This window comes from Ancylobacter radicis (assembly GCF_018449475.1).
In the GTDB taxonomy this organism is placed as follows: Bacteria; Pseudomonadota; Alphaproteobacteria; order Rhizobiales; family Xanthobacteraceae; genus Ancylobacter; species Ancylobacter radicis.
On record NZ_JAHCQH010000014.1, the window covers coordinates 441,974 to 498,127 of the forward strand.

52 protein-coding genes (1 of these 52 running past the window's edge) are annotated in these 56,154 nt (G+C 66.2%); 19 read left to right on the forward strand and 33 right to left on the reverse strand.

Features of this window, described 5'->3' with window-relative positions; genetic code table 11:
* Nucleotides 1–3 precede the first annotated feature (3 nt).
* From KIP89_RS05355 to KIP89_RS05370, 4 genes are all read right to left on the reverse strand, one after another.
* Nucleotides 4–714, reverse strand: a complete 711-nt coding sequence (locus tag KIP89_RS05355) for a siderophore-interacting protein (protein ID WP_213754357.1) — start codon at nucleotides 712–714, stop codon at nucleotides 4–6.
* Nucleotides 711–2,684: a Fe(3+)-hydroxamate ABC transporter permease FhuB gene (gene fhuB / locus KIP89_RS05360; RefSeq protein WP_213754358.1), complete on the reverse strand. Its 1,974-nt coding sequence runs from the start codon at nucleotides 2,682–2,684 to the stop codon at nucleotides 711–713. The genes KIP89_RS05355 and fhuB overlap by 4 nt, the downstream gene beginning before the upstream one ends.
* A complete protein-coding gene (locus KIP89_RS05365) occupies nucleotides 2,681–3,553 on the reverse strand; it encodes an iron-siderophore ABC transporter substrate-binding protein (RefSeq protein ID WP_369807052.1) in 873 nt (290 codons plus the stop codon). The genes fhuB and KIP89_RS05365 overlap by 4 nt, the downstream gene beginning before the upstream one ends.
* Nucleotides 3,554–3,615: 62 nt before the next feature.
* Entirely contained in the window at nucleotides 3,616–5,631 is a 2,016-nt protein-coding gene (locus KIP89_RS05370) for a TonB-dependent siderophore receptor (RefSeq protein ID WP_213754359.1), read from the reverse strand.
* 278 nt (nucleotides 5,632–5,909) lie between these two features.
* On the opposite strand from KIP89_RS05370, the gene KIP89_RS05375 reads away from it, so the two are divergent.
* Nucleotides 5,910–6,845, forward strand: coding sequence for a LysR family transcriptional regulator (locus tag KIP89_RS05375; RefSeq protein WP_213754360.1), 936 nt, complete (start codon nucleotides 5,910–5,912; stop codon nucleotides 6,843–6,845).
* 93 nt (nucleotides 6,846–6,938) lie between these two features.
* Here the strand turns inward: KIP89_RS05375 and KIP89_RS05380 are convergent, their stop codons facing one another.
* Nucleotides 6,939–9,839, reverse strand: coding sequence for an autotransporter outer membrane beta-barrel domain-containing protein (locus KIP89_RS05380; protein WP_369807053.1), 2,901 nt, complete (start codon nucleotides 9,837–9,839; stop codon nucleotides 6,939–6,941).
* Nucleotides 9,840–10,691: 852 nt separating this feature from the next.
* On the opposite strand from KIP89_RS05380, the gene KIP89_RS05385 reads away from it, so the two are divergent.
* On the forward strand, nucleotides 10,692–11,972 hold the full coding sequence (locus tag KIP89_RS05385; RefSeq protein ID WP_213754362.1) for an NAD(P)/FAD-dependent oxidoreductase: 1,281 nt from the start codon (nucleotides 10,692–10,694) through the stop codon (nucleotides 11,970–11,972).
* A gap of 12 nt (nucleotides 11,973–11,984) precedes the next feature.
* Here the strand turns inward: KIP89_RS05385 and KIP89_RS05390 are convergent, their stop codons facing one another.
* Nucleotides 11,985–12,650: a GntR family transcriptional regulator gene (locus tag KIP89_RS05390; RefSeq protein ID WP_213754363.1), complete on the reverse strand. Its 666-nt coding sequence runs from the start codon at nucleotides 12,648–12,650 to the stop codon at nucleotides 11,985–11,987.
* Between the two features lie 185 nt (nucleotides 12,651–12,835).
* On the opposite strand from KIP89_RS05390, the gene KIP89_RS05395 reads away from it, so the two are divergent.
* From KIP89_RS05395 to KIP89_RS05420, 6 genes are all read left to right on the forward strand, one after another.
* Entirely contained in the window at nucleotides 12,836–14,206 is a 1,371-nt protein-coding gene (locus KIP89_RS05395; protein ID WP_213754364.1) for a malonyl-CoA decarboxylase, read from the forward strand.
* 9 nt (nucleotides 14,207–14,215) lie between these two features.
* The gene (locus KIP89_RS05400; protein ID WP_213754365.1) at nucleotides 14,216–15,739 is read left to right on the forward strand and encodes a malonate--CoA ligase; all 1,524 of its coding nucleotides are present in this window, start codon (nucleotides 14,216–14,218) and stop codon (nucleotides 15,737–15,739) included.
* Between the two features lie 107 nt (nucleotides 15,740–15,846).
* Nucleotides 15,847–16,851: a TRAP transporter substrate-binding protein gene (locus tag KIP89_RS05405; protein ID WP_213754366.1), complete on the forward strand. Its 1,005-nt coding sequence runs from the start codon at nucleotides 15,847–15,849 to the stop codon at nucleotides 16,849–16,851.
* A gap of 128 nt (nucleotides 16,852–16,979) precedes the next feature.
* Nucleotides 16,980–17,486, forward strand: a complete 507-nt coding sequence (locus KIP89_RS05410) for a TRAP transporter small permease subunit (RefSeq protein WP_213754367.1) — start codon at nucleotides 16,980–16,982, stop codon at nucleotides 17,484–17,486.
* Nucleotides 17,486–18,805, forward strand: a complete 1,320-nt coding sequence (locus KIP89_RS05415; protein ID WP_213754368.1) for a TRAP transporter large permease — start codon at nucleotides 17,486–17,488, stop codon at nucleotides 18,803–18,805. Before KIP89_RS05410 ends, KIP89_RS05415 begins: the two co-directional genes overlap by 1 nt.
* Before the next feature lie 179 nt (nucleotides 18,806–18,984).
* Nucleotides 18,985–20,304: an NtaA/DmoA family FMN-dependent monooxygenase gene (locus tag KIP89_RS05420; RefSeq protein WP_213754369.1), complete on the forward strand. Its 1,320-nt coding sequence runs from the start codon at nucleotides 18,985–18,987 to the stop codon at nucleotides 20,302–20,304.
* A gap of 117 nt (nucleotides 20,305–20,421) precedes the next feature.
* Here KIP89_RS05420 and KIP89_RS05425 read toward each other — a convergent pair whose 3' ends face one another.
* Nucleotides 20,422–20,979 (reverse strand): flavin reductase, encoded by a 558-nt coding sequence (locus tag KIP89_RS05425; protein ID WP_213754370.1) that lies wholly within the window; start codon nucleotides 20,977–20,979, stop codon nucleotides 20,422–20,424.
* A gap of 31 nt (nucleotides 20,980–21,010) precedes the next feature.
* The gene (locus KIP89_RS05430; protein WP_213754371.1) at nucleotides 21,011–22,324 is read right to left on the reverse strand and encodes an NtaA/DmoA family FMN-dependent monooxygenase; all 1,314 of its coding nucleotides are present in this window, start codon (nucleotides 22,322–22,324) and stop codon (nucleotides 21,011–21,013) included.
* A 317-nt stretch (nucleotides 22,325–22,641) separates the two neighbouring features.
* On the opposite strand from KIP89_RS05430, the gene KIP89_RS05435 reads away from it, so the two are divergent.
* Entirely contained in the window at nucleotides 22,642–23,775 is a 1,134-nt protein-coding gene (locus KIP89_RS05435; RefSeq protein ID WP_250152204.1) for a LysR family transcriptional regulator, read from the forward strand.
* Nucleotides 23,776–23,814: 39 nt separating this feature from the next.
* Here KIP89_RS05435 and KIP89_RS05440 read toward each other — a convergent pair whose 3' ends face one another.
* A complete protein-coding gene (locus KIP89_RS05440; protein WP_213754372.1) occupies nucleotides 23,815–24,960 on the reverse strand; it encodes a class I SAM-dependent methyltransferase in 1,146 nt (381 codons plus the stop codon).
* 123 nt (nucleotides 24,961–25,083) lie between these two features.
* Nucleotides 25,084–25,464, reverse strand: coding sequence for an SMU1112c/YaeR family gloxylase I-like metalloprotein (gene gloA2 / locus KIP89_RS05445; RefSeq protein ID WP_213754373.1), 381 nt, complete (start codon nucleotides 25,462–25,464; stop codon nucleotides 25,084–25,086).
* A gap of 128 nt (nucleotides 25,465–25,592) precedes the next feature.
* Here gloA2 and KIP89_RS05450 point away from each other — a divergent pair, with 128 nt between their 5' ends.
* A complete protein-coding gene (locus KIP89_RS05450) occupies nucleotides 25,593–25,979 on the forward strand; it encodes a hypothetical protein (protein WP_213754374.1) in 387 nt (128 codons plus the stop codon).
* Between the two features lie 3 nt (nucleotides 25,980–25,982).
* On the opposite strand, the gene KIP89_RS05455 is transcribed toward KIP89_RS05450, so the two are convergent.
* A complete protein-coding gene (locus tag KIP89_RS05455; RefSeq protein ID WP_213754375.1) occupies nucleotides 25,983–26,300 on the reverse strand; it encodes a DMT family transporter in 318 nt (105 codons plus the stop codon).
* Between the two features lie 156 nt (nucleotides 26,301–26,456).
* Here KIP89_RS05455 and KIP89_RS05460 point away from each other — a divergent pair, with 156 nt between their 5' ends.
* A complete protein-coding gene (locus KIP89_RS05460; RefSeq protein WP_213754376.1) occupies nucleotides 26,457–27,347 on the forward strand; it encodes a LysR substrate-binding domain-containing protein in 891 nt (296 codons plus the stop codon).
* A gap of 3 nt (nucleotides 27,348–27,350) precedes the next feature.
* Here the strand turns inward: KIP89_RS05460 and eutC are convergent, their stop codons facing one another.
* Entirely contained in the window at nucleotides 27,351–28,181 is an 831-nt protein-coding gene (gene eutC / locus KIP89_RS05465) for an ethanolamine ammonia-lyase subunit EutC (protein ID WP_213754377.1), read from the reverse strand.
* The gene (locus tag KIP89_RS05470) at nucleotides 28,178–29,566 is read right to left on the reverse strand and encodes an ethanolamine ammonia-lyase subunit EutB (protein WP_213754378.1); all 1,389 of its coding nucleotides are present in this window, start codon (nucleotides 29,564–29,566) and stop codon (nucleotides 28,178–28,180) included. Before KIP89_RS05470 ends, eutC begins: the two co-directional genes overlap by 4 nt.
* A gap of 169 nt (nucleotides 29,567–29,735) precedes the next feature.
* Between KIP89_RS05470 and KIP89_RS05475 the strand changes: the two genes are divergently transcribed.
* The 3 genes from KIP89_RS05475 to KIP89_RS05485 all read left to right on the forward strand — a co-directional run bounded on the left by KIP89_RS05475 (nucleotide 29,736) and on the right by KIP89_RS05485 (nucleotide 32,462).
* A complete protein-coding gene (locus KIP89_RS05475; protein ID WP_213754379.1) occupies nucleotides 29,736–30,482 on the forward strand; it encodes an alpha/beta fold hydrolase in 747 nt (248 codons plus the stop codon).
* 118 nt (nucleotides 30,483–30,600) lie between these two features.
* Nucleotides 30,601–31,656, forward strand: a complete 1,056-nt coding sequence (speB, locus tag KIP89_RS05480) for an agmatinase (RefSeq protein ID WP_213754380.1) — start codon at nucleotides 30,601–30,603, stop codon at nucleotides 31,654–31,656.
* 11 nt (nucleotides 31,657–31,667) lie between these two features.
* Complete coding sequence (locus KIP89_RS05485; RefSeq protein WP_250152205.1) at nucleotides 31,668–32,462, forward strand: carbon-nitrogen hydrolase family protein; 795 nt, start codon at nucleotides 31,668–31,670, stop codon at nucleotides 32,460–32,462.
* A gap of 72 nt (nucleotides 32,463–32,534) precedes the next feature.
* Here the strand turns inward: KIP89_RS05485 and oxlT are convergent, their stop codons facing one another.
* Nucleotides 32,535–33,854 (reverse strand): oxalate/formate MFS antiporter, encoded by a 1,320-nt coding sequence (oxlT, locus tag KIP89_RS05490; RefSeq protein ID WP_213754382.1) that lies wholly within the window; start codon nucleotides 33,852–33,854, stop codon nucleotides 32,535–32,537.
* A 627-nt stretch (nucleotides 33,855–34,481) separates the two neighbouring features.
* Between oxlT and KIP89_RS05495 the strand changes: the two genes are divergently transcribed.
* Together KIP89_RS05495 and KIP89_RS05500 are read left to right on the forward strand one after the other, a co-directional pair.
* Complete coding sequence (locus KIP89_RS05495; RefSeq protein ID WP_213754383.1) at nucleotides 34,482–34,625, forward strand: hypothetical protein; 144 nt, start codon at nucleotides 34,482–34,484, stop codon at nucleotides 34,623–34,625.
* A 131-nt stretch (nucleotides 34,626–34,756) separates the two neighbouring features.
* Nucleotides 34,757–36,106: an MFS transporter gene (locus KIP89_RS05500; RefSeq protein ID WP_213754384.1), complete on the forward strand. Its 1,350-nt coding sequence runs from the start codon at nucleotides 34,757–34,759 to the stop codon at nucleotides 36,104–36,106.
* A gap of 15 nt (nucleotides 36,107–36,121) precedes the next feature.
* On the opposite strand, the gene KIP89_RS05505 is transcribed toward KIP89_RS05500, so the two are convergent.
* From KIP89_RS05505 to KIP89_RS05565, 13 genes are all read right to left on the reverse strand, one after another.
* Complete coding sequence (locus tag KIP89_RS05505; protein ID WP_213754385.1) at nucleotides 36,122–37,642, reverse strand: MFS transporter; 1,521 nt, start codon at nucleotides 37,640–37,642, stop codon at nucleotides 36,122–36,124.
* Nucleotides 37,643–37,778: 136 nt separating this feature from the next.
* A complete protein-coding gene (locus KIP89_RS05510) occupies nucleotides 37,779–39,110 on the reverse strand; it encodes an MFS transporter (RefSeq protein ID WP_213754386.1) in 1,332 nt (443 codons plus the stop codon).
* Nucleotides 39,110–39,598, reverse strand: coding sequence for a DUF3833 family protein (locus KIP89_RS05515; RefSeq protein ID WP_213754387.1), 489 nt, complete (start codon nucleotides 39,596–39,598; stop codon nucleotides 39,110–39,112). Before KIP89_RS05515 ends, KIP89_RS05510 begins: the two co-directional genes overlap by 1 nt.
* A gap of 201 nt (nucleotides 39,599–39,799) precedes the next feature.
* Complete coding sequence (locus KIP89_RS05520) at nucleotides 39,800–40,810, reverse strand: ABC transporter substrate-binding protein (protein WP_213754388.1); 1,011 nt, start codon at nucleotides 40,808–40,810, stop codon at nucleotides 39,800–39,802.
* 46 nt (nucleotides 40,811–40,856) lie between these two features.
* Nucleotides 40,857–41,651, reverse strand: coding sequence for an ABC transporter permease (locus KIP89_RS05525; protein ID WP_213754389.1), 795 nt, complete (start codon nucleotides 41,649–41,651; stop codon nucleotides 40,857–40,859).
* A complete protein-coding gene (locus tag KIP89_RS05530) occupies nucleotides 41,648–42,520 on the reverse strand; it encodes an ABC transporter ATP-binding protein (protein ID WP_213754390.1) in 873 nt (290 codons plus the stop codon). Before KIP89_RS05530 ends, KIP89_RS05525 begins: the two co-directional genes overlap by 4 nt.
* Before the next feature lie 219 nt (nucleotides 42,521–42,739).
* The gene (locus KIP89_RS05535) at nucleotides 42,740–43,678 is read right to left on the reverse strand and encodes a hydroxymethylglutaryl-CoA lyase (RefSeq protein WP_213754526.1); all 939 of its coding nucleotides are present in this window, start codon (nucleotides 43,676–43,678) and stop codon (nucleotides 42,740–42,742) included.
* Nucleotides 43,679–43,680: 2 nt separating this feature from the next.
* Entirely contained in the window at nucleotides 43,681–44,913 is a 1,233-nt protein-coding gene (locus KIP89_RS05540) for a CaiB/BaiF CoA transferase family protein (protein WP_213754391.1), read from the reverse strand.
* Between the two features lie 158 nt (nucleotides 44,914–45,071).
* Nucleotides 45,072–46,328 (reverse strand): RNA polymerase sigma factor, encoded by a 1,257-nt coding sequence (locus KIP89_RS05545; protein ID WP_213754392.1) that lies wholly within the window; start codon nucleotides 46,326–46,328, stop codon nucleotides 45,072–45,074.
* Nucleotides 46,328–46,699 carry a YciI family protein gene (locus tag KIP89_RS05550; RefSeq protein WP_213754393.1) on the reverse strand — a complete coding sequence of 124 codons (372 nt, stop codon included), beginning with the start codon at nucleotides 46,697–46,699 and terminating at the stop codon, nucleotides 46,328–46,330. Before KIP89_RS05550 ends, KIP89_RS05545 begins: the two co-directional genes overlap by 1 nt.
* 27 nt (nucleotides 46,700–46,726) lie before the next feature.
* Nucleotides 46,727–47,035 carry a ubiquitin family protein gene (locus KIP89_RS05555; RefSeq protein ID WP_213754394.1) on the reverse strand — a complete coding sequence of 103 codons (309 nt, stop codon included), beginning with the start codon at nucleotides 47,033–47,035 and terminating at the stop codon, nucleotides 46,727–46,729.
* A gap of 5 nt (nucleotides 47,036–47,040) precedes the next feature.
* The gene (locus tag KIP89_RS05560; protein ID WP_213754395.1) at nucleotides 47,041–48,123 is read right to left on the reverse strand and encodes a WD40/YVTN/BNR-like repeat-containing protein; all 1,083 of its coding nucleotides are present in this window, start codon (nucleotides 48,121–48,123) and stop codon (nucleotides 47,041–47,043) included.
* A gap of 12 nt (nucleotides 48,124–48,135) precedes the next feature.
* Nucleotides 48,136–48,549: a VOC family protein gene (locus KIP89_RS05565; protein WP_213754396.1), complete on the reverse strand. Its 414-nt coding sequence runs from the start codon at nucleotides 48,547–48,549 to the stop codon at nucleotides 48,136–48,138.
* A gap of 218 nt (nucleotides 48,550–48,767) precedes the next feature.
* Here KIP89_RS05565 and KIP89_RS05570 point away from each other — a divergent pair, with 218 nt between their 5' ends.
* From KIP89_RS05570 to KIP89_RS05580, 3 genes are all read left to right on the forward strand, one after another.
* Entirely contained in the window at nucleotides 48,768–49,211 is a 444-nt protein-coding gene (locus KIP89_RS05570; protein WP_213754397.1) for an SRPBCC family protein, read from the forward strand.
* Between the two features lie 199 nt (nucleotides 49,212–49,410).
* Nucleotides 49,411–50,358: an antibiotic biosynthesis monooxygenase gene (locus KIP89_RS05575; RefSeq protein WP_213754398.1), complete on the forward strand. Its 948-nt coding sequence runs from the start codon at nucleotides 49,411–49,413 to the stop codon at nucleotides 50,356–50,358.
* Between the two features lie 54 nt (nucleotides 50,359–50,412).
* Complete coding sequence (locus KIP89_RS05580) at nucleotides 50,413–50,895, forward strand: nucleoside deaminase (RefSeq protein WP_213754399.1); 483 nt, start codon at nucleotides 50,413–50,415, stop codon at nucleotides 50,893–50,895.
* Between the two features lie 239 nt (nucleotides 50,896–51,134).
* Here the strand turns inward: KIP89_RS05580 and KIP89_RS05585 are convergent, their stop codons facing one another.
* The 6 genes from KIP89_RS05585 to KIP89_RS05610 form a co-directional block, all read right to left on the reverse strand.
* Nucleotides 51,135–51,389, reverse strand: a complete 255-nt coding sequence (locus KIP89_RS05585; protein ID WP_213754400.1) for a hypothetical protein — start codon at nucleotides 51,387–51,389, stop codon at nucleotides 51,135–51,137.
* Between the two features lie 134 nt (nucleotides 51,390–51,523).
* Nucleotides 51,524–52,312 (reverse strand): creatininase, encoded by a 789-nt coding sequence (locus tag KIP89_RS05590; protein WP_213754401.1) that lies wholly within the window; start codon nucleotides 52,310–52,312, stop codon nucleotides 51,524–51,526.
* Nucleotides 52,313–52,372: 60 nt separating this feature from the next.
* On the reverse strand, nucleotides 52,373–53,455 hold the full coding sequence (locus KIP89_RS05595) for an ABC transporter ATP-binding protein (RefSeq protein WP_250152207.1): 1,083 nt from the start codon (nucleotides 53,453–53,455) through the stop codon (nucleotides 52,373–52,375).
* A 5-nt stretch (nucleotides 53,456–53,460) separates the two neighbouring features.
* Nucleotides 53,461–54,261: an ABC transporter permease gene (locus KIP89_RS05600; protein WP_250152208.1), complete on the reverse strand. Its 801-nt coding sequence runs from the start codon at nucleotides 54,259–54,261 to the stop codon at nucleotides 53,461–53,463.
* A 2-nt stretch (nucleotides 54,262–54,263) separates the two neighbouring features.
* Nucleotides 54,264–55,175: an ABC transporter permease gene (locus KIP89_RS05605; protein WP_250152209.1), complete on the reverse strand. Its 912-nt coding sequence runs from the start codon at nucleotides 55,173–55,175 to the stop codon at nucleotides 54,264–54,266.
* A gap of 71 nt (nucleotides 55,176–55,246) precedes the next feature.
* Nucleotides 55,247–56,154, reverse strand: partial view of an ABC transporter substrate-binding protein gene (locus KIP89_RS05610; RefSeq protein WP_213754403.1) — the 3' portion only. 256 nt of this gene lie beyond the right edge of the window; the window shows 908 of its 1,164 coding nt (coding positions 257–1,164); the start codon falls outside the window, past its right edge; the stop codon is at nucleotides 55,247–55,249.

Below are 56,154 nucleotides of genomic sequence, written 5' to 3' on the forward strand. Positions count from 1 at the left end.
CGGCTATCGCCAATAGGCGACGGTGAGGCGTTGCGCGTCGCCGATCCCGGACGCTTCCCAGTGCTTTTTCAGACGTCGGGCGCAATCGGCATGTGCGCCGGCCCAGGCAAATACGGTGGCGCCTGCTGGTGGCACGAGGGCCGAGACCGCAACGAAAAGCCGGTCACCGACGGTCTCTCCGCGGCCGGGATGAACCCAGCGGACGAGAATGCCGGGAGGGTGAGAAAACCCGATCCGTTCCTCCCGCGTCCCCACGCTCAGCACGGCGATGCCAACCGCCGAGACCGGCAGGGCCTCGACAATCCGTGAAATTGCCGGCAGGGCCGTCTCGTCGCCGGCGAAGATGTGCCAGTCGGCCGCGCCGACAGGACGCCCCACCGGTCCGGCGATCTCGCATGTGGCACCGGCCTGCGCCTGTGCCACCCAGCCGCAGGCCGGCCCCGGCGTGTCATGCAGAAAGAAGTCGATGTCCATCTCGCCAGCATCCGCATTGATCCGCCGGATCGTGTAGAGGCGCGTCGCCCGGCATTCGCCCTCTCCGATCGACAGCCTCACATGCAATTGCCGGGGCGCATCGAAGGGCGTGAGATCGGCGCCGCTCAGGGTGATGCGACGCATCCGTCGCGAGAGGTCCGCGACGCGCACGACTGTCATCGTCCGCCGCGCGAGACCGGCGTCGCAAACAGTGATCACATCGGGGGATGCCGCCGTCATCGCCGAGCCAGCATGTAAAGAAGATAGGGCGTGCCGATGAGCGAAGCGAACAGGCCGATCGGCATCTGGTAGGGGTAGAAGGCGAGCCGTGAAGCGAGGTCGGCTACGCCCATCAGCAAGGCTCCGAGCGCCGCCGAGATCGCCACCAGGCTCCTCGCATCGGCTGCGCCCGTATGGCGGGCGATGTGCGGCGCCATCAGGCCGACAAAGCTCACAGGCCCGAGGGTCAGCGCGGCAGCGCCTGTCAGCAACGCGGCAAGAGTGAGCAGGACCAGTCGCGTCCGTATCATGGCAAGGCCGAGCGCCGCCGGCATCTCACTCCCGAGGGACAGCAGGTCGAGCCATCGCGACAGCAGCAATGCCGGGAAGATGAGGACGACGGCGAGAACAGCTGTCACCACGGCAATCGCAGGATCGACATGCGCCGTCGCGCCGGTGAGCCAGGCGAGGATCATCCCCGCCTCCATGCCTCCGCGCGTCATCAGAATCGTCAATGCGGCGCCGCAGAAGGAACCCAGGGCGACGCCCGCGAGCAGCATGCGGTTGCCCTCGAAGGCGCCTCCGCGAGCCGCGACGATCAGGACGGCGAAGCCGAGGATCGCGCCCAGCGTCGCGCCGGCGATCTGTCCCGCCAGCCCCATCGCGGGGGCGGCAAAGACGCTGATCGCCATGGCCAGGATCGCCGCCGAACTCACCCCGAGCACTTCCGGGCTCGCCAGGGGATTCGACGTCATGCGCTGAAGGAGGCAACCCGCGGTCGCCAGCATGGCGCCGCCGGCCATCGCGGCAACGAGCCTCGGCGCGCGCCAGGGAAGCAGCGTTGCGACCGTCGAGAGAGAATCGAACCCGATGTCGATCTCGCTCCGCCCGACCAGCAGCGCCAATGCCGTGACAAGGGCGAGGCTGCCGAGAATGGCCGGAAACAGCTGGCGGCGCGACGATTCCGTCAATCCATCCGCCCGCAAATCCGGACGCGCCGCGCGCAGCCGGCTGGATAGCCAGAACAGCACCGGTCCGGCAAACAGCGCGGTAACCGCGCCGGTTGGCATGTCGAAGCGGCTGGCCCGATCGATCGCCTGCACGAGGCCGTCGGTGACGCTCAGCATCAGGGCGCCCAGAAGCGGCGACAGCGGCAGGACAAGGCGTACCGTCCGCGCTCCCATGAGCCGCGCGAGATTTGGCGCAGCGAGACCGACAAAGCCGATCACGCCGACCTGCGAGACGACAGCCGCCGAAAGAGCCACGGCGAGAACGAGTATGGCGAGCCGTACAGCTGATACCGATAGTCCCAGCGCACGCGCCCCCTGATCATCGAGTGTCAGCAGGGTCAGCGCGCGCACGAACAGCATCGAGATAACGAAGGCCGGTACGAAGCGCACGGCAAGATCGAGCGGCGGCATCCAGTTCTGTTGTGCGAGCGAGCCGCCGCCCCAGAGAAACAGGGAGGTCAGATACTGGCCGCTGTAGAGGATGATGGTGGCCGTGAGCGAGGCACAGAGCAGCCCCACCATCATGCCCGCCACCACCACGGTCGCCGGCTCGAAGGAGCGTCGCCAGGACAGGCCAAGAACGATGAAGACGGCGACCAGCCCACCCGCGAAGGCAACGCTCTCGCGCGGAAAGCCGCCGAGTTCGGGGGCGAAAGCTGTCGCGGCGACAATGGCGAGATGGGCGCCGGCGGCTACGCCGAGGCTCGACGGATCGGCAAGCGTGTTGCGCAACACGATCTGCAGCAGCACCCCTGCCAGCCCGAGGGCCGCCCCCGCCAGAAGTCCGACCAGATAGCGCGGAGCAAGGCTGTGAAGCGCGATCAGGCCGGCGAACCTGCCGGAAGGGTTCATTGCGGCGATGGAGCCATTCGCGGAAAAAACGTCCACCAGCGACCAGCCAAACAGAGCAAGCGACAGCATGGCGAGCAGCAGGCACAGCAACAGGATGTGGCGGCGTGAGGCGATGTCGTCAGGCATCATGCGAGTGCGTTGCCCAGCAGGCGGGCGAGGCGACGCGCGGTCGGCAGCCCGCCAAACGGATTGACTGGGTCGATGACATGCACCCGGCCTTGGGCGACCGCCGGCAAGGCGTTCCAGAGAGGGCTCTCGGGCAGCACGCGCAGCGCATCCGATGGAATCGGGCGGACGATGATGATGTCGGCATCGCCCACATTCGCCAACGACACGAGATCGACCGGAGCCTGAGCCGAATACCGTGTCTGGCCTGCCCAGGCATTGCGTAGGCCGAGGCTGTCGAGCACATGACCCTGCATGCTGTCGGCGCCGAACACTCGAAAATGCCGGGGATCGCCGATATTGATGATGCAGAAGGCGTCGCCCCGCCGCCTCGCAAGCCGCTCCCGCTGCGCGCTGATTTCCGCCGCCACCTCGATTATGAGGTTTTCCGCCCTCTCGCCGCTCCCCGTGAGCCGCCCTAGCTCCCGTGCCGCCTCCATGGCGGGCTCATAGGGCGAACGCCCGCGCTGGTCGATGCGGAAGCTATGGACGGGTGCGATGCGGCTCAGATTGGATTGATATTTCACGTACCACGGCGCGGAAAGGATCAGGTCCGGAGCGGCGCGCAGAAGTGCCTCATAGTTCAGGCTGCCGCGCAGGCCGAGATCAGAGACACCGGGCGGCATGGCGGGCTCGACCACCATCTGGCGATAGAGCCGCAACTCCGCCGCGGCGACCACCTCGACACCCATGGCGATGGCTGTCTCCAGCATCGCCCAGTCGATCGCAGCGACCCGGACCCTAAGACGCTCCGTGGCGCAGGCGGGCATCCCCACCCCCGCAATTGAGGCGGCAAGGCCCGTACAGAGCGTTCGCCGGGTGAGGCCGTTCACAACGGATATCCCAAAAGCTGGCCGAGGTCGCGAGGACATCTGTATTTGCGCACCGGCCGGCGTCACCAGCGGTAGTAGAGACCCGCGCTCACCGTCCGGCCGTAGCCATAGGCGCAGGTCGTCGACGTGTAGCAAGAGGCCAGATAGGTCTCATCCGTCAGGTTCTTGGCGTTGACCTGCAACCGCCAGCCATCGAGTTCCGCATATTTCTTGCCGAAATCGTAGGACAGCGCGGCGTCGAACAGCGTCACGTCTGGAAGCTCGATCGTGTTGTTGGTGTTGTAGCTCGACCCGATATAGCGGACGCCGACGGCACCCGCGAGCCCGTAAAAGGGCGAGCCCGGCTGGACGTCGTAATGCACCCAGAGCGAGGCCATATCGTCGGGCACGCCGACGGGGACGAGGCCCTCCAGGCCGCTATTGTCCTGCGTGTATTTCGTGTCCAGATGGGTATAGGCGGCGAGGACCGACCAGCCGTCCTGCAACTGGGCCTTGGCCTCGAACTCGAAGCCGCGCGAGCGCGCCTCGCCGATCTGGACCGAGTAGCCGATATGGGCGAGGTCCGACGTCAGAAGGTTCTGGCGCGTCAGATCGAAATAGGCCGCGGTGATCAGCAGGTCGGTGCCGGGCGGCTGGTACTTGATGCCCACCTCATATTGCGTTCCCTGTTCAGGCTCGAAGGCATCGCCGTTGAAATCGGTGCCGGCGATCGGCGTGAAGGATTCGGCGTAGCTCACATAGGGGGCGAGGCCGTTGTCGAAATGGTAGAGCAGGCCGAAGCGGGTGCTGGGCGCGGAATCGTCCTGCTTTTGCAGCGTGGTGCTGCGGGTCGTGCTTTCCGCCCAGTCCTGGCGGATGGCCAGGGTGGCGATCCAGTTGCCGATGCGGATCTGGTCCTGGGCATAGAGCCCATACTGGGTACCGTCCACATCGGTGCGGCGCAGGGCCGGCATCACGACCGTCTTGCCGTAGACCGGATTGAAGATGTCGATCGAGGGCGCGGTTCCACTGCCCGAATTATAGAAGCCATCATAGGCCTGCGCGTCGAAACCGACGAGCAGGGTGTGGCGCAGCGCGCCGGTCTCGAACGTCTTCTCGATCTGGTTGTCGAAGGCGAACGAGCTGAGTTCGTCATGGGAATAGGTCACCGAGCGTGACAGCGTTCGGTTGTCGGCTCCGAGCGAGCGACCATAGACGCCGGCATAGTCGAGTTCGGTGCCGAACCACTGCCCGTTTGCCCGCACCACCAGCGTGTCGTCGACGGCATGCTCGAACCGATAGCCGAGCGACGCCTGTGTGCGGTCAAACTGCTCGATATCGGGTTCGCCCGCATTGAAATCCCGAGGAATGACGCCATTCGGATTAAACACGGCCGAGCCCATCGAGGGCACACCGGCGTAGGAGTTCGCCTCCGGGTCGCGCTGGTAGAAGGCCGTCAGCGTCAGGCTGGTCTGGTCGCTCGGCCTCCAGGTCAGGGTCGGGGCGACCGCGAAACGCTCCGCCGACGTGTCCTCGATCTGGCCATTGCCGGCACTGCCGACCGCCGCCACGCGGTAGAGCAGCGAGCCGTCCTTGCTGATGGGGCCGGAGAGATCGGCCACGGCGCGGCGATAGGCGAAGTTGCCGACATCGGCTCCGACCTCGTGATAGGGCTGGGCCAGCGGCATCTTCATGATCTGGTTGACCATGCCGCCAGTCGGCGCCTGGCCGTAGAGCACCGAGGTCGGCCCCTTCAGCACGTCGATGCGCTCGAGAAGGTAGGGGTCGATCTGTGGCGAGACGAAGTTCATCTTCATCAGGCGCAGACCGTTCAGATAGGTCGCGGCGTCGAAACCCCGGATCTTGAACAGGTCGAAACGTGTCGAGATGGCGCCGCGGCTCTCCGGGATCACGCCCGCGGTGTAGCGCAGCGCCTCGTTCAGCGAGAGCGCGTTCTGCTGCCGAATCTGGTCCGCCGTGATCACCGAGATGCTCTGCGCGGTCTCGACGATCGGCGTGTTGGTCTTTGTACCCGTCGAGGAGCGTTCGGCGACGAGGCCGTTGACCGGCCCCGTGGGTGTCTGGCCACGGCCTTCCACGCTGATCGTATCAAGCTCTATGGATGCGTCTTCTTCCGCATATGCCGATGAAATTCCGGCAAATACCACTGAGGCGACCAGAATATTAGACGTATGGCGGTAAAATGGACTGCGCATAACCTGAATCGATCAGAATATTGGAAGGAGAGCCAAGATAGTCATAGCGACCGCCCGCGATCCAATAAGCCAACCTCGCTAATTTGATAATCCAAGTTTATGATGAAGCCCAAGCCCATCATTCTTGATTATAATAATTCCGATCTGGCATCGCTGACATCATGACGCGCGTTTCTGGCCCGAAGACACAGGAAGCCTTTGAAATCCGGCATTTGCGGTATTTCGTCGTGCTGGCGGAAGAGCAGAATTTTGCCCGAGCGGCGGAACGCCTCGGCATCGCTCAGCCGGGGCTGAGTCAGCAGATCATGAAGCTTGAGTCGATCGTAAAGACACCGCTGCTCGACCGGACACAGCGCCTGATGAAGCTGACGCTGGCCGGCGAAGTCTTTCTTGAAGAGGCGCGCAAGACGCTCAACGCGGCGGAGGCGGCGCTCGTCGCCGTGACCAAGGCAGGGCGCGGCGAGACCGGCCGCATTTCGATCGGCTACGTCGCCTCCGTTGCCTATGCCGGCGTGCTCACACATTCGATCGCAAGTTTCCGCAAGGCACATCCAGACGTTGAACTACAGCTCGTGGAAATGGAAATGGGCGAGCAACTTTCCCGCATCTCCGAGGGGCGGCTTGATTTCGGCTTCATCCGCCCGCCCACACCCCTGCCGCCCAATGTCGTGACGCGCGTCATACTGAAGGAGCGTCTGGTCGTCGCCCTTCCTGCCGATGACGCACTCGCCAGCGCGGGGGCGCTGGATCTGGTGGATCTCGCCGATCGCGAATTCATTACCCCGCGCCAGGCTCCCGATGTTGGCTTTCGTCGCAACACGACGACGGCCTGCGAGGAAGCGGGCATCAGCCCCGTCATCAGACCGATCGGAAGGGACTTCACGACGATCGCCAGCATGGTCGCCGTCGGACTGGGCATCGCTCTGGTTCCGAAATCGCTCGACTGTCTCAGGCTGCCCGGCGTGCGCTACTGCAATATTCGCGGCATCCATACGAGGTCCGAACTCGCGACCGCCCATCGCAAGAGCGAGCTGTCCCCGGCAGTGCGCGCCTTCATCACGCATAATCGGTCCGCGGCCTACACCGCCGAGGGATGAATCGGGGGTGAGCAGCCCCCCAAGACAACGCACGCGGTACGAGCAGAGCTACAGCGATCCAAGGCTCCGGCCGCGCAACACGCGCGGCGCCGTCTAGAAACGCCAGCGCAGCCCGGCCTGCACGGCGTTGACGGTCACGCTGTCGGCGTACTGGCCGAGATAGGACACGCCAAGGCTTGCCTGTTCGCTGAGGCGCAGATCGAGACCGACTTCCAGCAGAGCAGTATTCTCCGCCAGCGGCACGCCGGCCACGGTGAAGCTGGCCGCCGGCACGCTGAGAAACGCCATCTGCGCTTCCGGCGTGATATCGCCGAAAGCATATTGCCAGGCGAGCGAGGCGTGCGGCTTCAGTTCCATGCCATTGGCAAGTTCCATCGTGGTCGCGACCCGCAGGCCGAGCGAGGAATAGCCGACGCCGGTCGAGGCGGATTCGCTCGTGAGCCCGGCGGTGGCGCCGGTTTCGCTGAAGCTGTCGGTGTGGAGATGGACATAGGCCAGGCCGGCAAAGGGCTCCAGCGCCAGTTTTTCCACCGCGAAACCATAGCCGATCTCGGCGAAGATCTGCGCGGTGCTGCCGTCGTAATCGGCGTTCGCCTGTTCGGAATAGCCGGGATAGGCGATGGTCCGGGAGGCGTCGATCTGGTTGAAGGCGTAGCTGGCGCCGAGGCGCAGGTTCCACGGCCCATCGCTCGTTCCCGCGTAGAGCGCCAGCAGTACGCTGTCGACGTCCGAGGAACTGGCCAGCGTGTCGATGTCGGCGCTTGACTGGGTGTAGCCCAGCGCCGCGCCGATCAGCCAGCCGCCCACCTGCACATCCGCGCCGGACAGGATGCCGCCCAGCGTCGCGTCGACCTCGGCATTGGCCGACCCCGCATCATAGTCGCTGCGGCCGGCGAAGGCCTGCGCCCACAGCGTGCCGTTGAAGGCCGGTTCCGGAGAAGCCGCCTCGGCCTTGACCGGAAACGGCACGCCGGTGGCGGCCGGGGGCGCATAGGCGAGCACCGGGCCACCATAACCCAGCGCCGCGAGCGGACCGGGCTGCGCGCCATAGCCCCCCTGACGCAGGCGCCCGAGCACCGACTGGCGGCTGTACTGGCTGTCGCCGATCACCACCGTCTGGGTGCTGGCATAGGCCTCGCCGGACAGCGCGGCGAGCGCGCCGGGCAACTGGTCCGCACTGAGATCATAGAGCGGGCTCAGTGCCTCCGGCAGGGGCGAGAGCAGGCCGCCGGTCGGGGTGTTGATGAAGCTGTCGAGCGCGCTGCCGACCGCCTGCTGGTTCGGCGTGATGCCGAGGCCGCCGAGGTCGGCGGCGACGTTGAGGCTGACGAGGTTGGTCGTGGTGGCAAGGCTCGCCGCGTAGAGAGCCGGCAGCCCCTCGGTGGTCAGCGTCTCGAAGCCGCCGGTGATCTCCTGCGTCGCCGCCAGCACGGCGTAACTCGGCGCGATATCCGCGGTCTGGAACGAGACCGAGAGCGTGCCGGCGAGCCGTGCCGCGCCGGTGATCTCGAAAGCGTCGACGCCCAGCCCGGTCATGCGCATCGCATAGGTGCCGACCGAGGTCTGCGCGAAGGTGCCGCGGAACAGATGGGTGATCGGAATGCCGGTGCCGCTGACGCCGAACCAGCCGCTGTTCTCGAACCGCTTGGCATCGCCCGCCGTGGCGGCAACGCGCCCGTCGATGATGCCGGTATTGACGATCACGCTGCCATAGCTGTCCGCCCCGGTGCGCAGCGCGTCGGCGGCGGCTGTCGTCTGCAGCGTGCCGTAATTGAGCAACGTGCCATAGAGCCCGTGCATCTCCACCGCCGCGCCGGCGATGCCGGTTGCCGTGATCGTGCCGGTATTGGTGAGCACGCCATAAGTGTCGCCGCGAATGGCGACGCCCAGATTGCCGCTGACCGCGATGGTCCCGCTGTTGATGATGTCGTCGCCGATGATGCCGGAGAGCACGGCGTCATTGTCCGTGCTGGAGGACAGCGCGCCCGTGTTGCGGATCGGGTTGTAGATGCCGGGAATGGTGGCGAGATAACCATTGATACCGTTGGCGTCGACATAGATGCCGACGACATTGTCGCCATAGGCCGAGTTGGAGGACACCACCGCGCCGGGAATGTCGATCTCGTACCAGGTGACAATGCCCAAAGCGTCGACATGCATGACCGCCGGATGCACCACGCCATCGGCCGTGACCCAGTTCACAACGAGGTTGTACTCGCCGGAGCGCCCCGCACCGGTGATGCCCTCGAAATGGGTGGCGACCGCACCGGGATGGTCATAGGTGACATAGGTGCCGTTGGTCAGATCGTAGATATAGCCGTGCTCGGCGTGGATGACGCCGTCGACCATCACCTCGCCATAGCCGCCGGCGATCTTGTCGCCATAGATGCCGTAAGCCGTGGTGCTGATGGCGCCGGGAATGTTGTTGGTGGTGTAGGTGCCGGTGTCGATGTTGTAGATGAAGGCGTTGCCGGTCGCGAGGCGCGTGTCGTAATTGCCGACCGCCCGATTGCCGAAAGTGCTGTGCGCGATGGTGTAGAGCGTGTCGGCGCCCGGATAGATCAGCGTCGTGATCTGCTGGCCCGGCGCATTGGCGGCATCATAGAGATAGCTGAGGTCATAGGGCGCCGAGGCCGAGGTCTGGTAGCTGCCGACCACCCGCAAAATGCCGCCGGGATTGCCGAAATTCGGCCCGTAGGGCGAGGAGCCGATGGCGCCGGGGAAGTTCGCCCCATTGCTGGTCGCCTCCGGCATGGCCGACCAGGTCTGCGTCGTCATGTTGTAATAGAGGCCGCCGGTCTCCGTCGTGCCGGGGATCGTGTAGTTGCCGACGATGTTGTCGCCGCGAATGCCGGTGAGAAACGTGCCGTTGGTGCCGAAATTCAGCGTCTGATAGGTGGTGGGCGACGGCGCGGGAGCCGCCTGCGCCGCAAGAGGAACACCACCCACGCCGAGGCCGAAGGCAACAAGGCCGAGCGCGCGTGAGCGCGACACGTCGTAAGACGGCGATCGAATTGTCATAACTGGTCCCGCGCCCCGGATTCGGTGTTTCCGAACGTTATCGTTCCAGTCGATCAATAGCGATGTCGTTTCTTGGTCCTATTTCGGCACGGCGGGAAACTGTAGCTGGGTACGCCCACCCTCAACCGCGCTCGAATCGAGTTGTTTCAAGCTATTTCTCCCATCTGACGCTACGTCATGTAACCGCCAAAATGTTCGATGTGTTCATGAGCCATTGCATTCAACTCGCGCGGAAATGAGAAAATATAGACTCCATATCGCCAACAACATTCAACCCGCCGATGCGGGAACGGCATGACGGATACGACTGAACTCTCTTCAGCCTGCGCGACGCGCTGTCTCGCTATCCACAGTGCCGCCACGGGCCAGCCAGCCCTTTGCTCCGTGGGAGGCCAAAGACACCCTCCCCTTCTTGTGACGGCACGGATGTCCGGCCATTTTGGTTTTCAACCGGCCTGTCCATGGGAATGTGAAAGCCGGCGAGACCGATGCCTGATATCCGACAAAATCCGGTCTGGCGGCTGTCCTTCTTGCCGCCGCGAAGACCCCTGAGGCGATAGCTGTTTGATCGCGTGCTGAACCATTTCGCCAGCGCACATGCCAAGCAGCGGTGCCGAGGGCGCAGCACATGGCGGCAGGTCCGCTCGTACATCTCCGGCTCCGGTTCAGCGGGCGCGAGTCGGTCGCGGGGATCGGCCTCCCATGGTCGCACTGGAGACCGCCCGGCTGCGGGCCTAAGCTGCGCCCACCCTTCCGGTGCTGTCATGCGCGCCGGAATGGTGCTGCGTGCGTGGGTGGTGGGGCAAATACAAGGAGACGAGTACGATGGCGACCAATCCCACTGAAAAGCCCCGTCACCGGATCGTGGTCGTGGGAGCCGGCTTTGCCGGGGTACAGCTCATCCATAAGCTTCAGCATCCCGACGTCTCGATCACGCTGGTCGACCGTCGCAACCATCACCTGTTCCAGCCGCTGCTCTATCAGGTGGCCACCACCGTGCTGGCCACCTCCGAGATCGCCTGGCCGATCCGTCACCTGTTTCGCGACCGCCCGGAAGTGGAGACCCTTCTCGGCGAGGTCATCGGCGTCGACCGGGACAAGCGGACCGTGCAACTGGATGACGGCCCCAGCCTTCCCTACGACACGCTGGTTCTCGCCACCGGCTCCCGCCACGCCTATTTCGGCAAGGATCAGTGGGAGCCCTATGCGCCCGGTCTGAAGACGCTGGAGGATGCCACCACCATCCGCCGGCGCATGCTTCTCGCCTTCGAGCGGGCGGAGATGGAACCGGACCCCACGATCCGCGATGCCCTCTTGACTTTCGCCATTGTCGGCGCCGGGCCGACCGGCGTCGAACTCGCGGGCACCATCGCCGAGCTTGCCCGCCACACGCTTCCTCCCGAGTTCCGCCGCATCGACACGCGCAAAGCGCGCATCCTGCTCATCGAGGCCGGCCCCCGCGTTCTGCCCGCCTTCAGCGAGCCGCTCTCGGCCTATGCGCAAGCCGCCCTGGAGCGGGTCGGCGTCGAGGTGCGGCTCGGCCATCCGGTGACGGATTGTGGCCCGAACAGCATTCGGATCGGCGACACCGATATCGCCTGCCGCATGATTATCTGGGCGGCCGGCGTGCAGGCCTCGCCGGCTGCGGAGTGGCTGGGAGCCGAAGCCGATCGCGCCGGACGGGTGGCGGTGCGGCCCGACCTGACGCTGGAAGGCGATGAGAACATTTTCGTCATCGGCGACACCGCCAGGGTGCAGCAGCCAAATGGCGACCCGGTTCCGGGGCTGGCCCCGGCGGCCAAGCAGCAGGGCGCCTATGTCGCCCGAGTCATCCGGCACCGACTGGAAGGCCGCCCGCCGGTTGCTCCGTTCCACTACCGGCATCAGGGCAACCTCGCCACCATCGGACGGCGCGCCGCGATCATCGAATATGGCAATTTTCGCATGAAGGGCGGCCTGGCCTGGTGGATCTGGGGCCTTGCCCACATCTACTTCCTGATCGGCACACGCTCCCGCTTCGCCGTAGCCTGGAGCTGGCTATGGATCTACCTCAGCGGCCTCCAGAGCGCCCGGCTGATCACCCAGCGCGAGCAACATCGGAGATAGGGCGACGCACGCTCAGCCGACAGCGTCGGCTTCGTGTTGCAGGGCGGCGAGCAGCGACATGAAACGTTCGCCCTGCACCAGCACATGCGCATGAATCCGCTCGGCAGCGCGGTTGCCGTCCCCGTCCAGCAAGGCCTCAAGAATGGCTTCATGCTCGGCGAGCGAGGCCCCGATGCGGCGCGGAACCTTGAGCTGAAGGCGCCGATAGGGCTGGAGCGCGGTTTGCAGCCGGGTGGCCTCGGCGCGCAAGACGCGATTTCCGGTGGCCGCGTAGATCGCGGCATGAAACCGCGCATTGGCCGGGTAATAGGCGTCGTCATCGCCGGCCGCCACCGCCTCGCAACAGGCTATGTGCGCCTGGTTGATCGCGACGCGGTCCAACGGCCCGAGCCGCTGCGCCGCCAGCCGCGCGCAGGAGGCCTCGATCTCCGCCATGAGTTCAAAGGATTCGACCAGTTCGCGCGGGCCCAGCAGCGTCACGAACGCCCCGCGCCGGGGACGCATCTCGACCAGACCCGAGGCCGAGAGCTGGATCAGCGCCTCGCGGATCGGCGTTCGCGACACACTGAAGCGCTCGGCGAGGCTCGCTTCGTCGAGCCTCTGTCCCGGCCTCAAATGGCCCGCGACAATGTCGTCTTCGAGAGCTTCGCGAAGCCTCGGAGTCTGCTCACCACGCATGGCGTACCTCCACGCGAAGAAAGCCAGCTTCCATACCGCAATGCAAGAGGGATCATCTTGTATACTTGATGATTGACTCTCGATGCAATATCGCCTTCACTGAATAAGCGAGACAGGCCCCGTCGGCATATCCGGGAGGGCCGCGTCTCCAGCAGGATCAACGGCTCAGCAACGCTGGAACGGCCATGGGATCGAACACTTCCTTTGTGGCGGACCTCCTGATCTCCATCGCGGAGCGCGGCCGCACCCTGCTTGACCGCTCCCATCGCGTCAGCGGCGCGACCCGCGTCGAAACGCTGGCGGAGCGTTGCGAGACCCTACTATCCGGGCGCGGCGAGGCCTCCGGCGTGGCCCTGGCGGCCGACATCCTCACCCGCTACGCCCATATGAAGACCGGCGAGAGCATCGCCTTCTTCGAAGTCCTGGCCGAGAAGTTTGGGCCCGATAGCCAGCGGCTCGCGGCGGCGCTCGATAGCTATGCGCGCGATGGCGTTGCCAAGGCCGCTGCGGAGCTGCATCAGGCGAGCGAGCCGCGTCGGCAGGAATTGTTCCGCCGCTTCAATCTCGCGCCGGGCGGTACGTTGTCCCTCGTGCGGATGCGCGAAAATCTGATGGAGGCGATGGTTCGCCGGCGCGATCTCGCCGAGGTCGACCGCGACTTCGCCCATCTGTTCGCGTCGTGGTTCAACCGTGGCTTTCTGGTGCTGAAGCGGATCGACTGGTCGACGCCGGCCAATGTCCTGGAAAAGATCATCCGCTACGAGGCCGTCCATGCGATCCGCGATTGGGACGACCTGCGCGCCCGCGTCGATTCGCCGGACCGGCGCTGCTATGCCTTCTTTCATCCGGCACTGGTCGACGAGCCGCTGATCTTCGTCGAGGTGGCGCTGATGAAAGAAACGCCCGGCGCGATCTTCCCGGTCCTTGATCCGTCGCGCACCGTATTGCGACCGCAGCAGGCGACCACCGCGGTTTTCTATTCCATTTCGAACTGCCAGAAAGGGCTTGCCGGCGTCTCCTTCGGCAATTTCCTCATCAAGCAGGTGCTTGAGGAAATCGCCCGCGAACTGCCCTCGCTCTCGACCTTTGTCACGCTCTCGCCCGTGCCCGGCTTCCGCAAATGGCTGGATGCCGAACGCCGCGCGGAACAGAGCGTGGTGCTGACCACAGCCGACCGCAAGGTGCTGGAAAAACTCGACCTTCCAGACTGGGCGGCCAATCCCGAGCTGCGCGATGAACTCGCCGCCGTGCTCGGCCCCATCGCCGCCTATTATCTGCTGGCGGCCCGCACCCCGAAGGGGGCCCCGGTCGATCCCGTCGCCCGCTTCCATCTCGGCAATGGGGCAAGGCTGGAACGCATCAACCTCATGGGCGACCTGTCGGCCAAAGGCATCGCGCAGGCGGCCGGGCTGATGGTGAACTACCGCTACATTCCCGCCGATATCGAGAAAAATCACGAAGCCTTCGCCGGAAAGGGCGAGGTGGTGGCAAACGCCAATGTGCGCAAGCTGCTCAAGGTCGACACAGCCTCCCGCGCCCTCGTTCCCGTTACCTGAAAAGCCGTCATGTCCGACAATCATCTGTTTGCCGCCTTCCGCTCCGCCATCCCGTCGCTCGACAAGCCGCTCGCCATGCTGGCGGATGGGTCAAGCGTGTCCTATGGCGAGATTCTGACGCTCTCCGCGCGTCTGGCGGGCCTGCTCGTCGCCCGCGGCGTCAAACCGGGCGACCGCCTGGCGGTGCAGGCGGAAAAGTCGGTGGCGTTTCTCGCCCTCTACCTCGCCGCGCTGAGAGCCGGCGCGGTCTTCCTGCCCCTCAACACCGCCTACACGCTGAACGAGGTGCGCTATTTCCTCGGCGATGCCGAGCCGGCGCTGTTCGTCTGCGGTTCCGAGAGCGAGGCGCAGGCCCGCCGCCTCGCCGCCGAACTCGGCCTTCCCGCCGTGGAAACGCTGGACGCGGACGGCGCCGGCTCACTGACCGAGGCAGCGGCCGCCTTCCCGCCGAGCTTTGACGATGTGGCGCGCGGGCCGGACGACCTCGCCGCCATTCTCTACACCTCCGGCACCACCGGCCGGGCCAAGGGCGCGATGCTGAGCCATGGCAATCTGCTGTCCAATGCGCAGGTGCTGAAGGAGTGCTGGCGCTTCACCGGCGACGATGTGCTGATCCACGCGCTGCCGCTGTTTCATACGCACGGCCTGTTCGTGGCGGCCAATATCGTCCTGCTCAGCGGAGCGTCGATTTTCTTCCGCACGCGGTTCGACCCGCGCGAGGCGATCGAGCTGATGGGCCGCGCCACCTGCCTGATGGGCGTTCCCACCTTCTACACGCGGCTGCTCGACCAGCCGGGCCTCACCCGCGAGGCGACGGCGCATATGCGCCTGTTCGTCTCCGGTTCGGCCCCGCTGCTGGCGGAGACCCATCGTGCGTTCCGTGAGCGCACCGGCCATGCCATCCTCGAACGCTACGGCATGACCGAAACCTGCATGAACACGTCGAACCCCTATGAGGGCGAGCGTATTGCCGGCACGGTCGGCTTTCCCCTTCCGGGGGTCTCGATACGCATCACCGACCCGACCTCGGGCGCGGCGCTTGCCGACGGCGAGATCGGCATGGTGGAGGTGAAGGGCCCGAACGTCACCAAGGGCTACTGGCGCATGCCGGAGAAGACCGCCAGCGAGTTCCACGACGGCTACTTCATCACCGGCGACCTCGGCATGATCGACCCGCGGGGCTATCTCCACATCGTCGGGCGCGGCAAGGATCTCGTCATCACCGGTGGGTTCAACGTGTACCCCAAGGAGATCGAGGGCGAGATCGATGCCATTGAGGGCGTCGTGGAGAGTGCCGTGATCGGCGTACCCCATCCCGATTTCGGCGAGGGCGTCACCGCCATTGTCGTGCCCGGCAAGGGCGCGAGCCTGACCGAGCGGTCCATCCTTCAGGCGCTGGAAGGCCGGCTGGCGAAGTTCAAGCAGCCCAAACGGGTGTTCTTCGTCGAGGAATTGCCGCGCAACACCATGGGCAAAGTGCAGAAGAATACGCTGCGCGATGCCTACAAGGACATCTACCGCCAAAGTGCCTGATCCGAGCCCGGCGCCAACCGAGCCGACAAACGGGCGGATCAACCGCCCGATGCAGACCCTGAGGAAACGCCAACAGTCCGCCGGAAGGCGGCGACATGGAGGAAAGCATGAACGGTACGCGACTGATCGCGCGCGCCCTGACACTGGGTTGCGCCCTGGCCTTCGCCAGCTCGTCCTTCGCGCAGGACATCACGCTGCGCGCCTCGCATCAGTTTCCGGGCGGCAAGGGTGATCCCCGCGACGAGATGGTGCAGATGATCGCCCGCGACGTCGAGGCCGCCAATGTCGGGCTGAAGATCCAGGTCTTCCCGGGCGCGTCGCTGTACAAGGCGAACGAGCAGTGGGGCGCGGTGACCAAGGGTCAGCTCGACATCACCTCCTTCCCGCTCGACTACGCATCGGGCCGTGTGCCGCAATTCTCGGTGACGCTGATGCCGGGGCTGGTGCGCAATTTCGACCGAGCCGATCGCCTCAACGACTCGCCCTTCATGCAGGAAATAAAAGCTCTGATCGAAAAGAACGGCGCCATTGTCCTGGCCGATGCCTGGCTCTCGGGTGCCTTCGCCTCGAAGAAGGGATGCATTGCCGGCCCCGACAGCATCAAGGGACAGGTCACCCGCGCCGCCGGCCCCGCCTTCGAGCAGATGCTGGCCGCCGCCGGCGCGTCCATCGCCTCCATGCCGTCGTCGGAAATCTACTCGGGCATGCAGACGGGGGTGCTCGACGCGACCAATACCTCCTCGGAGAGTTTCGTGTCCTATCGCCTCTACGAGCAGGTGAAGTGCCTCACCGCGCCGGGCGCGAACGCCCTGTGGTTCATGTACGAGCCGGTGCTGGTGTCCAAGCAGGTGTTCGACAAGCTCAACCCGGCGCAGCAGAAGGCGCTGCGGGACGCGGGCAAGAAGGCGCAGGCTTGGTTCGCGACGGAAGTGCGCAAGGGCGACCAGAAGCTGATCGACACCTACAAGAAAGCCGGCGTCGAGGTGGTGGAAATGTCCGCCGCCGATTACGACGCCTGGCTCAAGGTGGCGCAGGAAAGCTCCTACAAGAACTTCGCCGAAAAGGTGAAGGGCGGCGACGAGCTGATCAAGAAGGCGCTGTCCGTCCAGTAGGCCCCGCATGAGGTCCCGCGCGCTCCCCTGCGGGAGTGCCGGGACCCGAGGCGCCGGGGCGCGCGGCACCGCAGGCCGGGCGCGCTGGCCCGCCGTGCCTTTCTCTCTCTGACAAGCGAAAGCCTCTCATGGTCAGCCTGTTCCTGCGAGCAGTCGATCTCGTCTCCAAAGCCGCCGCCATTCTTGCCGGGCTGCTGCTGATCGCCGCGATGCTGGTGATCTGCGAGATGATCTTCCTGCGCTACGTGTTCCGCGCGCCGACCATCTGGCAGACGGATTTCGTCATCTTCTCGGCGACCGCCGCCATGTTCCTCGGCGCGCCCTATGTGCTGAAGACGCGCGGCCATGTCGGGGTGGATGTGATCGAGATCGCCCTGCCCGCCGGCCCGCGCCGCTGGCTCGGCATCATCGGCGCCGGGCTCGGCCTGCTGTTCGCTGTCCTGATGACGATCGCCAGCGTCATTTTCTTCCATGAGGCCTATGTCAACGAATGGCGCACCTCGACGGTTGCCGCCATCACGCTGTGGATACCGCTGCTGCCGCTACCGGTCAGCTTCGCCCTTCTGTCGCTCCAATATGTCGCCGAACTGATCCGCCGCCTCCACGGCCCGGATGACGCCCGAGGAATCGCGTGATGAGCCTTTCCCCCACCCTGTCCGGCATGCTCATCATCGGCCTGCTGTTCCTCATGCTCGGCACCGGCATGCCGATCGCCTTCGCCCTCGGCCTCACCGCCATTGGCGGGCTGCTGATGGCCAACGGGATCGGTGTCTTCGACGTGCTCGCGGAGACGATGTTCGCGGGCATCGCCAACCTCGCCTATGTCTCGATCCCGATGTTCGTGCTGATGGGCGCGGCGGTGGCCGCCACCCCGGCCGGCAAGGACCTTTACGAGGCGCTCGACCGCTGGCTCAACCGCGTCCCCGGCGGGCTGGTGCTGTCGAATATCGGCGCCTGCGCCATTTTCGCCGGCATGACCGGCTCCAGCCCGGCCACCTGCGCGGCGATCGGCAAGATGGGCATTCCCGAAATGCTCAAGCGCGGCTACCCGGCCTCGGTCGCGACCGGCTCGATCTGCGCCGGCGGCACGCTCGGTATCCTCATTCCGCCCTCGGTGACGATGATCGTCTACGGCATCGCCACCGAGACCTCGATCGGCCGGCTTTTCCTGGCGGGCGTGATGCCCGGCCTGATGCTGGTGGCGATGTTCATGGCGTGGGCACTCTATGATTGCCGCCGCAAGAACTTCAACTTCGACGTGAGCGGCAGCCGCTTCACCTTTGGCCAGAAACTGGCTGCCCTGCCCAAGGTCACGCCCTTCCTGATCATCATCGTCGGCACGCTCTATGTGCTCTATGGCGGCGTCGCCACGCCCTCGGAGGCGGCCGGCGCGGGCGCCTTCCTGACGCTCGGCGTGGTCATCATCATGTACCGGCTGTTCCGGCCGGGGCCGATCCTGGAGATCTTCTCCTCCACCCTGCGCGAGAGCGTCATGATCATGATGATCATGGCCTCGGCCGAACTCTTCGCCTTCGCCCTCTCCTCGCTGTTCATCACCCAGACCGTGGCGGGAGCCATCGCCTCGCTGGATGTGAACCGCTGGGTGCTGATGGCACTGATCAACCTGTTCCTGTTGGTGGCCGGCATGTTCCTGCCGCCGGTGGCGATCATCGTGATGTCGGCGCCGCTGCTCTACCCGATCATCGTCTCCTCGGGCTTCGACCCCTACTGGTTCGCGGTGATCCTGACCATCAACATGGAGATCGGCCTCATCACGCCGCCGGTGGGGCTCAACCTGTTCGTGGTCAAGGCGATCGCCCCACAGGTGCCGGCGCAGCAGGTCCTGCTCGGGGCGCTGCCCTATGTGCTGCTCATGATGCTGGGCATCGTCATTCTCTGTATCTTCCCGGAAATCGCCACCTGGCTGCCGACCTATGTGATGGGCCCGCTCTGACGCCGCCGAATGCACGGTGAACATATTGCCGACGACCTGCCCTCCTCTTGGGCAGTGTCATGCTGCAGGCGGACAAGCAAGCTTCGCCTCTTGGCGATACTCGCCGCGCGATTCCCGGCCTTAACCTTGCCCGTGCGTCGGCGGTGGCCGATGCGCAGGTTCAGGAAGAGGTAGCGTGCATGACGGCCAATCCCTTTCATCTCGCCTGGTTTCTCCAGGGCTCCAGCATCCAGGCCTGGGGCGAGCCGTGGACCGGCAATATCGGCCAGGACTGGATGAGCGCCGACATGTTCGTCGACCTCGTGCGGTCGATGGAGCGGGCCTGCTTCGACTACCTGCTAATCGAGGATTCCATCTATGTCGGTCAGAACTGGCAGGATTCGCGCGACATCTTCCTGAAGGGCGGCATCTGCGTGCCCCGGCAGGAGCCCAGCGTGGTGGCAACGCTGCTGGCCGCCTCGACCCGCAAGCTCGGCATCGTGCCGACGCTCTCCACCTTCGCCTATCATCCCTATCTGACCGCCCGCATCATCTCCTCGCTCGACCAGATCTCCGGCGGGCGCGCCGGCTGGAACATGGTGACGGGCTCGTCGGATCTCTCCGCCCAGAATTTCGGCATGGAGAAGCTGCCCGAGCACGACCAGCGTTATGTGATGGCGGAAGAGTATATCGACATCGTCAAGGGGCTGTGGAACTCGTGGGAGCCGGGCGCGATCATCAATGATCACGAGAACGGCGTGCTGATCGACCCCGCCAAGGTCCACACCATCGACTATGCCGGCACCTATTACGCCTCGCGCGGGCCGCTGAATTCCGGCCCCTGCCCGCAGGGCCAGCCGGTGATCGCACAGGCCGGCGGCTCCCGAAGCGGGCGCAAGATCGCCGCGACCCATGCCAACACCATCGTCGCCGCGCCGAACGGCGTCGCCGCGATGAAGCAGTACCGCGACGATGTGCGCGCGCAGATGGCCGAGCTTGGCCGCAATCCCGACGACTGCAAGATCCTGTTCCTGCTCTCGCCGATCGTCGCCGAGACCGAGGACCAGGCGAAATGGGCGGCCGAACAGCGCCGCGTCTCCGCCGCGCAGAATCTCGACGCGCGCATGGCCCGCTTCGGCTGGAGCACCAATCTCGACCTGTCCAGCCTCGACCTCGACACGCCGGTCAGCCAGCTCACCCTCACCACCAATGGCCACCAGTCCAGCCTGTCGCAATTCCTCACCCGCGCCGGCGACAAGCCGCTGCGCGAGGCGATGATCGACCATGTGAGCTGCGGCTATTGCGTCGATGTGGTCGGCACGCCGGACAGTGTCGCCAGCCAGATGGACGAGATCATGCAGGAGATCGGCGGCGACGGCTTCCTCATCGCCCTGTCCGATGTCTCGCGCCGCTCCGTCTCCACCATCACCGACGGCCTCGTGCCGGTGCTGCAACGCCGGGGCCTCACGCGCCGCGCCTATTCCCACCAGTTCCTGCGCGACAACCTTCTCGAGTTCTGATCCACGCCGCCCTTCGCAGACAAGGCTCGGGGCCGTCGCGCGCGCGACGGCCCCGTTTTCAACAAGCGAGCCGTGGGAAAGATTGATCCGAGGACTTGGGCGTCGCTTGCGCGCCTGTCAGGTCGTCAGATGGTGGAAGCGGCGGCCGAAATAGACCAGCCCCTCGCTCGTGCCGCCCTGATGCAGGCCGAGCACCTCGCAGAAGGCGACATCATGCGTGCCGACCGTGGCGAGGTCGGTCACCCGGCAGTCGAAGGCCACGCTCGCCTCCATCAGCACCGGCGCGCCAGTCACCAGCGTCATCCAATGCGCGCCGGCGAAACGTTCGCTCATGGTCTTCACGCCGCCGGCGAAAGCCATGCCGAGCGCCTCGTGATGCGGGCCGGCGAGCGTGTTGACGCACAGCACGCGGCTGGTGGCGATCGCCCGGTGCGACTGGTTGGCGCGGTTGACGCAGACCAGCAGCGTCGGCGGGCTGTCGGTGACCGAGCAGACCGCCGAAGCGGTGAAACCGCATTGGCCGGCCTCGTCGAGGCTGGTGACGATGTTCACCGCCGCCGGCAGCTTCGCCATGCCCTCGCGATACAGCTCGCGGCTGACCGCCGCCGGGAGCGGCTCGCCGGCCAGTGCCGCCACGGTGCTGGCCGCAATGCTTCTCGGATCGGTCGCGCTCATGCTCACCTCCAGTCGCCATGGGCGAGACGTTTCAAAACTCGCGCAGCATCTGGCGAAGCGTCGCGCCGGGCGTGTAGCGCGTGCGGGCGAGGCCCCTTCGTTGCAGCGCCGGGACCAGCCCCTCGCAGATGTCGTTGATGTATTGCCGGCTGATATTGGCGGTGAAGGGGCGGGTGATGAGGAACCCGTCGCCGCCGACCTCGGCCATCACCTCGCCCATCCGCTCGGCGACCTGGTCGGGCGTGCCGATCAGACCATCCAGACCGCGCGCCAGCTGGTCGGCGCAGAGCTGGCGCAGCGTCTTGCCGCTGCCCGATTGCTGGAACGCATCGAGCGAGCCCTGCTCGCCATTGGTGGTTAGGTGCGGCAGCGGCGCGTCGAGATCGAAGGTGGAAAAGTCGATGTCGGTGATGGCCGCGACCAGCGCCAGCGCCTTCTCGCAATAATCCGGCGCGTCGACGATGCGCGCGGCCTTGGCTTTCGCCTCCTCCTCGCTCTCGCCGAGGATCGGGGCGACCACGAACAGCACCTTGATCTCGTCGGGATCGCGCCCGCCGGCCGCGGCGCGCGCCCGCACGTCGTCGCGATACGCCTTCAGCCCCGCCACGCCCATGGAGGGAGCGATGATGCTGTCGGCGGTCATCGCCGCGAATTGCCGCCCGCGGGGCGAGCCGCCGGCCTGCACGAAGGCCGGGCGCACCTGCGGCGAGGGCACGCAGTTCAGCGGTCCCCGGCTCTTGAAATACTTGCCCTCGAAATGGATCGGCCGGACCTTGGAGGCATCGGCATAGGTGCCGCTGTCCAGATCGCGCACCACCGCATCGGGATCCCAGCTGCCCCAGAGCTGCTTGCACAGCTCCACATACTCGTCCGCCATGTCGTAGCGTTCCTGGCGCGGCGGCAGCTTGTCCATGCCGAAATTCTCGGCCGCGAGGTCCTCGCCGGTGGTGACGATGTTCCAGCCGAAGCGGCCCTTGCAGATGCTGTCCAGCGTCGAACACAGCCGTGCCAGCATGAAGGGCGGATAGGCCATGGTGGAGAAGGTCGCGACCACGCCGAGATTGGTCGTGCTGGCGCCGATCAGCGCCGCCATCGGCGAGGGGTCGGCCTTCGGACCCATGATGTTGTGCTTGAGATAGATCTCGTTCGTGCCGCCATAGGCTTCGGAGATCATCAGCGTGTCTTCGAGCATGATGTAGTCGAAGCAGGCCCGCTCCATGGCCTTCGCCATATCGACATAGAAGGCGCCATCCCACGGATCGCCGCCGCCGCCGGTGAACGGCTTGGTCCACTCATCGACCGCGAAATTGGTGAACCAGCCGAGGTGGAATGGACGTGGACTCATGATGCTGCCCTGTCTGCCCGCTGCAAGTGAGCGGGAAGGCTAGAGCGGCGGTCATCATCGGCACCATCGGGAAAACCCCAAGCGATGTTCCGGCGTGGGGAGGTTCAACATTGGGCAGCGAGGCGATCCGTGGACAAACGCTGTGCAATCACCCTTTCCGATGGAAACATGAAGGGCATCGATTTTCGTTGAATATCAGGGAGATCGGCACGGCGCCTGTGCGGCGCACAAATTGCTACGCCAGGGCTCAGGTAAGCCAAATCTCAGGAATGGGGCCAAACCTCAGGAATGGGACATCGTCGACCGGAGGCCTAGCCATGTCGCACATCAGCCAGATCTACGACATCGACCTGAAGCTGCTGCGCTGCTTCTGCACCATCGTCGAGGAGCGCAGCTTCACCGCCGCGCAGGCGGCGCTCAACCTCTCGCAATCGACCCTCAGCGAGAACCTGAAATCGCTGGAGATCCGGCTCGGCACCCGGCTGTGCCGACGCGGACCGAAAGGCTTCAAGCTGTTTCGCGAGGGCGAGGTGGTCTACAAGGCCGCGCAGGAACTGTTCGCCTCCATCGAGGCCTTCAAGCAGAAGGCCTCGAACATCAACCAAAACACCGTCTACGAACTGTCGATCGGCATTCAGGACGGCATTGTCGAGAACCCGTCCGCGCGGCTGCACGATGCGATCCACCGCTTCTCCGAATATTACCCCAATGTCCGCTTCCGCATGGAGGTCATGCTCGGCTTCCAGCTTGCCGGCCGGGTCGCCGACGGCATCGTGCATGTCGGCATCGGGCTGGTGAACGAGCATTATCCGCAATTGACCTATGAGCACCTGTTCGACGAGCAGGGCTTCATGTGCTGTTCCAGCCGGCATCCCTTCTTCACCGTGCCCGACGAGAAACTGACCCTGGCCGATATCGAATCCGCCGCCTACTGCAACCGAGGGCATCTCGAATACTACCATCCCGAGCGCACGCGGCGCAGCGACACCTGCGGCGACATCGGGCTCGGCATCCAGTCCCAGCTCGCGCTCATCCTGTCGGGACGCAATATCGGCTATGTGCTCGACCACACGGCGGAACCGCTGATCGCCAGCGGTTCGCTGCGGGCGCTGCGGCCCGACCGGGTGCGCATCGTCAACCCGATCACCGCGATGATGGGGCCGGCGGCGGCCGACTTCAAACTCGCCCGGCATTTCGTCGACTGCCTGATCGACGTCCATATGGAACTTGGCCAGAGCCGGCTGCTGCCGCGCCCGGACTTCGTGACCAGCTGCGGGACGGTGGTGGATCGCGACGGGGTCTTCAGCGTGCGGCCGATGGCGAGGGACCCCGTCCTGGCACGCCGCAATGGCGTGGCTCATGAGGCGACGGCGACCGGCGAGAACGTGCAAGGGGTCGATCGCTACGATCTGCCGGAGGGCCCCGCCGGGCGGCAGTACAGCATCGCCTGACAGGGGATCGCGCGGTCCCGTCCCGCCGGCCGCCCTGCCCTATGCGATACGGCGCAGCCAGATGGCGCCGCCGGCATTCCTGATCATCCTTGGAAAATCCCGACGCACGCGCGTCGCTTCCATCTGGGTCAGGTAATTGCCGAAAAACTCGATGTCCCAGGCGGTGTTATGGGCGAGGAAGGCACGCAACGCATACAGCTCGTTCCACGACCGGTTCTGCTGCACGACCCAGTCGGACGGGTATTCGAACGGCCAGAATATATCGTGGATGTGGACCAGCACACCCGTCTTCAGCCGGGGCAGGATATCGAGCAGCTCATAGACGACATCGCTGCCGGTTTTCACGACATGCGTGGAATCGATGAACAGAATGTCGTTCGCCTCAAGCCGCTCGAATTCCTCCAGGGGAACGTCCTGAATGCCCGAATTGATGACCCGGTGGCCCGGCCAGGGCGTGCCGGCCAGGCGATAGAGCAGATCGGGATAGGGTTCGACGAAGGTGACCTCGCACGCCCCGGCCAGTTCCCGGTCGATCGCGTCCAGCAGGCAGGCCGACGACCAGCCGCACCCGATCTCGATGATCCGCTGCGGCCGATGGCGCCGGATCAGCGCGTAGAGCGTCGCGCCGTCGCCATACGAATAGGCCGGATTGTCGTAGCAATAACGGAATCCCGGTGTGGGCTGGTCCGGGAGGGGAACCGCCAGAAGATGCGGCAACAGATCCTGCCAGGCGCTGACCATGCGCGCCCTATCCAGACGCAGGCCCGGCAAGGTCTCCGGCAGGGGTTGCGCCGCCAGCCGGGCGAGATGGCGTTCGGCCTCGCTCACGTCCACGACCGGCGAGTAGAAATGTCCGGCCGGCGCGAACAGCGGGGCTGTGGTGGGGATGGGCTCCGGTTCGGGCGGTGGCGCGGCCCGTTCGGCGTCGATGCGCTGCCGCTCCTCGCTCGTCAGGAAGGTCGCCGCCATGTCGGCGACGTAGCCGACCACATCGGTCTGATCCAGCGTCAGCGGCGCCGCCCAGGCGGCAATCTCGTCGGCGGACGGCTCGCGGTTCAAGATCCCATGGTAGAGCGCCGCAACGAAACGCTCCGCATCGCGCCGCGCCGTGTCGTCCGGCGGCGCGTCACACGCGGGCTCGACGCCCGGAACGGACAACAGGGGCGCCAGATCGTCCACGCTCATGAGGGCACGGGTCATCCTCGATCAACCATACCTCCATACTTTCCGATTTGAGGCATTTCCGCAAGGTAAGGACATCTTGGGATACACAGCCCCTGGAGGCCTCAGCATCAGCCTCGCGCCGGCCTAGCCTTCCTCATAGAGCTCCAGCGGCAGGCCGTCCGGGTCGGCGAAGAAGGTGAAACGCTTGCCCGTATAGGGATCGACCCGCACCGGCTCGACCGCGACGCCATGGCCGCTCAGCCGCGCGATCTCCGCGTCGAGATCGTCGGTGGCGAAGGCGAGATGGCGCAGCCCTTGCGCTTCCGGCCGGCTCGGGCGCGGCGGGGCGTCGGGGAAGGAGAACAGCTCGATCCGCGCATTGCCGGCATCGAGATCGCACTTCCAGGAGCGGCGCTCGGCGCGGTAGGCCTCGTGGAGGATCGCAAAGCCGAGAATCTCGGCATAGAAGCGGCGCGAGCGTTCATAATCCGCGCCGATGATCGCAATGTGATGAATACCCCGCATCGCGCCATCCTAAGCGCCTCCCGCCGGCCGCGAAAGTCGCGCCGGTCTGACGCACCCGGCCTCCCGCCCTTGTCATCGCCGCCCATCCCCGGCAGATAAGCCTTTCGTAGCAGAGCCGGGGGGACGACATGGCGGAAAAGCTGACGATGCACGAGATGCTGGCCACGGCCAGCCACCTTCCCCGCCTGCCCTTCGACCCCCGCGAACTCGCGGCGATCCGCGGCGCATCGCCCATCATCGGCGCCAAGCTCTCGCCCAAATTCGAGCCGGAGGACGGCTATTGCTACCTCGCCTCCAGCCAGCTCCACATGGAGTTCGTGGTGGTGAAGTCGGTCCGCAAGAAGACCCTCTTCGGCTCGCTCAAGCCGCGCTACACGATTTTCATGGGCTTCGACAATGGCGAGGTCTGGGAGCAGGGACCACAGGTCACCACGACCCGCGCCGTCGCCTTCGTGTTCCAGCGCCTTCAGGCGGCCGATCGCTGGCTCGACAGCGAATATGGCCGCAAGCGTTGAGCCTCAGCCGGCCTGAAGGCGCAGGCCGATAATGCCGGCGACGATGGCGCCGACGCAGACGATCTTCATCGCGGTCAGCGGCTCGTTGAACAGCACCGCCCCCAGGATCACCGTGCCGACCGAGCCGACCGCCGTCCACGCCGGATAGGCGACGCTGACCGGCAGCGTCTTCATCGCGGCGGTGAGGAACAGCAGGCTGGCAATGCCCGCCGCCACCGTGAAGATGCTCCAGCCGACGCGGGAGAAGCCGTCGGCATATTTCATCGTCACCGCGAACAGCATCTCGAACAGCGAGGCGATGAGCAGATAGATCCAGGCCATGTGCCTCTCCCGATGGCCCCGCGACGGCATCGCATGAGGCGTAGTGACTCGTCGGTGGCGAAGACCGACCCGGCTGCTTATAGTCGCTGCCGAATTGCCGCGGCAAACGCGGAATACTCACCTTACGGCTGAATTTAGCTCACCTATCAGGCTGTCATGCGACGTCTTCCCCCGCTTGCCGCGCTCCGCGCTTTCGAGGCCGCCGGGCGGCTGGAGAGCTTCAAGCGCGCGGCGGCCGAGCTGGGCGTCACGCCGACCGCCATCAGCCACCAGATCCGCCAGTTGGAAGCCGAGCTGGGCGTCGCTCTGTTCCATCGCCAGACCCGCAAGGTCGCTCTCACCGAGGAGGGGCGCGCCCTGCACGGTCCGGTGCGGCTCGGCTTCGATACCATGGCTGAGGCGGTCGACCGGCTGCGCCACAGGCCGGCGCGTCAGGTGGCGACGCTGTCCGCCACCGTCGCCTTCACCGCCCGGCTGCTGGTGCCGCGCGCCGCCCGCTTTCGCGCCCGCTTTCCCGGCTGGGATCTGCGCCTGCATGCCGCCGACGAGCCGGTCGATCTCGCGGCCGGCGAGGCCGACGCGGCCATTCGCTATGGCGCCGGGCCCTATCCGGGATTGCAGGCGGAAGACCTGATGGCGGAACGCTTCGCCCCGGTCTGCGCTCCGCATCTCGGCATCGCCACGCCGGATGATCTCGCCCATGCGACGCTGATCCATACCGAGAGCCTGTCTTTCGCGCCGCAGGCCAGCGTGCCGAGCTGGCGCCGCTTCGCCGACATCGCCGGGCTGCGCGGGCTCGATGTGGCCGGCGGCATTTCGCTGAACGATGAATCGAGCGCCATCCAGGCGGCCATCGCCGGGCAGGGCATCGCGCTGGTGAGCCTCACCCTGGTGGCCGCCGAACTCGCCACGGGCATTCTCACACAGCCCTTCGGCCCGATCCTCGAAGGGCTGCGCTACCGGTTCCTTGCGCCGGCCCGCAGTAGCGAGCGCCCGGCCACACAGGTACTGCGCCAATGGGTCAGCGAGGAATTCGCCGCCGGCTGAGAGCTACCCCGCTGACAGCCGCAGAGCCGGGGGCTGACCGCCCACCAGCAGCAGGTCGCTTTCGTCCTTCAGCGTCACACCGGTAAGACGGCGGGCCATCGCTTCCTTGATCAGCCAGGCCAGCTTGAAGGCGGCGTGGTCATGCGACAGCCCCTCCCCGCGCACATTGGAGATGCAGTTGCGCTGCGCGTCGGACAGGCCGACATGCGGCGCAAAGGTCAGATAGAGGCCGAGACTGTCCGGGGAAGACAGGCCGGGCCGCTCGCCGATCAGCACCACCACGGCGCGGGCCTTGAGCAACTCGCCGACCTCGTCGCCCAGCGCGACCCGCGCCTGCGCGGCGATGGCGATCGGCGCATGGCTCCAGCCGGCCTCGACCATCCGCGCCTTGAAGGCGGTCAGAAACGGCACGGCCTGCGCATGGATGGCGGTGGAGGACAGGCCATCCGCCACCACGATGGCCAAATCCACTTCTCCACCCGCCCGCTCGCTCAGAAGCGCGCGGCTGGCATCGGAGAGGCGACGCCCAAGGTCCGGCCGGCGCAGATAGGCATCGCGCGCCGGCGCCGCCGAGGCGATTTCCACGATCTCGAAACCCAGCGCGCCGATCTCCTGCGCCATGCGGGCCGAATCGAAGGGGGTGTGCACCGCGTCCCGCGCCTGCGCATGGGCGAGCGCGAAGCGCAGCACCTCGCGCGTCGGCAGGCCGGTGCCGGCGCGGCCGAGCGCGATCCGCGCGGGTGTGGTGGTCGCGAGTTTGCGCCAGGCATCCTCAATCACATATCCGGCGGCGGCCGGCTCGTCGGGCGTTTCGCTCTTTGCACCCTGGCTCATGCCGCGAGCCCCGGCGCGGCGGCGAGCAGCGGGTGATTGCCACGTTGCAGCTTCAGGCGCCCGTCCGGCTCGGTAATGCCCATGCGCTGGAGCCACGCCTCGAATTCCGGCGCGCGCTTCAGGCCCAGCACCTCGCGTAGATAGAGCTGATCGTGGAACGAGGTGGACTGGTAGTTCAGCATGATGTCGTCGGAGCCGGGAATGCCCATGATGTAGGTGACGCCCGCCGCGCCGAGCAGCGTCATCAGCGTGTCCATGTCGTCCTGGTCCGCCTCGGCGTGGTTGGTGTAGCAGACGTCGCAACCGAGCGGCACGCCCATCAGCTTGCCGCAGAAATGGTCCTCCAGCCCGGCGCGGATGATCTGCTTGCCGTCATAGAGATATTCCGGGCCGATGAAGCCGACGACGGTGTTGACCAGCAAGGGCCGGAACGGCCGGCACACCGCATAGGCTCGCGCCTCCAGCGTCTGCTGGTCGACGCCGTGATGGGCGTTGGCCGAGAGTGCGGAGCCCTGCCCGGTCTCGAAATACATGACATTGTCGCCCAGCGTGCCGCGCTTCAGCGACAGCGCCGCCTCGTGGCCTTCCCTCAAGGTAGCGAGGCTGATGCCGAAGGAGGCGTTCGCCGTTTCCGTTCCCGCAACGGACTGGAAGACGAGGTCGACCGGCACGCCGCGATTGATGACCTCGGTCGAGGTGGTCACATGGGTGAGCACGCAGGATTGGGTGGGAATGTCGAAACGCTGGATGATGTCGTCGGTCAGCTTCAGCAGCTCGCTCAGAACGGGGAGGCTGTCAGAGGCCGGGTTGATGCCGATGGTGGCATCGCCACAGCCATAGAGCAGGCCGTCGAGGATCGAGGCGGTGATGCCGGCGGGATCGTCGGTCGGGTGGTTCGGCTGCAACCGCACCGCCATCGTGCCGGGCAGGCCGATGGTGTTTCGGAACCGCGTCACCACCCGGCACTTCTTGGCGACGATGATGAGATCCTGATTGCGCATCAGCTTGGACACGGCGGCGGCCATTTCCGGTGTCACGCCCGGCGCCAGAGCGGCCAGAGCCTCGCTGGTCGCGCTGGCGGAGAGCAGGAAGTCGCGGAAATCGCCGACATTCATATGCGCGATAGGCCGAAACGCCGCTGCGTCATGCGTGTCGATAATCAGCCGCGTGACCTCGTCGGTCTCGTAGGGCACCAGCACCTCGCTGAGGAACGCCGCCAGCGGCACCTCGGCAAGGCACATGCGGGCGGCGACATTCTCCTCCGCTGAGGCAGCGGCAACGCCCGCCAGCATGTCGCCGGAGCGGGGCGGCGTGGCCTTGGCCATCAGTTCCTTCAGGTCCGCGAAGACATAGGCCTGCGGTCCGACGACATGACGATACGCCATTTTCCTGTTCACCTCGCGGCGCTGCCCATGCCCATTTGCGCGCCATGGATAGAAACTATCCCGAGCCGGCGGCGCCGAAAAGCGCGACTTGCGTTGGTCGACGTCATGCCACGCTGGACGGACGCGCGGCCACGGGCTAGGAGGCGGGAAATCTCAGGGGAGACGCGCCATGGCCACCTTCATCCTCGTCCACGGTTCCTGGCACTGGGGCGGCTGCTTCCAGAAGGTGGCGAACATCCTCGGCGCCAACGGCCATGCGGTGATCGCCCCCGACCTCGCCAGCCATGGCTTCGACCCGACCCCGACCGCCGCTGTCACCGACATCGCCGTCTATGCCGCCCCCGTGCGCGCGGCGCTGGAAGCGATCGAGGGCAAGGCCATTCTTGTCGGGCATTCCGTCGGCGGGGCGACCTGCACCTGGCTCGGCGAGGAGATGGCGGAACAGATCGAGGCGCTGGTCTATCTCACCGGCTTTATGGCGCCGAACGGCAAGACCGCCCGCGATTTCGTGATGACGCCGACCTATCTGAAGGACCCGGCCATCGTCGAGACGCAGGGCATGCTGCGCCTCGGCAAGGAGGGGCTCGGCCTCGACCTGACGAAGCGCGATCTGATCGCCCGCTCGCTCTATTCGGACTGCACCGCGCACGACATCGACCGGGCGCTGTCCAATCTCGTACGCGTCACGCCTCACGCGCCATTCCTGTACACATCGTCCACCACACTGCACCGTTTCGGCCGCCTCCCGCGGCACTATATCGAGTGCCTCCAGGACCGCGGTTTGCCGCTCGCCGTGCAGCGCGAAATGCAGGCGGCGGTGCCGGGTGCCCATCTCCACCAGCTCGATACCGGGCACTCCCCCTTCCTGTCGGCGCCCGAATCGGTCGCGGACATTCTCATGGAGATCGCCGGCTGACGGTGCGCCCGGCGGGCCACACCCCGGCGGTTCCGTCACACCACCCCTCCCCTTTGTTGCACCGCACCGCTAGGCTGCGCGCCGGATTCCGGTGATGTCGCAACAACAAGAGGGGAACATGTCGGATCAGAAGAAGCTCGAGGAGCTGCGCGCGAAATACGGCTCCATCGCCGGCGGGGTCATTTTCGACCCGACCTTCAAGAAGGTGGCCGAGCTCCAGTTCAAGGGCGGCGACCGGCGCGTCTGGCCGTGGGCCAATGCCGCGACCCTGCTCGACGCGCCCTATCGGCCGGAGGTTCAGGACCTGCCGGATTTCGGCGGACTCGACGTCGCGCTGATCGGCGTGCCGATGGATCTTGGCGTCACCAACCGCCCCGGCGCCCGCCAAGGCCCCCGCGCCGTCCGCGCCATCGAGCGTATTGGTCCCTATGAGCATGTTCTCGGCATGGTTCCAGCCGCCGAGGTGAAGTTGGCCGACATTGGCGACATGCCGTTCACCAGCCGTTTTAGTCTTGAGAACTGCCACGCGGACATTGAAACCTTTTACAAGAAGGTCGTGGCGGCCGGCGTTATTCCGCTGTCCGTCGGCGGTGATCATTCGATCACGGGCTCGATCCTCAAAGCCATCGGCGAGAAGCAGCCGGTCGGCATGCTGCACATCGACGCCCATTGTGACACCAGCGGCGTCTATGAAGGCGCCAAGTTCCACCATGGTGGCCCGTTCCGAAAGGCCGTGCTCGATGGCACGTTGGATCCCCAGCGCACCATCCAGATCGGCATACGCGGCGGCGCCGAGTTCCTATGGGAGTTCTCCTATGAGAGCGGCATGACGGTCATCCATGCCGAGGAGGTCACCGGCATGGGCGTGCCCGCCATCATCGCGAAGGCCAAGGCCATCCTCGGCACCGGTCCGGTCTATGTGTCCTTCGATGTGGACAGCCTCGATCCCGCCTTCGCGCCGGGCACCGGCACGCCGGAAATCGGTGGCCTCACCTCGCGCGAGGTGCTGGAGATCCTGCGCGGCCTCAACGGGCTCGATGTCATCGGTGGTGACGTCGTCGAGGTGGCTCCGCAGTATGATAGTACCTCCAACACGGCGCATGCGGCGGCGCAAGTGCTGTTCGAAATTCTCTGCATGTCGGTGACGGCGCTCAAGGCGCGGCGGGGGGAGTGATGCGCCTTGCCATGCTGCAAACCGCCGGCGACCCGGAAAACCGGCCGTCGGTCAATCTCGACATACTGGAACGCGCCGCCGCCCGCGCGGCGCAGGGCGGCGCGGACCTGCTGTTGGCGCCAGAGATGTTCCTCACCGGCTATAATATTGGTCGCGAGGCGGCCGAGGCGGTGGCGGAGCCGGCGGACGGGGCGAGCGCCGTCCGTGCGGCACAGATCGCCAGCACCCATAACGTCGCGCTCTGCTACGGCTATCCCGAGCGCGACGCGGCGGGCCTCATCTACAATTCCGCCCTGCTGCTCGACCGCGACGGCCGGCAGTTGCTCAACTTCCGCAAGACGCATCTGTTCGGGGATCTCGACCGCGCCATGTTCGCGCCCGGCGCGGGTACGGCGGAGGTGGCGGAGGTCGCCGGCATGAAGGCGGGACTGCTCATCTGCTATGATGTGGAGTTCCCGGAAGCGGTGCGCGCGTTGGCTCTGAACGGCGCCGACCTCGTTCTCGTGCCGACGGCGAACATGAAGCCCTATGACGCGGTGTCGCTTTATATCGTCCCGGCCCGCGCCTTCGAAAGCGAGCTGTTCATCGCCTATGCCAATCGCTGCGGCAGCGAAGGCGAGCTCGACTATATGGGGCTGAGCTGCGTCGGTGACCCGAGCGGGGGCAACCTCGTGCTGGCGGGCGATGGCGAGGAACTCGTCTTCGCCGATCTCACGACCGAGGCGCTGGAGCGCGGGCGCTCGCTCAACACCCATATGCGAGACCGTCTGCCTGAGGTTTACGGCCGGCTCGTCGGCTCCCGCTGAGCCGACACACGGTAAAAAGAAGGGCGTGCGAGGGGCTGCCCCGCACGCCCTTTTTTACGACCGCTCGATGGATCAGTGCGCGGGCGACTGGCGCGCGCCCATGGCGGAAAGTCCTTCCGCCTCGACGGCGCTGCGGGCGATGAACCGGGCACGCAGCGGCTTCAGAACAACCAGCGCGAGAAGCGCCGCCATGGCGTTGAGGCCGACCGCGATGGCGAACACCGCGTACCAGCCATAGGCCGCCGCGATGAGGCTGGCGAAGGGCACCAGCAGCGCCGCCGTGCCCTTGGCGGTGTAGAGCATGCCGGCATTGGTGGCGGCGAATTTCGAGCCGAACGTGTCGCCGCAGGTCGCCGGGAACAGCGAGTAGATTTCACCGAACACGCCGAAGAAGCCAGCCGTCGCCAGCACGAAGACCAGCGGGTTCGAGCCGTGATAAACCAGCAGCAATAGCATCACGGCGGCGGTGCCGAAGGCGATGAACATGGTGTTCTCGCGCCCGATCCGGTCTGAGACATAGCCGAAGATCGGCCGGCCGAAACCGTCAAAGATGCGGTCGAGCGAGATGGCAAGGGTCAGCGCCGCCGCCTGCAGGCCGAGCAGGTTCACCGGAATATCAGCGACGCCGAGATCATGGGCGATCGGGCCGATCTGCGCCGCCGCCATAAGGCCGCCCGAGGCAACCATCACGAACAGCAGATAGAGCAGCCAGAACACAGGCTTGGTGACGGTCTGCGAGGGCTGGTAGTCGACCTTGCTCTGCGGCAGCCCAAGCGCCTTCTTCGGCGGCGCGATCTTGTGGACGGGCGGGCGCAGGAACTGGGCGAGCAGCAGGACGACCACACCCTGGCCGATGCCGAACCAGAAGAAGGCGGCCTGATAGCCATGCGAGGCGATGGTGTTGGCGATCGGCACCACGGTCAGTGCCGCGCCGGCGCCGAAGCCGGCCGCCGTGGCGCCGGCCGCAAGGCCACGACGGTAGGGAAACCATTTCAGCGCATTGCCGACGCAGGTGCCGTAGACGGCGCCGGCACCGATACCAGCGAACACCGCCCCGACATAGAGCAGGGTGAGCGAGTCGGCATAGGAGTTGATGATCCAGGCGAGGCCGATCATCACGCCGCCGAAGGTCACGACGATGCGCGGACCATAGCGATCGACGAACCACGCCTCGATCGGCACCAGCCAGGTCTCGGTCAGCACGAAGATGGTGAAGGCGGTCTGGATCGCCGCGCGGCTCCAGCCATGGGCCTGATTGATCGGATCGACGAACAGGGTCCAGCCATATTGAAGATTGGCGATCATCGCCATGCAGAGGACGCCGCAGGCCAGTTGAAGCCAGGGCTCCCAGGCCCGCGCGCTGGTCCTTGGGCTCGTAACGTTCGGTTCCATTGAGACTTTCCTCAACCTGTTGATGCCGCGCGGCTCTTGGTGGCCGCTTCCGGCGCGGGTGCTCGACACACCCCGGATGTTCATCTGGCTGGGCTCGCATGCCGGGCTCGAAACCGCCTCCCGGCCTCTCCGAACGTCAGATCGTGACGCTCGGTCAAGTATTCAATTTTTCAATCACGCGATACCGCTCACAAAAGACAAATAACATTTCCAATGATGTTTTCAACATGCTTCATACGAATGTATGTTTACATGATTTATTGCGGTCAGATCATTAAAATAACAATTTAATTTGAATATATTGCGGGATGATTTTCAGTATTCTCACGGCCGTGAGCGAAATATGATCGCGATGGAGCGGTCTCTTGAAGTGATGGGATACGGGTCCTGACGCAGAGGTGCCGTGCGCCGTCTCTGCGTCAGGACCCTGGCTTTCCCAGCGCCGCCCGCCGAAGGCGTCCAGCTCGCGATCCATGACAGTTGGGTAAGCGGCCAAGAGTCATCGCCACCGGCCGCCGGCTCTCCGACGCATCTTCCCCGCGACTCGCGCGGAACCCCTTGGCCTTCACCGCGTTCCAATACCGCGGCCGGTGCCTTGTTCCGGCTGCCAATGGAAAGGGATTGTCTATGAACCGCACTGTCCTCGGCGCTCTGGTCGTGGTGCTCGCCGTTGTGGCCGCCATTTTCGCCTATCAGGCCTATGAGCGGGATCAGAACTCGCTGCAGATCGAAGTCGGTCCGCAGGGCGTAAAGGTCGATCCGCCGGGCTGAGGGGTTGCGCAGGCCGACGAAAGTATCATTTCGGCCGGCTGCATCGCGGGGATGGGTGGTCTAAAAGGGCCGCCTGATCCTCGTCCGGCCTGCGTCCTCGCCCGCCGCGACGCTCCCGGAGCCCGCAGCCCATGTCATCCAGCCCTGCCGCCCTGTCCGGCGGCACCGTCGCCAATCCCCGCTCGCGCGTCATCCTCGCCAGCCTGATCGGCACCACCATCGAGTTCTACGACTTCTACGTCTATGCCACGGCGGCCGTGCTGGTATTTCCGCACCTTTTCTTCCCGCCCGGCAATGACGCGACCGCCCTGCTCGCTTCCTTCGCCGTGTTCGGCGCGGCGATGGTGGCGCGTCCGCTCGGGGCCATCTTCTTCGGCCATCTCGGCGATAAGCGCGGGCGCAAGGTGACGCTGGTCGGTGCCCTGCTCACCATGGGCATCGCCACCTTCCTCATCGGCGCCCTGCCCACCTATCATCAGGTCGGCTGGCTGGCCCCGGCGCTGCTGATGCTGATGCGCCTCGCGCAGGGCTTCGCGCTCGGCGGCGAATGGAGCGGCGCGGCGCTGGTCGCCACCGAGAATGCGCCCGCCGGCAAGCGCGCGGTCTACGGCACCTTCCCGCAACTCGGCGCCCCGCTTGGCTTTATCCTCGCCAATGGCCTGTTCCTCATCATCGCCGCCATCCTGCCGTCCGATGATCCCTCACGCCCGTCGCAGGCATTCCTCGATTGGGGCTGGCGCATCCCGTTCCTGTTTTCCATCGTCATGGTGGCGGTGGGCCTGTGGGTCCGGCTCAATCTGGTGGAGAGCACGGCGTTCGAGAAGACGGTGAAGGCCGGCAAGGTCCACAGCCTGCCGCTGGTTTCGGTGTTCCGCACCCATACGCGCCAGCTCGTGCTCGGCACCTTCTACATGCTGGCGACCTATGTGCTGTTCTATCTGATGACCACCTTCTCGCTGAGCTATGGCCGCGCGGCGGTGAACGGTGCCCTGCCAGGACTTGGGTATGATTACACCACCTTCGTGCTGATGATGATCATCGGCGTGGTGTTCTTCGGCATCTTCACCATGCTCTCCGGCCCGTGGGCGGACCGCTGGGGCCGCCGGGGCACGCTGATCGGGGTGACGCTCGCCATTATCGCCTTCGGCCTGCTCTGGGTGCCGATGCTGGCCGGCGGCACCATCGGGGTGATGGCGTGGCTCATCCTCGGCTTCAGCCTGATGGGGATGACCTTCGGTCCGATGGGCGCGCTGCTGCCGGAGCTGTTCCCGGCCAATGTGCGCTACACCGGCTCGGGCATTTCCTACAACGTCTCCTCCATCCTCGGCGCGGCGGTCGCTCCCTTCATCGCCATCGCGCTGTGGAGCTGGGGCGGCGGCAGCCCGTTCTGGGTAGGATTATACCTTTCCGCAATGGCCGGCCTGACGCTGATCGCGCTGCTGATGGGCACGGAGACCCGCGACGTCGACATCGAGGCGTGACGTGTCGCCCGGATCTCAGATCCGGGCGAGCCTCAGCCGGGCGATGAGGAAGGCGAGCAGCGCCGCCGCGACACAGGCCATCGCCGCCCGGTCGAGCGCCACCATGAAGGCGGCATGCGCCGCCTCCACCAGCGGCGCGGCCAGTTCCGCCGGCAGTCGCCCGGCGGCAATGACCGCGCCATCAAGCGTCGCGCGCGCCGCCGTGAGCGCGGCTCCCGGCAGGTCGGGCAGGCTGAACGCCACCATCTCCAGCCGATAGCTCGCCGCGACGAGACTACCGAGCACGGCGATGCCGAGCGCGCCGCCAAACTCGAAACTGGTCTCCGAGATCGCCGAGGCCGCCCCGGCACGCTCCGCCGGGGCGATGCGCATGACGAAATCGGTGGTGAGCGTGCCGACCGGCGCAAGCCCAAGGCAGATCAGCACAATTGCCGTCATGAGGACCCAGATCGACGAGCCGGGGTGAAGCTGCGTCAGCACGGCGAAGCCCAGTGCCGCGATCAGCGCGCCGGCGGAGAGCACATCGGCGGAGCGCCAGCGGCGCACCAGCCAGGGCGTCGCCATGGAGCCGAGCGCGAAGCACACGCCGGACGGTGCGGTCCAGAGCCCGGCCTCCAGCGGGCTCATGCCGCGCACGAGCTGGAGATATTGCGAGATGAAGACGAAGATGCCCATCGCACCGAGCATCGCCGTTACATTGATACCGAGCGCGGCCCCGAAACCGGGCGTGCGGAACAGCGCGAGGTCGATCATCGGGTCGGCGAGCCGCTTCTGCCGCGCGACGAACAGGGTGCCGACGCCGAGACCCAGCGCGACAGCCGCTACCGCCTCAACTCCAAAGCCGGATTCGGCCATCCGCTTCATGCCGTAAATAATTGACAGAGAAGCGATAATCGACTGCGCCGCGCTGAGCACATCAAGCCGGCCGGCCGTCTCGTCACGGAACTCCGGCAGCAGCAGCGGCCCGGCGATGAGCAGGCCGATCATCACCGGAACGGCGGCAAGAAACACCGCTCCCCACCAGAAATACGTCAGGATAATACCTCCGACCAGCGGGCCGAGCGCCGCGCCGGAGGAGAAGCAGGCGATCCATACGCCGATGGCGAAGGTGCGCTCGCGCTGGTCGAGGAAGATGTTGCGGATCAGCGAGAGGGTCGAGGGCGCCAGCGTCGCCCCGGCGATGCCGAGCACCGCGCGGGCGGCGATCAGTTCCTCGGCGGTGCGGGCGAAGGCGGCGAGAATCGAGGCTGCCGCGAAGGCCGCGGCACCGATCATCAACAGCCGGCGCCGGCCGATACGGTCGCCCAGCGTGCCCATCAGCATCAGCGTGCCGGCCACCATGAAGCCGTAAATATCAATGATCCAAAGGAGTTGTGCGGCGGAGGGGGCGAGGTCGAGCGACAGATGCGGCACCGCGAGGTTCAGCACGGTGAGGTCCATCGCATAGACGAGGCATGGCAGGGCGATCACCCCGAGCGCCACCCAGTCGCGCAGGCTCGCCATCCCGGCCCGACCTTGTTCACTCGTTACCTGCATCACGCACCCCGACAATGGGCGGTGGGCATAGCCCATTGCCCCCGCCCCAACCAGAGGGTGCTGACGTTCCGGCACGGTGCGAGGGCAACGTGACGCGATCCGGCAACAGTTCGGTGTTTTTATACCTCCGCCACGGTCAGGGCGGCGCCGCGCCCTCGATCCGCGCCCGCAGCTCGCGCTGCGCCGCCTCGTCCAGCGGGAAGCGCCACATCAGTGCAATGGCGGCGAGCTTCGGCAGAAGCGGCAGCCAGGCATAGAGTGCCGCGAGGGCTCCCGTCCCCGCGCCGCCGGGGCTACCGGGGCTGAAACCGGCAAGGTCGAGAAGCGGAAAAACCAAGCCGACACTGAGGGCTAGCGACAGTTTCGTCGCCAGCGTCCAGGCCGCGAAATACAGGCCTGACCGCTGCTCGCCGGAGGCGGCGGTGTCGACGTCGATGACATCCGCCTGAATGGCCGGGGGGATGACGAGGTCGAAGGCCAGCAGGAGGCCCGTCGCGACGCAGATCGCCGCGAAGGCGATGACGTCGCCCGGCCCAAGAAATCCAGCGGCGGCGAAAATGGCGCAGGCGATGAGCATGGAGCCGCACCAGGCGCGGTGTTTTTCTACCTTCTTCACCACATGAAGGGCCAGCGGCACACCGGCTATCGCACTGAGAAAATAGGCGAAAAGCAGCGGGCCGCGCAGTTCGGGGGCGCCCAGCCGGTCGGCCACGAAATACAGGAAAAGCGTTGCCGGAATGGCGTTGGCGAGGCCGTTCAGCACGAAGGCGGCGAGCAGGCGCCGGAACGGACGGTTCGCCGCGAGGTATCTGAGTGCCGCGCGCAGATCCAGACGGGTGCGGGAATGGTCCATCGGCTCGGGCACGAAACGCACCGCCAGGAGGCCGGCCAGCGGTGCAGTGAGGAGGACGATCAGGCCGATGAGAGCAAGTCCGTGCAATCCGTCCACCCGGTCGAAGCCCATCATGAAGGGCAGGCTGATCGCCACCAATGTGCCGACAAGCGTCGCCCCCTCCCGCGCCGCGGTGATCGCCGCCCGCTCGCGGTAGTCGCCCGACAGTTCCGCCCCCCAGGCGCCATAGGCCAGGGTCGCCCCCGTGTAGCCGAGCGAGACGCCGGTCGCCCAGAAGGCGAGATAGAGGAGCCCTGCCCCGGCCGGCGGGCCGAACAGCATGAAGGCGCTGACCGCCGCCACCGGGAGCGCGGCGAGGAAGAGGGTGCGCCGCCGCCCGAAGCGCACGCGCAGCCGGTCCGACAGCCAGCCCAGCGCCACGTCGCCCGCCGCATCGACAAGGCGCACCGCCAGCAGCACCCCGCCGACGGCGCCGAGCGGCAGGCCCAGCGTCTGCGTGTAGAAGGTCGGGACCAGCAGATAGAGCGGGAGGGCGAGCGCCGCGAGCGGCAGCGCCGGCAGCGCATAGGCGGCAAGCCGCCAGCGTCCCAGGCCGCCCGGTGAGGGCGCCGGCATCACGGCCGGCGGAATTCGACGCGCGAACGGGCGACCGGCAGACCGTATTTCGTCACCCATGCCGTGTTCAGCATCGTGCCGTCCGGCCGCAGGGTCATCGTGTCGTGGAAGCGGACGAGATTCTCGCCCGGCCCTTCATCGAGGTCGATCAGATAGTTGAAGGTCGCGGTATTGCCGCGGATGGTCACCGTCGTATCCCCGCGCACATCCTCGCGTGTGCCGCGATAGGTGCCATCGGCCTGCTTCTCGAACCGCCAGGTCTTGGTCTGGCGCTCGCCATCGGCAAAGGTGAAATTCTCCACCAACGTCAGCATCCGGCCGTTCCATTTGCCGTCGAGGGCGACGGAGAAACGCCGCGACGTGCCGTTGATGGCGTGGAAAGAGCCCTCGGCCTGGCTCGCGCCGGCGAAATAGCCCTCCAGCGTGAAGGGCTGCGCCGTGCTGGCGGCGGCGGGTGCCGTCAGCGCGAGGGCTGCGAGCAGACTCATGGGTAGAAGACGTTTCAGGCTCTGGCGCATCGCACCCTCCGTGGTCCTGCCCGCAACTACGTGCCGAACCGGGTTGTGGATGTGCGCGGGCAAGGTCGCGATCACGAAAGCGGATCGAGGACCGGCTCAGAACCGGCGTGCCGTCACGCGCCGCCGTCGTGAGGACGGCGCGTGACGGGGCCTGCTGTCAGGATCGGACGGTCACTGCGCCTTCGCCTTGGCGAGGAACGAGCCGTCGAAGGTCTTGGAGAGATCGATGGACGCGCCGTCGAACTTCGGGTCGGTGGTGGTGAGCAGGTTCAGCGCGCTTTTCATGCTGGCTTCGTCGATGTTGCCATCGGTCGAATAGGACTGGCGCGAGGCGTTGAACGCCTTGATGTACAGGTCCTTGTCGCCCAGCCAGTAATCCTGCGGCACGACGGCGGCCACCTCTTCCGGCGTCGCCTTCTCCAGCCATTTCAGCGTGCGGTAGAACACGTTGGTGAGCGCCTGCACCGTCTTGGGATTGGCCGCGATGAAGTCTTCCTTGAGGTAGAGCACCGCCGCCGGGTTCATGCCGCCGAACAGCTTCTCCGTGCCTTCCGTCGTGCGGGTGTCGATCATCACATTGATCAGGCCCATGTCTTCCAGCTTGGAGATCACCGGGTCGAGATGGGAGATGGCGTCGATCTCGCCCTTCTGCATCGCCGCGACCGCCGAGGCGCCGCCACCGACGCCGATGAAGGACGCGTCATCCGACTTCAGCCCGGCCTTGGCGAAGGCGTACTGGACCAGAATATGGGTCGAGGAGCCCGGCGCGGTGACGCCGATATTCTTGCCCTTGAGATCGGCCACCGATTTGATCTTGTCGGCTTCCGACTTGCGCACCGCGAGCACGATGCCGGGATAGCGGCCGAGGTCGATGACGGCGCGGATGTCCTGCTTCTTCTGCTGCATGCGGATCGTGTGCTCATAGGCACCCGTGACCGCATCCACCGAGCCGCCGACCAGCGCCTGCAGCGACTTGGCGCCGCCGCCGAAATCGTTGATCTCGACGGTGAGGCCGGCGTCCTTGAAGTAGCCGAGCCGCTCGGCCAGCGTCAGCGGGAGATAATAGAGCAGCGGCTTGCCACCGACGCCGATAGTGAGGTCCGGCTTCTCCACATCCGCCGCCTGCGCGCCAAGGGTGGGGAAAAGCAGGCTCGCTGCCAGCAAAAGAGAACGTATTTTCATTGGGTTCCTCCCGTTTCTTGATGAGATTTGTCAGCGGCTGAACCTGTCAGCCCTGTTCGCTGGCCGCCTGGGGCCGCCAGACCAGAAGGCGGTTTTCCACCCGCGTCACGATCCAGTCGATGACCAGCACGAAGGCCGCCAGAATGAACATGCCGGCGAACACGCCGGTGACGTCGAACACGCCTTCCGCCTGATGGATGAGATAGCCGAGCCCCGCCGCCGAGCCGAGATACTCGCCGACCACCGCGCCGACCAGCGCGAAGCCGACGGCGGTGTGCAGCGAAGAGAACATCCACGACATGGCCGAAGGCCAGTAGACGTTGCGGAACAGCTGGCGCTCGTTCATCCCCATCATGCGGGCATTGGCGAGCACCACCGGGCTAACCTCCTTCACGCCCTGATAGACGTTGAAGAACACGATGAAGAACACCAGCGTCACGCCCAGCGCCACTTTCGACCAGATGCCGAGACCGAGCCACAGCATGAAGATCGGCGCCAGCACCACGCGGGGCAGCGCGTTGACCATCTTCACATAGGGGTCGAACACCGCCGCCAGCAGCGGCTTGCGGGCAAACCAGAAGCCGATCAGCACGCCGCCGACCGAGCCGATGATGAAGGCCAGCACGGTCTCGGTCAGCGTGATCCAGAGATGCTTCCAGATCGTGCCCGAGACGAACAGCTCGACCACACGCTTGATCACGTCGAGCGGGGTGGAGAAGAAGAATTCCGGCAGCAGGTACTTGCCGCCGATCGGCACGGTGGCGCCGACATGCCAGAAGCCGAGCACGGCGATGGCGACCAGAACCTGCAGCAGCAGGAGCTTCAGGGGATGCGTCTTCACGGGGCGATCTCCTCGCCTTCGGTGATGTCGCCATAGGTCTTGGCGACCTCGGCCTTGAGCTGGTTCCAGATCTGCCGGTGCAGTTCATGGAAACGCGGATCGAGACGAATTTCGGAAGCGTCGCGCGGGCGGGCGAGGTCGATGGGGAAATCGCCGATGATGCGCGCCTCGGGCCCCGCCGACATGATGACCACGCGGTCGGAGAGCGCGATGGCCTCTTCGAGGTCATGGGTGACGAACAGCACCGCCTTGCGGTCCTGCGCCCAGAGCCGCAGCAAGAGCGTGCCCATGATCTGCCGGGTCTGTGCGTCAAGCGGGCCGAAGGGCTCGTCCATCAAGAGAATCTTGGGATCGCGCACCAGCACCTGGGCGAGGCCAACGCGCTTGCGCTGGCCGCCGGAGAGCTGGTGCGGGTAGCGCTCGCCGAAGCGGCCGAGGCCGACCTTGGTCAGCCACTCCTGCGCCTGCTCCAGCGCCCGCGCGCGCGGCGTACCGCCGATCTCCAGCGCGATGGCGACATTGTCCAGCGCCGTCTTCCACGGCATCAGCGCATCCTGCTGGAAGAGATAGCCGGCCTGGGCGTTGAGCCCTACCAGCGGCTCGCCGAAGATTGCGACCTTCCCGCCGGCCGGCTTCAACAGGCCCGCCGTGGCGTTGAGCAAGGTGGACTTGCCGCAGCCGGTGGGGCCGACAATGGCGACGAACTCGCCCTCGCGCACATGCAGCGAGGTCGGCGCCACCGCCTTGAACACCGGCTGGCCCTTCATGGCGAAGCTGATGCTCACATCATCGAGCGCCACGGCGAGCGGCGCGCCGCTGGCGGCCGGCGCGGCATGTGGTGCGGGGGAAGGCCGCAACGCGGTTTCCATGTCGCTTCCTCTCATCTCAGTTCAAAGTCCGCCACGCATGTGTCGGCATGCATGCGAACGAGGTCCTTTCCCTCTCCCCGTCGGGGAGAGGTGGCCCGCGCAGCGGGTCGGTGAGGGGCGACAACATCCCGATGCGTCGAAGCCCCCTCACCCCAGCCCTCTCCCCGACGGGGAGAGGGGAAAAGGCGGCCCTCAGGGCCGGCGGCTGCGCTGCCGGGCTCACGATGCCGCCTCGATGCCTGCCGGGACGGGGTGAAGATCCCCGCTCCGGCCCGCCTTGGCCACCTGGCCGTTAATGTCGTGGCCGAGCAGGGCCGGCAGCCCGCGCGCCAGTTCAAGCAGGCGCGGCAGGTCGACGCCGGTCGCCACGCCCATCTCCTCCAGCATATGGACGAGATCCTCGGTCGAGATGTTGCCGGTCGCGCCCGGCGCGAAGGGGCAGCCGCCAATGCCGCCGAGCGAGGCGTCGAAGCGGTCCGCCCCCTCCTCCAGCGCGGCCAAAACATTGGCGAGACCCATGCCGCGCGTGTTGTGGAAATGCAGGGTCAGCGGCACGGCCCCAAAGCTCTGCCGCACCGCCCGCACCAGCCCCGCCACCTGCCGGGGATTGGCCATGCCGGTGGTGTCGGCGAGCGTGATCGAATCGAGACCGATCTCCAGATAGCGCCCGGCCAGCGCCAGCACCTTGTCCGGCGCCTGCGTCCCCTCGAACGGGCAGCCAAAGGCGGTGGCGATGGAGCCGTTGAGAAGCGCCCGCCCCTTCGTTTCCGCGACGATGGCGCGGAAACCCTCCAGCGACTGTTCCGGGGTCATGCGCATATTGGCGAGGTTGTGCGTCGCGCTCACCGACAGGACGAGGTTCAGCTCGTCCATGCCGGCCTCCAGCGCCGCCTGCGCGCCGCGCAGATTGGGCACCAACGCGACATAGGTCACGCCCGCGCGGCGGGTGATGGCGCGCGCCACCTCGCCCGCATCGGCCAGATTCGGCACCGCCTTGGGCGAGACGAAGGAGGTCACCTCGATCTTCGACACGCCGGTCTGCGACAGCGCGTCGATCAGCGCGATCTTGTCGGGCGTCGGCAGGAAGCGCGGCTCGATCTGAAGCCCGTCGCGCGTCACCACTTCCTGGATATGCACGCGGGCGGGAAGGCTCGCCAGACTCACGAGGCGGTCTCCTCGGGCGCGGGCTGGGCGACAGCGCCGCTGGCGAGCAGCGCCTCGATTTCCGCCGCGCCATAGCCGAGCCCGGCCAGCACATCGGCGGTGTTCTCGCCGAGGCGCGGGCCGAGCCAGTTCACGCTGCCGGGGGTCTCCGAGAGCTTGGGCACGATGCCCGGCATCTTCACCTGCGTTCCGTCCGGCAGGATCGAGGGCAGGATCATCTCGCGCGCCAGATATTGCGGGTCGCGCACGATGTCCTCGACCGAATAGATGCGCGAATTGGGCACGTCCGCCTTGTCGAGCACGGCCACCACCTCCTCGATCGGGAAGCGGCGGGTCCAGTCGGCAATGGCGCCGTCCAGTTCCGAGGCATGGGCGGCGCGCCCCTCATTGGAGGCAAGGCGCGGGTCGTTGCCGAGATCGTCGCGGCCGATGGCGGTCATCAGCCGCTTGAAAATGGCATCGCCATTGCCGGCGACCACCACATAGGCGCCGTCGCGGGTCGGATAGGTGTTGGAGGGCGCGATGCCCGGCAGCGCGCCGCCGGAACGCTGGCGCACATGGCCGAGCAGATCATATTCCGGGACCAGACTCTCCATCATGTTGAACACGCTCTCATAGAGCGAGACGTCGACCACCTGCCCGCCGCCATGGCCGGTCTTCACGCGGATCAGCGCCATCAGCGCGCCGATCACCGCATGCAGGGCGGACAGCGAATCGCCGATGCTGATGCCGGTGCGCGCCGGCGGGCGGTCGGGATCGCCCGAGGTGAAGCGCATGCCGCCCATCGCCTCGCCCACCGCGCCGAAGCCGGGACGCTCGCGATAGGGCCCGTCCTGGCCGAAGCCGGAAATGCGGACCATGACGAGATTGGGGTTGATCGCCTTCAGCGCCTCCCAACCGAGGCCCCAGCGTTCCAGCGTGCCGGGCCGGAAATTCTCGATCAGCACATCGGCCTCGCGCACCATGCGGCGCACGATCTCCTGGCCTTCCGCCGTGCGCATATTGATGGCGATCGACTTCTTGTTGCGCGACTGAAGATACCACCAGAGCGAGGTGCCCTTGTGCAGCTTGCGCCATTTGCGCAGCGGATCGCCCTCGCCCGGCGACTCGACCTTGATCACCTCGGCACCGAATTCGGCCATCAGCCGGGCGGCGAAGGGGGCGGCAATCAGATTGCCGAGTTCGACCACGCGGATTCCCGCCAGCGGTCCGTGGGTGGCTTCGTCCATGCGACGCATCTCCCGGAGGTTTTTCCGTTCTATCGGTCGAAAGCGGCGCGAGGTCCAATCATCTTTCGGCATAATTCGATGCCCGGCACGCGCGGGATGCTGAAAACAGGACGGGGAAACTCGGTCAGGGCACGCGCCCGCGCCTGAGACCGCGGCCTTCAGGGGCCCTCGCGGCCGGTAGCGGCCAGCCGGTCCAGATGGGCGCGGATATGGGCGGCCTCGGCAGCCGTGGTGGCGAGGCCGATCGCGGTCATGAAGCCATCGCGCGCCTCGCTCGTTCGGCCGAGCTGCATCAGCAGCGCGCCGCGCAGGCCATGATAGTAGAAATAGCCGGACAGCTTGTCGCCGAGCGGCTCGACCATGGCCAGCGCCGCCTCCGGCCCGCGCAGCTTCGCGACCGCCACCGCCCGGTTCAGCGTCACCACCGGGGAGGGCTGGATGATCTCGAGGGTGCTGTAGAGCAGCTCGATCTCCGCCCAATCCGTCTCCTCGGGCCGCGCCGCACGCGCATGCAGCGCCGCGATCGCCGCCTGCACCTGATAGGGACCCGGCCGGCGGTGACGCAGCGCCTTGTCGAGCAGGGCAAGCCCCTCGGCGATCACCGGCCGGCTCCAGAGCCGGCGGTCCTGATGGTCGAGCAGGATCACCATGCCCTCCGCGTCGAACCTCGCCTTGGCACGGGCATGCTGGAGCAGCATGAGCGCGGCCAGACCCATGATTTCCGGCTCGGCGGGAAACAGCCGCAGCAGCAGCCGGGCGAGGCGGATCGCCTCCTCGCACAAGGGCTCGCGGGCGGCGGACAGGTCGCCCGCGGCCGAATAGCCCTCGTTGAAGACGAGGTAGATCATGGCCGCGACGACGCCGAGCCGTTCGGCGCGCTCCACCGCGCCGGGCGTCTCGAAGGGCACTTCAGCCTTTGCCACCCGCGCCTTCGCCCGTGTGATGCGCTGCTCCATCGCCGCTTCCGTGACCAGAAAGGCGCGGGCGATCTGCCTGACCGAGAGGCCGGAGACGACGCGCAGCGCCAGCGCGATCTGCTGCGTCGCCGGCAGATCCGGGTGGCAGCAGATGAACAGAAGGCGCAGCACGTCATCGCGATAATGCGCGCCGTCCATGCGCTCGGCGATCACCGCCTCGGCGTCCTCGATGTCGGAGAGCATCTCCTCGGCCGGCAGCTCGGTCTGCCGGGCCCGGCGCCTCACCGTGTCGAGCGCGACATTGCGGCCGACGAAAATCAGCCAGGCGGCGGCATCGCGCGGCGGGCCGTTCTGCGGCCAGCTGCGCAGGGCGCGCAGGCACGCTTCCTGGAACGCCTCCTCGGCCAGATCGAGATCGCGGAAATAGCGCAGCAGAGCGGCCACCGCCTGCGGACGCGCGGCGGCCAGCGTGGTGCCGATCCGGCGCGCCTCGTCCATCAGGGCGCGAAGCTGCCGGGCACGAACAGGCTGACGGGCCGCACCTCATAGGCGCCGCCGGGATTGGCGCGGGCGAGTTCGCGGGCGACCTCCAGTGCCTCCTCAAGATCGGCGCAGTCGATGGTGTAGAAGCCGAGCAACTGCTCCTTGGTCTCGGCGAACGGGCCGTCCAGCACCAGCGGCGGGTCCTGGTCCTTGCGCAGCGTGGTGGCGGCGGTGGTCGGCAGAAGGCGCGCCGCCGGGCCCAGCTTGCCGGCCCTGGCGAGCTTTTCGTGGACGACGGCAAGGCGGGCCATCACGGCGTCGTCCTCCTCCTTGGTCCAGCCACAGACGACGTCTTCCTGATGGTAGCAGAGCAGTGCGTAGATCATGTTCGCCCTTTCGCAGTAGGGGGCGGCCTAGCCGCCGCTGATCGCCGTAAGCACGAAGACGTCCGCCCCCGGCGCGAGCGGCGTCGCAAGCCTTGCGCGGCGTCCGTCGACGAAGACGTTGATATGCCGCCGGATCGACGGCGTCTCGTCGCAGATGCGCTCGCGCATGCCCGGCCAGAGCGCGTCGAGCGCATCCACCATCTCGTCGACTGTGCCGGCGTCAAGCGGGACGAGCCGGTCGGCGCCGGGAAAGAGCACGACAAGATGCGGCGGAAGGCGCACCAGCACCCGCGCCCGCGGCTCATCCGCCTTTTCGCGTGCCGTCTTCCCGTCCATCGCTCTCAACGCTCCTGCACCAGTGTCTCGACCGAGGTGATGGTCGGCAGATGCGGCGCGACGCAGTCCCATGTCTCGCCCTCGTCGATGCTCGCATAAAGGCCGCCGGCATTGGTGCCGAAATAGACCCCCGCCGGCTCCAGCGTATCGGTCGCCATCGCCTGGCGCAGCACGTTGAAATAGGCACCGCCCTGCGGCAGGCCCACCCGCTTGGCCTGCCAGCTCGCACCGGCATCGCGCGTGCGCCACACCGCCGTGTTGCCCTCGGGCATGAACCGCCCCTTGATGTCGCCGTTCAGCGGGATGAGGTAGAGGCCGTCAGGGTCGCGCGGATGCACCGCCGCCGGAAAGCCGAAGGACGAGGGCAGCCCCTTCTCGATGCTCTCCCAGCTTCGTCCGCCGTCATCGGAACGGTACATGCCGCAATGGTTCTGCTGGTAGAGGCGCCCGCCCCCGGGCGCCATGACGAGGCAATGCACGCACTGGCCGAACTCGGGATAGTTCTGCCCCTCCGGCATGAAATCGGCGCGGGTGCCGCGATTGCGGGTCTCCCACGTGGCGCCGCCATCCTCGGTGGCGAACACGCCCGCCGCCGAGATGCCAACCCAGATCTTCCGCTCATCGGCAGGATCGAGCACCAGCGAATGCAGGATCAGCCCGGCGCCGCCCGGATTCCACTCCGGCCGCGTCGGGTGCTTCTGCAAGCCGTTGAGATGGGTCCAGTTCGCGCCGCCATCCACGCTGCGGAACAGCCCGGCCGGCTCGACGCCCGCATAGAGGCTGCCGTCCGGCGCCGTGGCGAGGCTCCACACCGCTTTCACCGGGGCCTGCCCGGCCTCAGAGGCGAGGCCCTGGCTCGAATGGGTCCAGCTCGCGCCGAAATCCGTGGATTTCCACACCGCCGGCCCGAACCATTCATTGCCGCCGCCGGCATAGATCGTTCCGCTCCGCGGGTCCGCCACGACATGGTTGGTCGGCCATGTCTCGCAGAACGGGCCGCGCACCTGCCATGAGCGACGCGCGGCGTCGCTTTCGACGATGAAGGCGCCCTTGCGGGTGCCGACCAGGATGAAGACCTGCTGCGCCATCATACCCTCCTGTCACTCGCTGGTGACGATCATCCAGGAAACGCCGAAGCGGTCGGTCAGGGTGCCGAAGCGCGGCGAGAAGAAGGTCTTTGCCAGCGGCATGGTCACCTGCCCGCCCTGCGCGAGAGCCGCGAATGTCGCGTCCGCCTCCTCCGGGGACGCGACCGAGAGCGCCAGCGAGATGCCGTTGAACCCGGCGGCATCGGACTGGCAGCCATCGGAGGCCAGCAGCTCGGCGTCGCCGATCCTGAAGCTGGCATGCATGATCCTGTCGTCCCAGCCCTCCGGTATCATGCCCGGCGGCACCGGGTCCGGCGCGTCGCGAAAGCGCATGAGCATGGTGACCTCGGCGCCGAGTGCCGTTTTATAGAACGCGATGGCTTCCTCGGTACGGCCATTGAACATGAGGTAGGCCTGAACATTCATCGCTTTTCTCTCCTTTGGCCGCGCCTCTGCGGGCGCCCATGAGGCGAGGACGAACGGCCGATAGCCGTGCCGACAGCGCCGCGGAAATTTTCTCGGGCGTGCGGCCGGACCTCAACGACGGTCGGGGCGTTTCAAAAAAACGAAGATCGTGATGTCGGCCTGGGCGAGGATGGGCCGTCCTTGGCGCAGAGCCCCTCACCCACTCAGGACCAATGACCATGCCCAGCACCGTCCGCCTGCACCGCGTTCTGGCGACCAGCCCCGACAAGGTCTATCGCGCCTTCATCGAGGCGGACGCCCTCGCGAAATGGCTGCCGCCCAACGGGTTTGCCTGCACCGTGCATCATCTGGAGGCCAAGGTCGGCGGCACCTTCCGCATGTCGTTCCGCAATTTCACGACCGGCCACAGCCACGCCTTCGGCGGCGCCTATGTCGAACTCGTTCCGGGCGAACGCCTGCGCTACACCGACACATTCGACGATCCCAATCTTCCCGGCGAGATCACCGTGACCGTGACATTGACGAAGGTCTCGGTCGGTACCGATCTGTCCATCGTGCAGGACGGCATCCCGGACGTCATTCCCGTGGAAGCCTGCTACCTCGGCTGGCAGGATTCGCTGCGGAACCTGGCGATGCTGGTCGAGCCCGACATCAACCAATAGCCTCTCGCGGGAAAATCGGCAGGCGGCAGCGCGAAAGCGCCGAGAGGGCCGGTCCTCTTTGGGCGCGTGTCGATAGGTATGGGTCCAGAGGTATGGGTCGACCACGACGCGCGCCTATCGCCCCGTCGCGCCGTTTTCGCGGTTGTCTTCCGTTACGTACGGACCCAGTATCGCGCGGCGGCGGTGTTCGGGAGACGGCATGACGACCGAAATAAGAAGTGCCGCCGTCAGTGCCGTGACGACGCGTATCGTGGTCAGCCCGGACGCCTTCGACGCCTTCGCCGACTGGCAGGCCGCCTTCACCCGCGGGGCCTCCTCGCATCCCGGCTTTCTCGGCCTCGACATCCTTCCCGCCTATGCCGGCTCCACCGAGTGGCAGATCATCCAGCGTTTCGTCGCCCATGAGGCGCTGGAATCCTGGCTGGCCCATCCCGCCCGCGCGGCCCTGCTGGACAGCCTCGCCGGGCTGCGAGCGGCGGGCGCGCCCGACATGCCGGAAGAGGTCGCGCCCGACTACCACGCCTTCGGCACGGTGACGGAAGTCATCACCACCGTGGTGGAACCCGGCCGCGAGAACGAGTTCCTCGACTGGACCCAGGCGATCCAGTCCGCGCAGGCGCGCTTTCCCGGCTATATGGGCACCTTCGTGCAGGCGCCCGTCGCCGGCGATCCGCCCTACTGGACCGCGCTGGTGCGCTTTTCGACCCCCGGCCAGCTCGATACGTGGCTGGCCTCCGCCGAGCGCCGGGAGCGGCTCGCCAGCGCCGATCCCACCATGTCGCACTGGTCCAGCCGGCGGCTGGCCGCCGGCTTCGGGGCGTGGTTCGCCCCCGATCGGGCCGGCGCGGTGCCGCCGGCCTGGAAACAGACGGCGCTGGTGCTGCTCGTCCTGTTCCCGGTCGTCGGGCTCGAAATCCGCTTCCTCAGCCCGCATCTGGCCGGCCTGCCGACGGCGGTCGCCACCTTCATCGGCAACGCCATCAGCGTGAGCCTGGTCTCCTGGCCGCTGGTCGGCCTCGCCCGCGCCGGCATGGGCTGGTGGCTGGCGCCGGCCCCCGCGCATCGGCGCCGCGCCGAGATCGGTGGCGCGCTCCTGCTGATCGCCCTCTATGCGGCAGAGATGGGCCTGCTATCCCTGCTGTTGTGACGTGTCGTGCCGTGCCCACGCCTCACCCTCTCCGATGCAGATAAGGGACTTGCGATGACCAGCGACGACGAGAAGTTCATGAAGCGTGCCATCGAACTGTCCGCCAAGACCGCGCTGGTCGACAGCGCCGGCGGCGTGTTCGGCTGCGTCATCGTCAGCGATGGCGAGATCATCGGCGAGGGCGCCAATCGCGTCGTGGCCGAGAATGATCCCACCTGGCACGGCGAGATCGAAGCCATCCGCAAGGCCTGCAAGAAGGTGGGCAGCTTCAAGCTGCCGCGCGCCACGCTCTACACCAGCGCCGAGCCCTGCCCCATGTGCATGGCCGCCGCCTACTGGGCCGGCATCGAGAAGGTGTTCTATGCCTCGACCAATGCCGACGCGCTCGAATATGGCGATTTCGACGACAGCATGATCTATGCCGAGCTGAAGAAGCCGGTCAGCGAACGCTCGATCGAATGCGTGCAGATTCTGCGCGAGGACGCGGTCGAGGTGTGGAAGCAGTACAAGAACAAGGCCGACCGCGTCCCCTACTGAGCGGCACACGGCGCAGCGCCCCACCTAGGAGCCGTCGGTGCCGGAGAGCCTCACCGTCGGCGCCGAGGCTCCCGCGCCGCTTTCAACGACAAGGGCGCCTGCGGGTGAAAAGGCGCCTGCGGACGCCGGCTTGTGGCCGTGGCTCACCCCGTCGGGGACCGCCACACGGAACGGGGCGTGCGCGGGATCACCGCGCGCCTCCACTCACCCTGCCGCTGCAGGCTCAGAGTGCTTGAGGCTCAAGTCGCTTGAGATTCAGGGCGATTGATCCACCGCGACGGACGTCCCCTCAGATAGCCCCAGGACGCCTCCCGACGCGCCTCTTCGAGCTGCTGCTGGAGCACGGCCTGTCCCAGCAGAAGGGCGCGAATGGCCGCGCGGGAATCCCCCGAACACTCCTGGAGAATGGCGCTCACATCGGCCTCGGTGATGACGATGGGTTCCGGCTCGCATGGCTCGGTGTGGGGTGTCGGGTGCGGGGCGCTTGTCTGCATGGCGGTGTCTCCTCGTTCTCCCGATGGAAGCACGAGAACAAAAAGAGAACAAGTCGCCAACACCTCGATCAACCAGCGTTGACCGGCTCGCAGCCCCCGCAGGCGATGCGCGCGCGGCATTCAACCATCACGGGTCACAAGATGCGGATGGATGGAAACTCCCTCGATAGCGCCGCCGCGATGTCCGGCACCACCTGAGCCAACACGGCCCTGCCCTTGTCGGCCGAGGCGGACTTGGCCGACGACAGAACGCCGGTCGGCGGGATGGGGCGGGTGTCGAACGGATAGACGTCATAGGGCGGGAAGTCCGCCGCCGGATCATCGGGAATGCGGTCCTGCCGCACCAGATCGGGGCGGATGTGGAGCATGAGCGAGGTCTCCATTACCGCCGCATGCTCAAGTTCCCAGCTCGGGAAGCCGTTGGGAAAGAGTATGGCCTCGGTCGCCTTGGTGATGAAGTCCCAGTAGCCGAGCTTGATGATCTTCACATCCGTGCGCCCCAGCATGGCCTGATCGCGCAGGGCGAGATCGGCGGCCTCGACGAGGAACCAGGCATTCTCCATATGCCCGTCGAACAGCACGATGTTGCGCGCGCCGTGGCGGACCAGTTCATTGATGATGTTGCGGACCAGAGCGATGAACACGTTGGCGTCCAGGCTCAGCGTGCCGGGAAAATGGTTCCCGCCGCCGGATTTCGGCTGCGACTTGTAGCCATAGGCCACCGGCGGGGCGACCATGCCGCCGACCTCGGCCGCCACAGCTTCCGCCAGCGCGGACGGAAGGATCACGTCGGTCAGGAGCGGCAGATGGGGCCCGTGCTGCTCCACCGAGCCCGTCGGCAGGAAAACAATGGGGTTGTCTTTGACCCGATCGGCGAATTCATACCAGGTCATGTCCGCGATACGGGTCGAGAGGCCGGTCATGTAGGGCTCCGCTCAGGGGTAGGCCAGCGACATCGCGCTGGTACCGAAAAGACATCGTCGTCACGACGACAGGAAGAAGCCCACATCCTGCGACCATCGGGCGGTGATGGTCTGGCCGGGGCTGAGGGGGGTATTCTCGATCTGGCTGAGCGACTGCTGGATACGCAGTTCCGCGCCACCGGCGGTCTCCAGGAATACCGTGACACTGGAGCCGACGAAGTCGAGCGTCACCACCCGTCCTTCAACTTCGTTGTCCGCTCCCATCGGCGCCGGCGCGAGTTCGATACGGTCGGCCGCGACGACCAGCGTCACCGCGTCGCCGTCCTGAAAGGTGAACTCGGCCGGGCGCGGGGCGAGCGCGGTGCCGAACGGACCGTCGACGCGCAGCCTCGTGCCGGCGGAAGACGCCGTGCCGGCGAACAGATTGTTGCCGCCGACGAACTCGGCGACGAAACGGTTGGCGGCGCGGCGGTAGATATCTCGCGGCGCACCGACCTGCTGCACCCGCCCCTCATTCATGATGACCACCCGGTCGGCCATGGCGAAGGCCTCGGAATGGCTGTGCGTCACGCAGATGAAGGTGATGCCGAGCTCGCGGTGCAGGCGCACCAGCTCGGACTGCATCCGCACCCGCAAATGCGGGTCGAGCGCACTCAAGGGCTCGTCGAGCAGCAGCATTTCAGGTTCCAACGCGAGCGCGCGGGCCAGCGCGACACGCTGGCGCTGGCCGCCCGAGAGCTGATCGACGCCGCGCTCGGCAAAGCCGGCGATGCCGAGCCGCTCCATCCACTCATCGGCCTTCCTGCGGCGCTCCGCTGCGGGCAGGCCGCGCTGCTTGAGGCCGAACTCGACATTCTTGCGCACCGACAGGAACGGGAACAGCGCATAGCTCTGCCACACCAGCGGCGCATCGCGCTCCCACGGCGCATCCTCGTTGAGACGGCGGCCCCACAGCCGGATTTCGCCGGAGGTAGGCTGGTCGAGCCCGGCGATCATGCGCAGCGTGGTGGTCTTGCCGCAGCCGGACGGGCCCATCAGCGCGATGAACTCGCCCTTCTCGATGTCGAAGGACACATCGGCCACGGCGGCCTGGTCGCCATAATGCTTGGCGACACGGTCGAGTTCGATCATGGGAATGGCCATGCGCGTCATCCTTTCCTTCGGGCGGCACGGCCCGCGATGCTCCCGAGCAGCACTTGGGCGAACACGATGAGCGTGATGCTGACGGCGAAGACGATGGCGCCGATGGCGTTGATGCGCGGGCTGACCTGTCCCTGAAGCATCGCCAGCACGCGCACCGGCAGCGTCTCGTTCACGCCGGAGACGAACCAGGCGATCATGAACTCATCGAACGACACGGCGGCGGTGAGAAAGATCGCGGCGAAGATCGCCGGCAGGCAGAACGGCACGATCACCCCGAACATGGTGGCCCAGGGCGTCGCGCCGAGATTCCAGGCGGCGCGTTCGATATCCGGGTCGAGATCGGCGAGGCGCATCCGCACCAGCGCCATGGCGAAGGGCGTGCTCAGCACGACATGGCCGACAATGATGCCGGTCAGGGTGCCGGACAGCCCTATCCGCCCCTCGAAGGTCAGCAGCGCGACGCCGAGGATCACCACCGGCACGGTCGGCGGCAGCGCCGCGAGCGCGAGATAGACCGACTTGCCGAGGAATCGGTAGCGGTAGTCGATATAGGCGGCGGAAAAGCCGAGGAACGTCGCGATGACGCAGGTGACGCCGGCCACGATGAGGCTGTTCACCAGCCCGCGCTGGATCGTCGCGTCGTTAAAGATCGCCGCGTACCATTGCAGGCTGAACCCGCCCCAAGGCAGGCTGGGGAAACGGTCGGCGTTGAACGAGAACACGATGGTCGAGACGATCGGCGCGAAGATAAAGGCGAACAGCAGCGCCGTGTAGGCGATGAGAAGGATGCGGCGGAGAGCGGCCATGCTCAGCCTCTCCCCTTGCGCCGGCCATAGGCGAGCGCGATCATCACCAGCATCACCATCATGAGCGTCAGGATCATCGTCGCCGCCACCACCGAGGCGCGCGGCCAGTTATTGCCGGACTTCACCTGATCGGCGATCAGGATGCTCAGCGTCGGCGGCTTGGAACCGCCGAGATAGGTCGGCGCCACATAGTCGCCGAATGCCAGCACGAAGGCGAAGGTACCGGCCACGATCAGCCCGATCCGCGCGGACGGAATGATCACCTGCCAGATGGTACGAAACCGCCCGCAGCCGAGATTATGCGCCGCCTCGATCAGGATGCGCGGCACGTTGGACAGCGCGAAGGTCTGCAGCAGCACCACGAGCGGGAGGGTCAGCACGAGATAACCCACCACCGTGCCGGTCGGCGTGTTCAGCACCTGCAGCGGCCCGAGCCCGAGCGGCACCAGCACGGTGTTGATGATTCCCTGCGGGCTGAAGAAAATCTGGGTGGAATAGATCCGCACCGGATAGCTGGTGAAGAACGGCACCACCAGCATGAAGATCATCAAGCGGCGCGTCGCCGGGCTCACCTTGTAGGCCAGCGTGTAAGCAGCCGGAAAGGCGGCGAGGCTGGCGATCAGCGCCGTCAGGGCGGAGAGCCAGAACGTGTAGACATAGGCGTTGCGGAAGAAGCCGGCCGTGAGGATGAAGGTCCAGTTCGCCAGCGTGCTGTCTGGCGCCAGGCGGAAATTCCTCACCGACCAGAAGGTCATCGCGATGAGGAAGCACAGCGGCACCAGGAAGAAGGCGGCCTGCCAGAGCGCCGGCGGCGCTCCCCAGAATACGGCGTAGCGCGCCCTGTTGGCCCACCGCGATGAGGCCGCCCGTGCGGGTTCGGAGGCTGTGTCCGGCAATGGCAGAGGTTCGCTCATGCGGCCTTCGCAGGTGCTGTTCGGGGAAACGGCAGGCGGCACGCGGCCGCCCGCCGTGATGAGCGGTCGGACTACATCGACTTGAATTCGGACCAGACGTCGTTCCACTGCTCGATGGTCTGCTTCACCGGGGTCTTGCGGATGAAGATCTTGCCGTCCTTGTACTCGTCCATGACGTTGCGGGCGTCGAAGGTGTGACGCAGCGCCTTGGCGTCGGCGGGGAAGTCCCTGTTCAGCAGTTCCCAGCCCTTCCTGTTCGGGATCGAGGCCCAGTAGGCCGGCATGTGGGCCGAGCGGACCTGGCCTTCCGGCGAGGACATGTACTGGATGAACGCCTTGGCGAGGTCCTTCTTGGTGGAGGACGAGACGATCGACATCGACTCGGTCCACTGGATGCCGCCCTCTTCCGGCACGGTGGCGGAAACCGGCACGCCGTTCTGCTGCAGCAGCAGCACGACCCAGTCGCCGACGCCGGGAATGGCGGCGGCGGAGCCGTTGGTCAGCATCGAGAACTGGTCGGCCATGGAGTAGAAGCCGGCGGTCTGCGGCTTGAGCGAGAACAGCGTCTCCTTGAGCTTGCCGAAGGCGGCGTCGGAGATGTCGAACGGCGGCTTGTTGCCGTTATACAGGCTCAGGCAGCCCATCGTCGGCAGGTACCAGTCGAAGAAGCCGAGCTTGCCCTTGATCTTGGGATCCCACAGCGCCTTGTACGACTTCACGTCGGTCTCGGTGAGCATGTCGGTGCGGTAGGCGATGCCGAGATAACCGAAGCGGATCAGCACCGAATACAGCTCGTCGCCGACCCAGTGCGGCTCGAACTTCTGGAATTCCGGCCAGTAATCGGCCAGCGGGTAGTCGGCCGGGTTCATCTTGTCGATGAAGCCGCCTTCCTTGAGCATGTGGATGTATTCGGCATCCGCCAGCACCACGTCGAACGAGCCGGGAGGCGACTGGTTCATCAGCGCCAGCATCGGCTCGC

Bases quoted from the DNA above. Each gene is read 5' to 3' on its own strand.
- KIP89_RS05385 (WP_213754362.1), top strand. From the start codon at position 10,692: ATGGCGACCAATCCCACTGAAAAGCCCCGTCACCGGATCGTGGTCGTG.
- KIP89_RS05440 (WP_213754372.1), bottom strand. From the start codon at position 24,960: ATGAGCGTGGACGATCTGGCGCCCCTGTTGTCCGTTCCGGGCGTCGAG.
- KIP89_RS05550 (WP_213754393.1), bottom strand. From the start codon at position 46,699: ATGATCTACGCACTGCTCTGCTACCATCAGGAAGACGTCGTCTGTGGC.
- KIP89_RS05585 (WP_213754400.1), bottom strand. From the start codon at position 51,389: ATGCAGACAAGCGCCCCGCACCCGACACCCCACACCGAGCCATGCGAG.
- KIP89_RS05415 (WP_213754368.1), top strand. From the start codon at position 17,486: ATGAGCCTTTCCCCCACCCTGTCCGGCATGCTCATCATCGGCCTGCTG.
- KIP89_RS05400 (WP_213754365.1), top strand. From the start codon at position 14,216: ATGTCCGACAATCATCTGTTTGCCGCCTTCCGCTCCGCCATCCCGTCG.
- KIP89_RS05580 (WP_213754399.1), top strand. From the start codon at position 50,413: ATGACCAGCGACGACGAGAAGTTCATGAAGCGTGCCATCGAACTGTCC.
- KIP89_RS05505 (WP_213754385.1), bottom strand. From the start codon at position 37,642: ATGCAGGTAACGAGTGAACAAGGTCGGGCCGGGATGGCGAGCCTGCGC.
- KIP89_RS05510 (WP_213754386.1), bottom strand. From the start codon at position 39,110: ATGCCGGCGCCCTCACCGGGCGGCCTGGGACGCTGGCGGCTTGCCGCC.
- KIP89_RS05420 (WP_213754369.1), top strand. From the start codon at position 18,985: ATGACGGCCAATCCCTTTCATCTCGCCTGGTTTCTCCAGGGCTCCAGC.
- KIP89_RS05565 (WP_213754396.1), bottom strand. From the start codon at position 48,549: ATGAATGTTCAGGCCTACCTCATGTTCAATGGCCGTACCGAGGAAGCC.
- oxlT (WP_213754382.1), bottom strand. From the start codon at position 33,854: ATGGAACCGAACGTTACGAGCCCAAGGACCAGCGCGCGGGCCTGGGAG.
- KIP89_RS05600 (WP_250152208.1), bottom strand. From the start codon at position 54,261: ATGGCCGCTCTCCGCCGCATCCTTCTCATCGCCTACACGGCGCTGCTG.
- KIP89_RS05425 (WP_213754370.1), bottom strand. From the start codon at position 20,979: ATGAGCGCGACCGATCCGAGAAGCATTGCGGCCAGCACCGTGGCGGCA.
- KIP89_RS05430 (WP_213754371.1), bottom strand. From the start codon at position 22,324: ATGAGTCCACGTCCATTCCACCTCGGCTGGTTCACCAATTTCGCGGTC.
- KIP89_RS05540 (WP_213754391.1), bottom strand. From the start codon at position 44,913: ATGGACGAAGCCACCCACGGACCGCTGGCGGGAATCCGCGTGGTCGAA.
- KIP89_RS05590 (WP_213754401.1), bottom strand. From the start codon at position 52,312: ATGACCGGCCTCTCGACCCGTATCGCGGACATGACCTGGTATGAATTC.
- KIP89_RS05515 (WP_213754387.1), bottom strand. From the start codon at position 39,598: ATGAGTCTGCTCGCAGCCCTCGCGCTGACGGCACCCGCCGCCGCCAGC.
- KIP89_RS05390 (WP_213754363.1), bottom strand. From the start codon at position 12,650: ATGCGTGGTGAGCAGACTCCGAGGCTTCGCGAAGCTCTCGAAGACGAC.
- KIP89_RS05520 (WP_213754388.1), bottom strand. From the start codon at position 40,810: ATGAAAATACGTTCTCTTTTGCTGGCAGCGAGCCTGCTTTTCCCCACC.
- KIP89_RS05555 (WP_213754394.1), bottom strand. From the start codon at position 47,035: ATGGACGGGAAGACGGCACGCGAAAAGGCGGATGAGCCGCGGGCGCGG.
- KIP89_RS05475 (WP_213754379.1), top strand. From the start codon at position 29,736: ATGGCCACCTTCATCCTCGTCCACGGTTCCTGGCACTGGGGCGGCTGC.
- KIP89_RS05495 (WP_213754383.1), top strand. From the start codon at position 34,482: ATGAACCGCACTGTCCTCGGCGCTCTGGTCGTGGTGCTCGCCGTTGTG.
- KIP89_RS05570 (WP_213754397.1), top strand. From the start codon at position 48,768: ATGCCCAGCACCGTCCGCCTGCACCGCGTTCTGGCGACCAGCCCCGAC.
- KIP89_RS05530 (WP_213754390.1), bottom strand. From the start codon at position 42,520: ATGGAAACCGCGTTGCGGCCTTCCCCCGCACCACATGCCGCGCCGGCC.
- KIP89_RS05605 (WP_250152209.1), bottom strand. From the start codon at position 55,175: ATGAGCGAACCTCTGCCATTGCCGGACACAGCCTCCGAACCCGCACGG.
- KIP89_RS05595 (WP_250152207.1), bottom strand. From the start codon at position 53,455: ATGGCCATTCCCATGATCGAACTCGACCGTGTCGCCAAGCATTATGGC.
- KIP89_RS05560 (WP_213754395.1), bottom strand. From the start codon at position 48,123: ATGGCGCAGCAGGTCTTCATCCTGGTCGGCACCCGCAAGGGCGCCTTC.
- KIP89_RS05395 (WP_213754364.1), top strand. From the start codon at position 12,836: ATGGGATCGAACACTTCCTTTGTGGCGGACCTCCTGATCTCCATCGCG.
- KIP89_RS05375 (WP_213754360.1), top strand. From the start codon at position 5,910: ATGACGCGCGTTTCTGGCCCGAAGACACAGGAAGCCTTTGAAATCCGG.
- fhuB (WP_213754358.1), bottom strand. From the start codon at position 2,684: ATGATGCCTGACGACATCGCCTCACGCCGCCACATCCTGTTGCTGTGC.
- KIP89_RS05435 (WP_250152204.1), top strand. From the start codon at position 22,642: ATGTCGCACATCAGCCAGATCTACGACATCGACCTGAAGCTGCTGCGC.
- KIP89_RS05500 (WP_213754384.1), top strand. From the start codon at position 34,757: ATGTCATCCAGCCCTGCCGCCCTGTCCGGCGGCACCGTCGCCAATCCC.
- KIP89_RS05545 (WP_213754392.1), bottom strand. From the start codon at position 46,328: ATGGACGAGGCGCGCCGGATCGGCACCACGCTGGCCGCCGCGCGTCCG.
- gloA2 (WP_213754373.1), bottom strand. From the start codon at position 25,464: ATGCGGGGTATTCATCACATTGCGATCATCGGCGCGGATTATGAACGC.
- KIP89_RS05575 (WP_213754398.1), top strand. From the start codon at position 49,411: ATGACGACCGAAATAAGAAGTGCCGCCGTCAGTGCCGTGACGACGCGT.
- KIP89_RS05460 (WP_213754376.1), top strand. From the start codon at position 26,457: ATGCGACGTCTTCCCCCGCTTGCCGCGCTCCGCGCTTTCGAGGCCGCC.
- speB (WP_213754380.1), top strand. From the start codon at position 30,601: ATGTCGGATCAGAAGAAGCTCGAGGAGCTGCGCGCGAAATACGGCTCC.
- KIP89_RS05455 (WP_213754375.1), bottom strand. From the start codon at position 26,300: ATGGCCTGGATCTATCTGCTCATCGCCTCGCTGTTCGAGATGCTGTTC.
- KIP89_RS05450 (WP_213754374.1), top strand. From the start codon at position 25,593: ATGGCGGAAAAGCTGACGATGCACGAGATGCTGGCCACGGCCAGCCAC.
- KIP89_RS05485 (WP_250152205.1), top strand. From the start codon at position 31,668: ATGCTGCAAACCGCCGGCGACCCGGAAAACCGGCCGTCGGTCAATCTC.
- KIP89_RS05355 (WP_213754357.1), bottom strand. From the start codon at position 714: ATGACGGCGGCATCCCCCGATGTGATCACTGTTTGCGACGCCGGTCTC.
- eutC (WP_213754377.1), bottom strand. From the start codon at position 28,181: ATGAGCCAGGGTGCAAAGAGCGAAACGCCCGACGAGCCGGCCGCCGCC.
- KIP89_RS05470 (WP_213754378.1), bottom strand. From the start codon at position 29,566: ATGGCGTATCGTCATGTCGTCGGACCGCAGGCCTATGTCTTCGCGGAC.
- KIP89_RS05410 (WP_213754367.1), top strand. From the start codon at position 16,980: ATGGTCAGCCTGTTCCTGCGAGCAGTCGATCTCGTCTCCAAAGCCGCC.
- KIP89_RS05405 (WP_213754366.1), top strand. From the start codon at position 15,847: ATGAACGGTACGCGACTGATCGCGCGCGCCCTGACACTGGGTTGCGCC.